43 protein-coding genes and 2 riboswitches (1 of these 45 running past the window's edge) are annotated in these 57,671 nt (G+C 70.3%); of the genes, 19 read left to right on the top strand and 24 right to left on the bottom strand.

The annotated features are described in order from the left end of the window. Positions 1 to 176: the 5' end (the start) of an anti-sigma factor family protein gene (locus ACTOWY_RS41465; RefSeq protein ID WP_441315073.1), read on the bottom strand. It extends 505 nt beyond the left edge of the window; 176 of the gene's 681 nt are visible here — the first part of the coding sequence; the start codon lies at positions 174 to 176; its stop codon lies off the left edge, out of view. Continuing rightward, positions 173 to 721, bottom strand: a complete 549-nt coding sequence (locus ACTOWY_RS41460; protein ID WP_441315072.1) for a sigma-70 family RNA polymerase sigma factor — start codon at positions 719 to 721, stop codon at positions 173 to 175. Before ACTOWY_RS41460 ends, ACTOWY_RS41465 begins: the two co-directional genes overlap by 4 nt. Positions 722 to 950: 229 nt before the next feature. Between ACTOWY_RS41460 and ACTOWY_RS41455 the strand changes: the two genes are divergently transcribed. Then, the gene (locus tag ACTOWY_RS41455) at positions 951 to 1,889 is read left to right on the top strand and encodes a hypothetical protein (protein ID WP_441315071.1); all 939 of its coding nucleotides are present in this window, start codon (positions 951 to 953) and stop codon (positions 1,887 to 1,889) included. Positions 1,890 to 2,007: 118 nt separating this feature from the next. Here ACTOWY_RS41455 and ACTOWY_RS41450 read toward each other — a convergent pair whose 3' ends face one another. Beyond that, on the bottom strand, positions 2,008 to 2,865 hold the full coding sequence (locus ACTOWY_RS41450; RefSeq protein ID WP_441315070.1) for an aldo/keto reductase: 858 nt from the start codon (positions 2,863 to 2,865) through the stop codon (positions 2,008 to 2,010). 105 nt (positions 2,866 to 2,970) lie between these two features. Here ACTOWY_RS41450 and ACTOWY_RS41445 point away from each other — a divergent pair, with 105 nt between their 5' ends. Further along, positions 2,971 to 3,867 (top strand): LysR family transcriptional regulator, encoded by an 897-nt coding sequence (locus ACTOWY_RS41445; protein WP_441315069.1) that lies wholly within the window; start codon positions 2,971 to 2,973, stop codon positions 3,865 to 3,867. Positions 3,868 to 3,939: 72 nt separating this feature from the next. Continuing rightward, entirely contained in the window at positions 3,940 to 4,854 is a 915-nt protein-coding gene (locus ACTOWY_RS41440; RefSeq protein WP_441315068.1) for a hypothetical protein, read from the top strand. Between the two features lie 211 nt (positions 4,855 to 5,065). On the opposite strand, the gene ACTOWY_RS41435 is transcribed toward ACTOWY_RS41440, so the two are convergent. Beyond that, entirely contained in the window at positions 5,066 to 6,157 is a 1,092-nt protein-coding gene (locus tag ACTOWY_RS41435) for a glycoside hydrolase family 5 protein (protein WP_441315067.1), read from the bottom strand. A gap of 201 nt (positions 6,158 to 6,358) precedes the next feature. After that, complete coding sequence (locus tag ACTOWY_RS41430) at positions 6,359 to 8,392, bottom strand: NPCBM/NEW2 domain-containing protein (protein WP_441315066.1); 2,034 nt, start codon at positions 8,390 to 8,392, stop codon at positions 6,359 to 6,361. A 361-nt stretch (positions 8,393 to 8,753) separates the two neighbouring features. Here ACTOWY_RS41430 and ACTOWY_RS41425 point away from each other — a divergent pair, with 361 nt between their 5' ends. After that, entirely contained in the window at positions 8,754 to 9,179 is a 426-nt protein-coding gene (locus ACTOWY_RS41425; protein WP_441315065.1) for a pyridoxamine 5'-phosphate oxidase family protein, read from the top strand. A gap of 28 nt (positions 9,180 to 9,207) precedes the next feature. Here ACTOWY_RS41425 and ACTOWY_RS41420 read toward each other — a convergent pair whose 3' ends face one another. Continuing rightward, positions 9,208 to 11,595, bottom strand: coding sequence for an HAD-IC family P-type ATPase (locus ACTOWY_RS41420; protein WP_441315064.1), 2,388 nt, complete (start codon positions 11,593 to 11,595; stop codon positions 9,208 to 9,210). An 83-nt stretch (positions 11,596 to 11,678) separates the two neighbouring features. After that, a complete protein-coding gene (locus tag ACTOWY_RS41415; protein ID WP_441315063.1) occupies positions 11,679 to 12,962 on the bottom strand; it encodes a hypothetical protein in 1,284 nt (427 codons plus the stop codon). 100 nt (positions 12,963 to 13,062) lie between these two features. Here ACTOWY_RS41415 and ACTOWY_RS41410 point away from each other — a divergent pair, with 100 nt between their 5' ends. The 3 genes from ACTOWY_RS41410 to ACTOWY_RS41400 all read left to right on the top strand — a co-directional run bounded on the left by ACTOWY_RS41410 (position 13,063) and on the right by ACTOWY_RS41400 (position 16,736). Further along, on the top strand, positions 13,063 to 14,337 hold the full coding sequence (locus ACTOWY_RS41410) for an MFS transporter (RefSeq protein ID WP_441315062.1): 1,275 nt from the start codon (positions 13,063 to 13,065) through the stop codon (positions 14,335 to 14,337). 13 nt (positions 14,338 to 14,350) lie between these two features. Beyond that, positions 14,351 to 15,643, top strand: a complete 1,293-nt coding sequence (locus ACTOWY_RS41405; protein WP_441315061.1) for a cytochrome P450 — start codon at positions 14,351 to 14,353, stop codon at positions 15,641 to 15,643. A 151-nt stretch (positions 15,644 to 15,794) separates the two neighbouring features. Next, a complete protein-coding gene (locus ACTOWY_RS41400; RefSeq protein WP_441315060.1) occupies positions 15,795 to 16,736 on the top strand; it encodes a ribose-phosphate diphosphokinase in 942 nt (313 codons plus the stop codon). 7 nt (positions 16,737 to 16,743) lie between these two features. Here the strand turns inward: ACTOWY_RS41400 and ACTOWY_RS41395 are convergent, their stop codons facing one another. After that, positions 16,744 to 17,574, bottom strand: a complete 831-nt coding sequence (locus ACTOWY_RS41395) for a serine hydrolase (protein WP_441315059.1) — start codon at positions 17,572 to 17,574, stop codon at positions 16,744 to 16,746. Positions 17,575 to 17,727: 153 nt separating this feature from the next. On the opposite strand from ACTOWY_RS41395, the gene ACTOWY_RS41390 reads away from it, so the two are divergent. Together ACTOWY_RS41390 and ACTOWY_RS41385 are read left to right on the top strand one after the other, a co-directional pair. Next, positions 17,728 to 18,411, top strand: coding sequence for a response regulator transcription factor (locus tag ACTOWY_RS41390; RefSeq protein WP_441315058.1), 684 nt, complete (start codon positions 17,728 to 17,730; stop codon positions 18,409 to 18,411). Next, positions 18,408 to 20,195 carry a sensor histidine kinase gene (locus tag ACTOWY_RS41385; protein WP_441315057.1) on the top strand — a complete coding sequence of 596 codons (1,788 nt, stop codon included), beginning with the start codon at positions 18,408 to 18,410 and terminating at the stop codon, positions 20,193 to 20,195. Before ACTOWY_RS41390 ends, ACTOWY_RS41385 begins: the two co-directional genes overlap by 4 nt. A gap of 5 nt (positions 20,196 to 20,200) precedes the next feature. Here ACTOWY_RS41385 and ACTOWY_RS41380 read toward each other — a convergent pair whose 3' ends face one another. After that, on the bottom strand, positions 20,201 to 23,773 hold the full coding sequence (locus ACTOWY_RS41380; protein WP_441315056.1) for an nSTAND1 domain-containing NTPase: 3,573 nt from the start codon (positions 23,771 to 23,773) through the stop codon (positions 20,201 to 20,203). A 325-nt stretch (positions 23,774 to 24,098) separates the two neighbouring features. Between ACTOWY_RS41380 and ACTOWY_RS41375 the strand changes: the two genes are divergently transcribed. Then, positions 24,099 to 28,010, top strand: a complete 3,912-nt coding sequence (locus ACTOWY_RS41375) for a hypothetical protein (protein WP_441315055.1) — start codon at positions 24,099 to 24,101, stop codon at positions 28,008 to 28,010. Between the two features lies 1 nt (position 28,011). Here the strand turns inward: ACTOWY_RS41375 and ACTOWY_RS41370 are convergent, their stop codons facing one another. The 5 genes from ACTOWY_RS41370 to ACTOWY_RS41350 all read right to left on the bottom strand — a co-directional run bounded on the left by ACTOWY_RS41370 (position 28,012) and on the right by ACTOWY_RS41350 (position 36,623). Beyond that, positions 28,012 to 29,064 (bottom strand): zinc-binding dehydrogenase, encoded by a 1,053-nt coding sequence (locus ACTOWY_RS41370; protein WP_441315054.1) that lies wholly within the window; start codon positions 29,062 to 29,064, stop codon positions 28,012 to 28,014. Positions 29,065 to 29,088: 24 nt separating this feature from the next. Further along, positions 29,089 to 30,021 carry a ricin-type beta-trefoil lectin domain protein gene (locus ACTOWY_RS41365; protein ID WP_441315053.1) on the bottom strand — a complete coding sequence of 311 codons (933 nt, stop codon included), beginning with the start codon at positions 30,019 to 30,021 and terminating at the stop codon, positions 29,089 to 29,091. A gap of 169 nt (positions 30,022 to 30,190) precedes the next feature. Then, entirely contained in the window at positions 30,191 to 33,481 is a 3,291-nt protein-coding gene (locus tag ACTOWY_RS41360) for a GH92 family glycosyl hydrolase (RefSeq protein ID WP_441315052.1), read from the bottom strand. A 161-nt stretch (positions 33,482 to 33,642) separates the two neighbouring features. After that, positions 33,643 to 34,527 (bottom strand): DUF3995 domain-containing protein, encoded by an 885-nt coding sequence (locus ACTOWY_RS41355; protein WP_441315051.1) that lies wholly within the window; start codon positions 34,525 to 34,527, stop codon positions 33,643 to 33,645. Between the two features lie 95 nt (positions 34,528 to 34,622). Further along, positions 34,623 to 36,623 carry a prolyl oligopeptidase family serine peptidase gene (locus ACTOWY_RS41350; protein WP_441315050.1) on the bottom strand — a complete coding sequence of 667 codons (2,001 nt, stop codon included), beginning with the start codon at positions 36,621 to 36,623 and terminating at the stop codon, positions 34,623 to 34,625. 84 nt (positions 36,624 to 36,707) lie between these two features. Here ACTOWY_RS41350 and ACTOWY_RS41345 point away from each other — a divergent pair, with 84 nt between their 5' ends. After that, entirely contained in the window at positions 36,708 to 37,682 is a 975-nt protein-coding gene (locus ACTOWY_RS41345; protein WP_441315049.1) for a TetR/AcrR family transcriptional regulator, read from the top strand. Here the strand turns inward: ACTOWY_RS41345 and ACTOWY_RS41340 are convergent. Both ACTOWY_RS41340 and ACTOWY_RS41335 read right to left on the bottom strand, forming a co-directional pair. Further along, entirely contained in the window at positions 37,672 to 38,331 is a 660-nt protein-coding gene (locus tag ACTOWY_RS41340; RefSeq protein ID WP_441315048.1) for a response regulator, read from the bottom strand. The genes ACTOWY_RS41345 and ACTOWY_RS41340 overlap by 11 nt on opposite strands. Further along, positions 38,328 to 39,524, bottom strand: coding sequence for a sensor histidine kinase (locus ACTOWY_RS41335; protein WP_441315047.1), 1,197 nt, complete (start codon positions 39,522 to 39,524; stop codon positions 38,328 to 38,330). The genes ACTOWY_RS41340 and ACTOWY_RS41335 overlap by 4 nt, the downstream gene beginning before the upstream one ends. Before the next feature lie 328 nt (positions 39,525 to 39,852). On the opposite strand from ACTOWY_RS41335, the gene ACTOWY_RS41330 reads away from it, so the two are divergent. The 3 genes from ACTOWY_RS41330 (at position 39,853) to ACTOWY_RS41320 (ending at position 43,131) form a co-directional block, all read left to right on the top strand. Then, positions 39,853 to 40,548 (top strand): ABC transporter ATP-binding protein, encoded by a 696-nt coding sequence (locus ACTOWY_RS41330; RefSeq protein WP_441315046.1) that lies wholly within the window; start codon positions 39,853 to 39,855, stop codon positions 40,546 to 40,548. Further along, the gene (locus tag ACTOWY_RS41325) at positions 40,545 to 42,788 is read left to right on the top strand and encodes an FtsX-like permease family protein (RefSeq protein ID WP_441315045.1); all 2,244 of its coding nucleotides are present in this window, start codon (positions 40,545 to 40,547) and stop codon (positions 42,786 to 42,788) included. The genes ACTOWY_RS41330 and ACTOWY_RS41325 overlap by 4 nt, the downstream gene beginning before the upstream one ends. Before the next feature lie 136 nt (positions 42,789 to 42,924). Next, positions 42,925 to 43,131 carry a hypothetical protein gene (locus ACTOWY_RS41320; protein WP_441315044.1) on the top strand — a complete coding sequence of 69 codons (207 nt, stop codon included), beginning with the start codon at positions 42,925 to 42,927 and terminating at the stop codon, positions 43,129 to 43,131. An 83-nt stretch (positions 43,132 to 43,214) separates the two neighbouring features. Here the strand turns inward: ACTOWY_RS41320 and glyA are convergent, their stop codons facing one another. From glyA to ACTOWY_RS41295, 5 genes are all read right to left on the bottom strand, one after another. Continuing rightward, on the bottom strand, positions 43,215 to 44,465 hold the full coding sequence (gene glyA, locus ACTOWY_RS41315; protein WP_441315043.1) for a serine hydroxymethyltransferase: 1,251 nt from the start codon (positions 44,463 to 44,465) through the stop codon (positions 43,215 to 43,217). 15 nt (positions 44,466 to 44,480) lie between these two features. Continuing rightward, positions 44,481 to 44,852, bottom strand: coding sequence for a glycine cleavage system protein GcvH (gcvH, locus tag ACTOWY_RS41310; RefSeq protein WP_441315042.1), 372 nt, complete (start codon positions 44,850 to 44,852; stop codon positions 44,481 to 44,483). 43 nt (positions 44,853 to 44,895) lie between these two features. Next, positions 44,896 to 45,987, bottom strand: coding sequence for a glycine cleavage system aminomethyltransferase GcvT (gene gcvT / locus ACTOWY_RS41305; protein ID WP_441315078.1), 1,092 nt, complete (start codon positions 45,985 to 45,987; stop codon positions 44,896 to 44,898). Between the two features lie 67 nt (positions 45,988 to 46,054). Continuing rightward, a riboswitch (glycine riboswitch) is annotated at positions 46,055 to 46,150 on the bottom strand. Next, positions 46,151 to 46,250, bottom strand: a riboswitch (glycine riboswitch). Between the two features lie 53 nt (positions 46,251 to 46,303). Beyond that, complete coding sequence (locus ACTOWY_RS41300; RefSeq protein WP_441315041.1) at positions 46,304 to 47,482, bottom strand: sensor histidine kinase; 1,179 nt, start codon at positions 47,480 to 47,482, stop codon at positions 46,304 to 46,306. Further along, positions 47,463 to 48,116: a response regulator transcription factor gene (locus ACTOWY_RS41295; protein ID WP_441315040.1), complete on the bottom strand. Its 654-nt coding sequence runs from the start codon at positions 48,114 to 48,116 to the stop codon at positions 47,463 to 47,465. The genes ACTOWY_RS41300 and ACTOWY_RS41295 overlap by 20 nt, the downstream gene beginning before the upstream one ends. 130 nt (positions 48,117 to 48,246) lie before the next feature. Between ACTOWY_RS41295 and ACTOWY_RS41290 the strand changes: the two genes are divergently transcribed. The 4 genes from ACTOWY_RS41290 to ACTOWY_RS41275 are packed head-to-tail and all read left to right on the top strand — an operon-like array spanning position 48,247 to position 51,792. Beyond that, on the top strand, positions 48,247 to 48,774 hold the full coding sequence (locus ACTOWY_RS41290; RefSeq protein ID WP_441315039.1) for a hypothetical protein: 528 nt from the start codon (positions 48,247 to 48,249) through the stop codon (positions 48,772 to 48,774). Then, entirely contained in the window at positions 48,771 to 49,889 is a 1,119-nt protein-coding gene (locus ACTOWY_RS41285) for a peptidoglycan-binding protein (RefSeq protein WP_441315038.1), read from the top strand. The genes ACTOWY_RS41290 and ACTOWY_RS41285 overlap by 4 nt, the downstream gene beginning before the upstream one ends. Next, entirely contained in the window at positions 49,886 to 50,569 is a 684-nt protein-coding gene (locus ACTOWY_RS41280) for an ABC transporter ATP-binding protein (protein WP_441315037.1), read from the top strand. Before ACTOWY_RS41285 ends, ACTOWY_RS41280 begins: the two co-directional genes overlap by 4 nt. Then, positions 50,566 to 51,792 (top strand): ABC transporter permease, encoded by a 1,227-nt coding sequence (locus tag ACTOWY_RS41275; RefSeq protein ID WP_441315036.1) that lies wholly within the window; start codon positions 50,566 to 50,568, stop codon positions 51,790 to 51,792. The genes ACTOWY_RS41280 and ACTOWY_RS41275 overlap by 4 nt, the downstream gene beginning before the upstream one ends. 91 nt (positions 51,793 to 51,883) lie before the next feature. Here ACTOWY_RS41275 and ACTOWY_RS41270 read toward each other — a convergent pair whose 3' ends face one another. Continuing rightward, positions 51,884 to 52,549 carry a C39 family peptidase gene (locus ACTOWY_RS41270; protein WP_441315035.1) on the bottom strand — a complete coding sequence of 222 codons (666 nt, stop codon included), beginning with the start codon at positions 52,547 to 52,549 and terminating at the stop codon, positions 51,884 to 51,886. Between the two features lie 135 nt (positions 52,550 to 52,684). On the opposite strand from ACTOWY_RS41270, the gene ACTOWY_RS41265 reads away from it, so the two are divergent. Continuing rightward, entirely contained in the window at positions 52,685 to 53,662 is a 978-nt protein-coding gene (locus ACTOWY_RS41265; RefSeq protein WP_441315034.1) for an ArsR family transcriptional regulator, read from the top strand. An 18-nt stretch (positions 53,663 to 53,680) separates the two neighbouring features. Here the strand turns inward: ACTOWY_RS41265 and ACTOWY_RS41260 are convergent, their stop codons facing one another. Next, positions 53,681 to 54,871 (bottom strand): glycoside hydrolase domain-containing protein, encoded by a 1,191-nt coding sequence (locus tag ACTOWY_RS41260; RefSeq protein WP_441315033.1) that lies wholly within the window; start codon positions 54,869 to 54,871, stop codon positions 53,681 to 53,683. A gap of 154 nt (positions 54,872 to 55,025) precedes the next feature. Continuing rightward, positions 55,026 to 56,705, bottom strand: coding sequence for an alpha-L-fucosidase (locus tag ACTOWY_RS41255; RefSeq protein ID WP_441315032.1), 1,680 nt, complete (start codon positions 56,703 to 56,705; stop codon positions 55,026 to 55,028). Between the last annotated feature and the right edge of the window lie 966 nt (positions 56,706 to 57,671).

Here is a 57,671-nt window from a genome sequence, read left to right as displayed (position 1 = left end):
GCGACCGGCTGCTCGCGGAGTTCGTCCAGCAGGTCAGGCAGCGAGGACAAGGACTTCAGCTCGGCCTGGCAGATTTCGCAGCTGAGCAGATGCGCCTCGAACGCCTCGGCCTCGTGCGCGTCCAGCACGCCGAGGACGTAGGCGCCCACGTCGGTGTGCTCGATCGGCGGCGTCATGACGTGACCCCCTGTTCTTCCAGATTCCGGCGCAGTGCGCGCAGCGCGTAGAACACCCGCGATTTCACGGTGCCCGGCGGGACACCCAGTACGGCGGCGGCCTCACTGACCGAGCGGTCGCGCAGATAAGTCTGCTCGACCGCCTCCCGGTGCTCGGCACTGAGACTGTCCAGGGCGCCCTTGATGACGATGCGGGAGAGGGCCTCGTCGGTCCGCGCGGGCTCCGGCATCACCTCCAGCGGGGCCGGATCCACCTCCTGCGGCCGGATTCCCTTGCTGCGCCTAGCATCGATGACGATCCGGCGCGCGACGGTGAACAGCCAGGCGCGCAGCAGGTCGGGGTCGCGGTCCAGCTTCTCCGCATGCCGCCAGGCCCGCAGCAGCGTCTCCTGCACCACGTCCTCGGACCAGTACTTGTCGTTGCCGGTGAGGCGCATGGCATGCCGCATCAGCACCTGCCCGTACTGGCGGTACAGCAGAGCGATGAGCTGGCGCTCCGCCTCGTCCGCGCGCTTCTCCGGCTTGCCGAAGCGCCGTACGTTCACCGCGCTGCCTTTCGTCGCCGCATCATCTGGCCTCGCTCCTTTGCGCTGCTCACAGGGCGTCCTTCCCGTGGGATACGAGGAGCCCGCTGGTCCGGTTCAGGATTCCAGGGTGATCCTGGGCATTTGTTTTTTTCTGCGCCGGGACTGAACCCGGGCCGGTGACCTCCGCGTATCCCACGGCATCCGGAGCTGAGCACAACGACCGAAACCTTGTGGAGAGGGAGAGACCGTGCAGACTCGACGCGCTCGCACCATGATCCTGGCCGTTTCCGCTGTGTCCACCGTGCTGTTCGCCGGAGCCTGCGGGTCCGGAGTGGACGGTGCCGCTCCGCAGGCCCAGCCACCGGCGCCACAGCGTTCCAGCACCAGTGAGATCCCGGCCCTCGCCGCGCTGAACGTCTCCAACACGGCGCAGTTCGGCAACATCGTCACCGACGCCAACGGCAAGACCCTGTATCGCTTCGACAAGGACACCGCCAAGCCCTCGAAATCCAACTGCGCGGCCAAGTGCCTGGAGGCCTGGCCGCCGGCGCTGGTCGAGGGGCAGCCTACGGTGCAGGGCGTTGACCAGGCGCTGGTGGGGTCGATCAAGCGGGATGACGGCACCGAGCAGCTCACCCTGGGCGGCTGGCCGCTCTACACCTTCGCCAAGGACACCGGGCCCGGTGAGATGAAGGGCCAGAACGTGCAGGGCACCTGGTTCATCGCGGCCCCCGACGGCAAGAAGGCCAAGGCGGCGGCCGGTGGCGGGCAGAACGCCGCGGCCACGCTGAACGTGGTGGCCTCCAGCGATCTGGGCAACATCGTCACGGATGTGAACGGCCTGACCCTGTACCGCTTCGACAAGGACACCGCCAAGCCGTCCAAGTCCAACTGCGCCGCCAAGTGCCTGGAGGCCTGGCCGCCCGCGCTGGTCACCGGCAGCCTGCGGGTGCAGGGCGTGGACGAGGCCCTGGTCGGCTCGGTCAAGCGCCCCGACGGCTCGGAGCAGCTGACGCTGGGCGGCTGGCCGCTGTACCGCTTCGCCCAGGACACCAGGGCCGGGGACACCAAGGGCCAGGCCGTGCAGGGCACCTGGTTCGTGGCCGCTCCCGACGGCAAGAAGGCCAAGACCACGGCCAGCGCCAGCGGCGGCACCCAGGGCGGCGCGGGCGCCGGCGGCTACTGACATCCCCGATGGCGCAACCGCCGAGTTGGCCCAAGTCGTACGCCGGGTTTGCCCAACTGGGCGTACGACTTGGGCCAACTCGACGGCGGGTGCGGACCGGAGGGTTCCGGTGGCCTGCTTAGCCGTTGAGGTGCGCGATCTCCGCCGCGGACAGGTCCAGGTGCACCGCGGCGACCGAGTCCAGCACCGAAGAGATCCGGCTGGCGCCAGGGATCGGCACCACCACCTCGGACTTGGCCAGCATCCAGGCCAGGCACACCTGCTGCGGGCTGACCCCCCGGCCGTCGGCGACCTCGGCGAAGGCGGCGAATCCGCTGCCCAGCTCGGCCGCCTTGGTGATCCCGCCCAGCGGGCTCCACGGCAGGAAAGCGATGCCCAGTTCGGCGCACAGCTCCAGCTCCGGCTCGCTGCCGCGGAAGGCCGGGGAGAACTGGTTCTGCACCGAGACCAGCCTGCCGCCGAGGATCTCGTTCGCCTCGACGATCTCGGCCGGGCTGAAGTTGGACACCCCGGCGTAGCGGATCTTCCCGGCGTCCAGCAGATCGCGCAGCGCGCTCACCGAGTCGCCGATCGGCACCGACGGGTCCGGCCGGTGGAACTGGTAGAGCCCGATCACGTCCACGCCGAGCCGCTTCAGCGAGGCCTCGCAGGCCTGCTTCAGGTAGCCGGGGTCGCCGTTGAGGCCCCAGGCGCCCTGCGCGTCGCGGGTGTGCCCGCCCTTGGTGGCGACCAGCACGCCGCTGGTGTCCCCTGGATAGGCGGCCAGCGCCTGGGCCACGAAACGCTCGTTGTCGCCGAAGTCGGCGCTGTTGGCGCAGTAGGCGTCCGCGGTGTCGATGAACGTGACCCCGGCCGCCAGCGCCGCGTGCAGGGTGGCCTGCGAGGCCTGCTTGTCCTTGCCGAACTCCGATGACATGGGCATGGCGCCCAGGCCGATCGCGCTCACCTCGACATCGCCGATGCGGCGGGTCCTCATACTCGCTCCTGTGGTCGGTGTAAGCGGTTTCTCCAGCTTGCGTTGTGGTCTCGGTTATGTCCAACAGAAGAACCTGCTGGCACTGATCGGCTAACGTGCACAGTCGTGGAGCTTCGGCACCTGGAGTACTTCGTCGCGGTAGCGGAAGAACGGCATTTCACGCGGGCCGCCGAGCGGGTGCGGGTCGCCCAGTCCGGTCTCTCCGCCTCGATCAAAGCACTGGAACGGGAGCTGGGCGCGCCACTGTTCGTCAGAAGCACCAGACGGGTGGAACTCACCGAGGCGGGCCGGGCCCTGCTGGTGGAGGCCAGGCGCACGCTGGTCAGCGTGGCCGCGGCCAAGGACGCGGTGGCCGCGGTGCAGGGCGTGCTGCGCGGCACGCTGTCGGTGGGCATGGTGCAGTGCCTCGGCGTGATCGACGCGCCCGCGCTGCTGGCCCGCTTCCACGCCGCGCACCCCGGGGTCGAGGTCCGGCTCACCCAGGCCGGTGGCGCCAAACTCATCGACGGGGTGAAGGCCGGTCGCCTGGACCTGGCCCTGGTCGACCAGCCGCGACCGGCCCCGGACGGGGTCAGCCTGGCGCACCTGGCCACCGAGCCGATGCTGCTGGTCTGCGGTCGCGAGCACCGCTTCGCCCGGCGGGACAAGGTGGAGTGGACCGAGCTGGCCGATGAGGTCTTCGTCGACTTCCAGAGCGACTGGGGCGCCCGCCAGCTCACCGACCGGGTGTTCACCGCGGCAGGCATGGCCCGGCGGGTGGCCCTGGAACTCAACGATGTGCACAGCCTGCTGGAGCTGGTCGGACACGGTCTCGGCATCGCGGTGGTGCCGCGGCCGATGGCCTACAAGAAGGGCTTCCAGGTCGCCATCGCCGAACTGCACGCGCCGGTCGCGCCGAACTGGGAGGCCAGCATCGCGCTGCGCTCCGGCGAGCACGTGAGCCCATCCGCGCAGGCCTTCCTGCGGCTGGTGCTGGGCAGTGACGCGCTGCCCGCCGGGTAGGGCAGTGATCATCGCCCCTTAGTCCGGCCGCCGGCCGGGGACTTCGCGCGGCCGCGGCTGGACAGTGGCGCCATGCGAGTGCGAAAGAACCTGGGCGCGGCCGTGCTGGCCGCCGCCCTGCTCGTCCTGACCGCCGTCTCCGGTCAGGCACAGGCCACCCCGACGGGTGCGGGGAACGGCGGTCCGGTACAGGTCACGCCGGGGATGGACCGGTTCCCTCCGGACACCGCGGCCAAGCCGGAACCCGCCATTACCGGGCCGGTGGCGGCGGCTGCCTTGCCCCGGCGGCACATCACCCGGTACGGCCCGGTCACCATCGGCCCGAACCGCTGGCAGGAGCCCGAGGCCTACTGCCCGGACGGCATGCTGGCCACCGGCGGCGGCGAGTACAACTCCAACGCGGGCTCGGTGACCCTGCACCAGAGCCTGGCCCTCGACGGCGGGCGCGGCTGGAAGGTCCAGGTCACCAACCTGGGCGCGACCGAGGTGACCCTGCACGTCTACGCGGTCTGCTACAGCGGCCTGAGCCACTACCAGCACAGCTACGCCAAGCGGCCGGTCGGCGTGAACACCTTCGGCGATGTGTGGGCCGGCTGCCCCAACGGCGTCGCGCTGGTCGGCGGCGGTGGTTCGGCCGACACCTACTTCAGCCGGGTCGAGTCCAACCCCGGCGACGACCTGCGAGCCTGGCGCTTCGGCATCCTGAACAAGGACAACGCGACGCGGACCGTGCAGAGCCAGGCGATCTGCGCCAACGGCATCCAGGGCCAGACGCTGGTGAAGTCCGGCCACTACATCCTGCCGCCGTGGGACTACTACGGCGACGCGGCGATCACCTGCCCCGGCGACAGCTGGGTGGTCAGCGGCGGCGGGTTCGCGCCCAGGGTCACCGATTCGCATCCGCAGGGCGAGGGCTGGCGGATCTACTACCACAACGGACCGCCGCCCCGATCCGGCGCGCAGGCCTTCGCGATCTGCGGCCGCTAGGCACCCACCCGCCACCGTGATGGCCGTCCTGGGCGGCGTGTTGGCCGTTGTCGTACGGTGTGTTGGCCGTTGTGGACGGTGTGTTGGCCGGAGGGCGTACCAGTTCGGCCAACACCATGTACGACAACGGCCAACACGCCGGCGGGGACACACGAGAACCCCTGCACTGTCCGAAGTGGACAGTGCAGGGGTTCTCCCTGTGGAGGAGCGGTCAGAACTCGTCCGGGGTGCGCATGCGCTCGCGGATCCAGGCGCCCGCGGGCTTGAGCACGCCGGTGCCGGCGAAGTTGTTGCCCGCACAGGTGCCGCTCTTGAACACGGCGCCGGAGCGGTTGTCGTCGGAGAAGTTCCAGTTGGTCCAGCTGATCTTCTTCTGCTTCATGAAGTCGATGTACTTCTGCGACCAGGTGAAGTCGTTCCCGCCGTCACCACTGGCGGTCTGGGTGCCGAACTCGGTCACGAACAGCGGCAGCTTGGCGGCCGCGCGGGTGAACGCGTCCAGGTAGTTCTGCTTGTGCGAGGCCGCGTAGAAGTGGAACGTGTACATGATGTTCGGGACGTTGATCGGGTTGTTGATGATGTCCTGCTCGTTGCGGCCATCGGAGATCCCGAGCGAGCCCCAGCCGTGCGTGCCGACCAGGATCAGGCTGTCCGGGTCCTCCGCGCGGATGGTGGGCATGACCGCCTCGGCGTAGGTCTTGATCCTCGACCAGGCCACGCCGTTCGGCTCGTTCGCGATGTCGTAGATGATGTTGGTCTTGTCCTTGTGCCGCTGGGCGATCTCCTTGAAGAAGGTCTTGGCCCGCGCGGTGTTGTGGTTCGGGTCGCCCGGCGTGAGCTGGTGCCAGTCGATCAACGCGTAGAGGCCGCGCTTGGTGGCTTCCTCGATGTAGCCGTGCACCATGTCGGTGAATTTCCGGGGGTTGGTCTCGTACCCACCCTCCTGGATGTACATCGCGATGCGCAGGACATCGCCGCCCCAGTCCTTGGCCAGCGCGTCCAGCGAGGCCGTCTTCACGCACTGGCTGTACCACTGGATGCCGTGCGTGCTCATGCCGCGCAACTGGATCGGCTTGCCGTTCTTGTTACAGAGCTGCAGACCGCAGACCTTGAGCTGGCCGTTGATCGCCGCGGGCGTGCCTGGTGGCAGGGCGGCCACGGCCTGGGTGGACACGGTGTCCGAAGACGCCGGAGTGTGGGGGGTTGGCGAACCTTGTGCGCTGGTGGCGAGCACACCGGTTGTGGCCAGAGCGGCCGCCGCGATCACGGCGAGTGCGCGGCTGACTACGTTGAGCCGTCCCATCGTTTGCGCTCCTCTCGGAACGGAGACCCAGGGCAGGGGTGGGGTCTCCGAGCTGTGCAAGGCGGCGGCGGTGCGTGGCGGCGGCGGTGCAGATGCTGGGAACACATTGTTAGGTTAGTTTCCTAACAGTGGGCAGGATGTTAGTGACCCCGCTCACCAACCGTCAAGGGGGGATGGTTGGTGAGCGGGGTCTGTTTCGTATCAGGAGCAGGTCAGCCGGACATCGGCCCAGTCGGCGTGGTCGTTGCTCTGCCCGTCACCGGCGTCGGTGACCACCAGGCGCAGCAGGGTCGCGCCGGACACGTTGGCCTGCAACGGTTTCGCTGGATCGGCGGCGGTCAGCACGCCGCTGTCGGCGACCTTGGCCGCGTCGGCGAAGACCTGGAAGACCACCGAGCCTGCGTTCTTCTCATCGTCCACCCCGACCTGTGCGGACACCGTTGAGCACCGGCCGCCGAGGTGGTACTCGACGGTGCTCGGCGCGTGCACGCCGAGGCCCTTGGCGAAGACCACGCCGTTGATGGTGATCGGCTTGCCGTCGCCTGCCTTGCTCTCGCCGTTGCTGGTGTCCAGCTCGACCGGCCCGAACCCGTTGGCCGAGCGCAGCCACTTGGTGTCGGAGAGCTGCACCGTCCCGCTGGGCGCGGGTTCGGGCACCAGCAGGTCGAAGCTCTGGGTGTGCGTGCTCGGCCGCGGCCCGTGGAAGGTGACGGTGCTGGTCACCGGGTACCTGCCGGGTGTGGTCCCGGCCGGCGGGGTGATCGCGAAGTGGGTCCGCCAGGTCTGTTCCGGCCGCAGCAGCGGGGTGCTCGCCGGGGACTCGGCCTTGATCGTCCAGCCCTCGGGCGCGCTGATCCTGGCCTTGGCGAACAGGGCAGGGAGCCTGCCCGCGTTGTGCACCGCGGTGCTCACCCTGGCGGCCTTGCCGGGAGTGACCACCGGCGCGGCGCCGGGGTAGCGCAGCTCCAGGTCGGTGTGGCTGTCCACCGCGGGCGGGTACAGCGGCCAGGCGCGGTCGGCGGAGATCCGGTAGATCGCGGTGCCGTGCGGCGGGACCGTCGCCGCGATCGTGCCCGCGGTGTGCGCGTCCTGCCCGGTCCACAGGTCGCGGATCTTGTAACCACTGGCCTTGGCCAGGCCGGCCTCGGCGGCGGTGGCGCTGATCCGGGCAGGCTGGTCGGTCTCGTTGAACAGCGCGACCGCCTTGTCCCCGTTGGCCAGTGGCTTGACGAAGACGTACTGCCCGTTCTGGATCCGGATCGGCTTGCCCTGCTTGCCGAGCTTGTCCTGATCGATCGCGATGATCTCCTTGTTGGTCAGGATCTCGAAGTGCTCTGCGGAGACCTTGCGCAGGTCGGCGCCGATCAGCAGCGGGGCGGCCATGATCGACCAGAGTGCGAACTGGGACCGGTACTCGGTGCTGGACTGCTTGCCGTTGCCGACCTCCAGCATGTCCGGGTCGTTCCAGTGCCCTGGACCGGCGTAGTCGGCCAGCACCATGTTGCGCTTGAGCAGGTCGACGGTCTTGGCCCAGGTGTCGTTGATGTCACCGGTGGTGCGCCACAGGTGGCCGACGTCCTTGGCCCACTCCCAGGGCTTATTCTGGCCCCACTCGCAGATGGAGAACACGATCGGCCTGCCGGTGGCCTTGAGCGCGTCCCGCATCTTGGTGTAGCGGAGTTTGGCGTCCACGCCCTGGTTGTTGCAGTTGTCATATTTGAGGTAGTCCACGCCCCAGGAGGCGAACAGCCTGGCGTCCAGCTCCTCGAAGCCCAGTCCACCGGGGAAGCCGCCGACCTTGTTGCAGGTCTTGATGCCCGCGCTGGTGTAGATGCCGAACTTGAGGCCCTTGGCGTGCACGTAGTCGGCCAGCCACTTGATGCCGCGCGGGAAGCGGACCGGGTCGGGCACCAGATTGCCGTCGGCGGTGCGCTGCGGCAGCGCCCAGCAATCGTCGATGTTGACGTAGGAGTAGCCGGCCGCCTTGAGGCCGCGGTCGACGAAGATGTCCGCCATATCGGTGATCATCTTCTCGTTGAACTCGGCCCGGCAGTGCGTGGTGTTCCAGTTGTTGAAGCCCATCGGCGGGGTCAGGGCCAGGCCGTCGTCGATGGCTACCGCGGGCGGCGGCGGCTCGGCGAGTGCGGGTGGCGTGGTGGCCAGCGCACCGCTGCCCACGGCCACGGCGAACGTGGCGGCCAGCGCGGCTAACCGCCGCTTGGACAGGGAACTCATCCGATCTCCTCGGGTTGGCGTCGCAGGCAACCGGTCAGAATCAAACGGAAACAGACACAAGCACGCACAGTTCAACCAGAAGCGAACGGGCTGTCAATACGCCCGAGGTGAGGTTGGTAAACATGGAGTAGCCTGCGGATGACAACGTATTCATCCGCGACGGGCTTGACGCGCCGCAGGTCCAAGGCTTACTGTCTGATCAGTCAGTCCAATGAGCTCCCTGGATGGCTACCGCCGATCCAGGGCAGGGGTGAACGCACCGAGTGGCGGCTCGGTGCGTTCACCCTGTTCCTTTTTGTTGTACTTTTGGCCAGGGTCCGGCAATTCGATTGCGGGCTGGGCCACCGGGGTATCCGGGCCCATGGCACTGTCGAAAGCCGAACGCGAACAGTTCCTGGCTCAGCCGCACATCGGCGCGCTGTCGGTCCTGGAACGTCCGGACCGGGCGCCGCTGACGGTGCCCATCTGGTACCAGTACGCCCCCGGCGGTGAGCTGTGGGTGCGCACGCCGCCCGATTCCCGCAAGGCCCGCGCGATCGCCGCCGCCGGCCGGTTCAGCCTGCTGGCCCAGCGCAGCACACCGACGGTCCGCTACGTCTCGGTGGAGGGTCCGGTGATCAGGACCGCCGCCGGTGACGACGAGCGGTCGCGGGAGCTGGCCGCGCGCTACCTGCCCAGCGAGAAGGTCGAGGAGTTCGTGGCCTACGAACGAACCCACCTCGGCGAGCACATCACCATCTACCTGCGGCCGGAACACTGGCTCTCCGCCGATCTGGGGCCTGCCTGATCAGCAGGCGGCCCCAGACCCGCGTTCGTCAGTCGGCGGGCAGGCCCACCCGCTCCTTCTCCTGGCGCAGCCAGCCGTCCAGCCACCAGCTCAGCTCGATCAGCAGCATGCCGACACCGGCCACCAGGAAGCTCAGCAACAGCGTGGGCGAGTGGTTCGGGTCGATGTCGAAGAAGCGCTGGCCGAACGGGATGAGCACGGCGAAGGCGAATCCGGCCGCCATGGACAGCAGCAGCGCGGCCTTCCACCACACGTACGGCCGGGCGATCACCGCGAGCACCCAGAAGGCCACCAGGAACAGCGTGACCACCGCGGCGGTGCTGCGCTGGGCCTGGGTGGCGCTCGGGTCGGCGATGGCGAGCAGGTAGCTGGTGAAGGTGGCCACCGCGGCGATCGCGCCGGCGGGCACGGCCAGCCGCATCACCCTGGCCACGAACCCGCTGCGGGCCCGTTCCTTGTTCGGCGCCAGCGCCAGGAAGAAGGCCGGGATGCCGATGGTGAAGGCGTTCAACAGGGTGGAATGCCTGGGGTAGAACGGGTACGGCACCTGGGCGATGATCACCAGCACCGCCAGCAGCACCGAGTACACCGTCTTGGTGAGGAACAGGTTGGCGACCCGCTCGATGTTGCCGATCACCCGGCGGCCCTCGGCCACCACATAGGGCAGGGTGGCGAACTTGTTGTCCAGCAACACGATCTGCGCCACCGCCCGGGTGGCCGGGCTGCCCGCGCCCATGGCCACGCCGATATCGGCGTCCTTGAGCGCGAGCACGTCGTTCACGCCGTCGCCGGTCATCGCCACGGTGTGCCCTCGGGACTGCAGCGCGCCGACCATGTCCCGCTTCTGCGCCGGGGTGACCCGGCCGAACACGGTGCCGTTGTCCACCGGATCGGCCAGCGCCGCTTTGCCCTCGGGCAGGGTGCGCGCGTCGATCGGTTTGTCCGCGCCCGCGAGTTCGAGCGAGGCGGCGACCGCGCCGACGGAGACCGCGTTGTCGCCGGAGATGACCTTCACCGCCACGTTCTGTGCGGCGAAGAAGTCCAGCGTGTCCTTGGCGTCCGGGCGGACCTTCTGCTCCAGCACCACCAGGGCCACCGGGGTGACCACGCCGGGTGCGGCGCCGTCGTCCACCGGGCAGCTCGCCCGGCCCAGCAGCAGCACCCGCAGGCCCTGCGAGCCGGTTTCCTCGGCCTCGGCGCGGACCGCGGAACCCGGTGCCAGCAACACATCCGGCGCGCCGAGCACCCAGTCCCCGTCGGCGTGGAAGCTCGCGCCGCTCCACTTGCGCGCGGAGGAGAACGGGGCGATCGCGCTGACCTGCCAGCCGGTGCCGTCCGGGTGCGCCTCGGCGATGGCCTGCAGGCTCGCGTTCGGGCGTGGATCCGCACTGGCCAGCCCGGCCAGCGTGGCGGCGATGTCGGCCGCCGAGTGCCCGTCCAGCGGCCGGACCTCGGCCAGTCGCATGCCGTTCTCGGTGAGCGTGCCGGTCTTGTCCGCGCACACCACGTTCACCCGCGCCAGGCCCTCGATCGCGGGCAGCTCCTGGACCAGGCACTGCCGCCGCCCGAGCCGGACCACGCCGACCGCGAAGGCGATGCTGGTCAGCAGCACCAGGCCCTCGGGCACCATCGGCACCAGCGCGGCCACCATCCGGCGGATCGCGTCCGGCACGTCCTTGTTGTCGGCGAGCTGGCTGTAGACGGTGAGCGCGCCGATCGGCACGATCATCCAGGTGATGATGCGCAGGATCTTGTCGATGCCCGAGCGCAGTTCGGAGGAGACCAGGGTGAACTTGCTGGCCTCCTCGGCCAGCCGGGCCGCGTAGGCCTGCCGCCCGACCTTGGTGGCCTGGTAGGCGCCGGTGCCCGCGACCACGAAGCTGCCGGACATCACCTCGTCGCCGGGCTGCTTGACCACCGGGTCGGACTCGCCGGTGAGCAGCGACTCGTCGACCTCCAGCGCCTCGGCGGTGAGCACCAGCCCGTCCACCACGATCTTGTCGCCGGGGCCGATCTCGATCACGTCGTCCAGCACGACCTCGTGCGGGGAGACCTCCACCGCGCGCCCGTCCCTGCGCACCGTGGGTTTGGCCTCGCCGACGATGGCCAGCCGCTCCAGGGTGCGCTTGGCCCGCACCTCCTGCACGATGCCGATCAGCGTGTTGATCACGATGATGACGCCGAAGAGGCCGTCCTGGATCGGCCCGATGACCAGGATGATCGCGAAGAGCACCCCGATGATCGCGTTGAACCGGGTGAACACGTTGGCCCGGATGATCTCGCCGACACTGCGGCTGGCACGGGCTGGGACGTCGTTGGACTGGCCGGCCGCGACGCGCTGCCGTACCTGCTGCTCGGTCAGTCCACTGGCGGGGTCAACCCCGGCGAGCGCGACCGGTTCTTCCGTCGTCGACACTGCGCGAGGGTACGCGCCAGCGCTGGCCGGCAGCGGGCGAACTCGCAGGTCCACTCCGCCGAGCGACGGGACCGGGGGAGTTGCTAGCTCCGCTGGGTGACCTCGGCCAGTTCGGTCCATCCTTCGGGGGACTGCGGGCCGTCGACCTCCAGCAGCCGCAGGTAGCACTCCCTGGCCAGCAGCACCTTCTGCAGCTCCTCCAGGATCTCCTCGAAGAACTGCTCCCGGTAGCCGGCGTCGTTGACCGCGTAGACGGCGAAGTAGAGCGCGGAGAAGGCGGCCATCACGATCGAGACCTGGATCAGCTCGTTGCTGACCCCGTCGATCGGGATCGGGATGGTGAAGAAGGTGCCCTCGGTCAGCGGGTGCCCCACCCAGGCCTCGGCCACCGAGTCCTTGATCGCGATCGCGCCGAAGGTGACGAAGAAGAGGAAGACCAGCAGACCGAGCAGGGCGATCTGCAGGCCCTGGCTGACGAAGGCGATGAGCAGCACGTTCAGCCGCTCGCCCAGCTTCATCGGGTGCCGGTCGAACTGCAGGTCCTCATCTGGCAGCTGCTCGGCCAGCCTGCCCAGTTCGGTGCCTGCACAGGCCGCGCGCACCGAGTCCGGGGTGATCTCCACCCGCAGCTTCTTCAGCTCCTCGGGCAGCCGCACGCACAGGAACAGCGCGATGATCACGATGAAGAACCAGGCGATGCCCCACAGCCGGGGGCGGTCCAGGTTGCCCGACATCTGCCAGTTCTCGGTGTTGATGAACAGGAAGGTGACCAGGAGCAGCAGCAACGGCACCGCCCTTGTCACCAGCCTGCCCAGGTTGCCCAGGTGCGGGACCAGGTGCCAGAGCGACCAGTGCACCAGCGAGCCGATGCCAGCCCTGGTGAAGGCGTAGATCACCAGCACCAGCGCGGCGCCGATGACCAGGTCCTCCCGCGCGTCCGCCCAGCTCCAGTTGAGCAGGCCCTCCAGCACCGGCGGCGCGCTGAGGGTGATCACCGCGCCGGTGATGCCCGCGGTCCGGCTGCGCAGGTAGCGGCGACCGGTGCGCAGCCACAGGAACAACAGCGCGGCGCCGATCGCTGTGACAGTGGCCACACCCAGACCGGTGAGTTGGTAGGCGTCGTCCTCGGCCATCCGGGCGCTCGCCTGCGCCGCGGACAGGCCGCCGTAGGGCGGGCTCCAGCGCCAGCCGACCGACACCACGATGTAGCCGAGAACCCCGCCCAGGAAGAACATCAGCGCTGGAAGTGAGCGCGCCAGCACCGGGTGCTTGCGCATGTTGCGCACCACGAACGGCATGCCCTCGCGCAGGAACCAGCGCTCGACCTCTTTGATCGGCAGGCTGTGCCGCTGCTTGTCCTTCGCCACCCGGCCGAGGCTATCGGCGTTGCCGCGATCGGGTGTGGCGGCACTCTCGGCGGTGGGAAGACAGCGGCCAAGAATGAGACATCGGTGTATCGTTTGACTCGTGGACGTCCAATTGGGCCAGGAGGCCGCGCGGCCTTCCCGGGTACCTGTCTGGGGCCTTCTGGGCTCGACGGCACTGTCCGTCACGGGCAACGCGATCGTGAGTGTCGCGATGCCGATCCTGGTGCTGCAGCGCACGGGCAGCGCCGTGCTCGCCGGTGTGGTGGCCGCCGCGGCCATGGCCCCGCTGGTGCTCTCGGCCCTGTTCGGCGGGGCCCTGGTGGACCGGTTCGGGCGGCGGCGCTCCAGCGTGGCCGCCGATCTGCTCAGCGCGGCCGCGGTGGCCGCGCTACCCCTGCTGGACATGACCCTCGGCCTGGGCATCCCGCTGATCCTGGGCCTGGTCGCGCTCGGCGCGGTCTTCGACGGTCCGGGCATGGCCGCGCGGGAGGCGCTGCGGCCGGATGTCGCGGCCAAGGCGAAGCTGCCCCTTGAGAAGATCAACTCCTGGGGTGAGGCGGTGGACGGGATCGGCGGCGTGGCCGGTCCGGGTCTGGCCGGCGTGCTGATCGCGCTCATCGGGCCGATGAACACGTTGTGGGCCACCGTGATCATGTTCTTCCTGGCCTCGATGCTGACCTTCACCGTGGTGCCCTCGGTGCAGCACACCGGCGATGCTCGTCCGGCGGTGGAGCCGTACTGGCAGTCGGTGTGGCAGGGCCTGAAGTTCGTCTGGACCGAGGGCGCGCTGCGGGCCACCGCGCTCACCGGCATGCTGATCGTGCTGTTCCTGACCCCGCTGTCCTCGGTGATCATGCCCGCGATGATGTTCCAGGCAGGCAAGCCGGAACAGACCGGCTTCGTGCTCGCGGTCTTCGCGGTCGGCGGCATCATCGGCGCCATCGGCTACGGCGTGATCGCCCGCTTCGCCGGCCGCCGGATCGTGCTGCTGGTCGCGCTGCTGCTGACCTCACTGGCCTTCCTCGGGTTCGCGCTGAGCACCGACTTCGGCTGGCTGCTCGCCCTGGCCCTGGTCACCGGTGTGGTCTCCGGTCCGATCAACCCGGTCACCGCGGTGGTCATGCAGGAGCGCACCCCGGAGGCCATGCGCGGCAGGGTGATCGGCACCATCACCTCGCTCTCGCTGGCGGCCAGCCCGCTCGGCGCGGTCGTGGCGGGCCCCATCGTGGAGTACTCCGGCCCGGCGACCGCCTTCCTGATCATCGGTATCGGCTGCCTGCTGGCCACTGTCTACGCCGCCCTCGCCCCTGGGCTGCGCAAGATCGAACCTTCCGACGCGCCGTTCGCTCCGGCGCCGCAGAAGGCGACCACGTGATGAGAGGAAACCGATGAACAACCTGGGCCCCGCCGCCTCCCTTCGGCTCGGCTCGCAGATCCAGGCTGCCAAGGCCACCAACTGGCTGCTCGGCGGGCTCGGTGATCTGCTGGTGCAGGTGGAAAACCCGAAATGGCGGGAAAATCCTTATCCACTCTATGAACAGATCCGGCAGAAGGGCCCGCTCTACCGCGGGCTCAGTGGCACCTGGGCCACCACCTCGCACGCGCTGTGCAACCAGGTGCTGCGGGATCGCCGCTTCGGGGTGAAGAACGCCGACGGCTCCGGCGTGGTCGGCGGCGCGCTGGGCGCGGTGGCCAACACCTACCCGGAGAGCTTCCTGGACCAGGACCCGCCGGACCACACCCGGCTGCGCAGGCTGGCCGCGCCCGCGTTCAACCCCAAACGTGTGGATGGCTACCGGCCGCGGGTGCAGCAGATCGTGGACTCGTTACTGGACAAGGTGGAGGGCCAGGAGACCTTCGACCTCATCAGGGATGTGGCCGCGCCGCTGCCGATCACGGTGATCAGCGACCTGCTCGGCATCCCGGAGGCCGACCGCACCGACTTCGCCGAGTACGGCGCGCGGATCGGCGAGGGCCTCAGCGGGGTGCACTCGATCCGCCAGGCCAGGGAACTCATCCACGTGGGCGCCGAGCTGGTCGCGCTGTTCGACCGGCTGCTGAAGGAACGCACCAAGGATCCCGGCGACGATGTGATCAGCAGTCTGGCGGTGGCGGTCGGCGAGGAGAAGATGACCGCCAGCGAACTGCACGGCACCGCGATGTTGTTGCTGCTGGCCGGGTTCGAGACCACGGTGAACCTGATCGGCAACGGCGTGCTCGCCCTGCTGGCCCACCCCGAGCAGTGGGCCCAGCTGCGGGACAAGCCGGAGCTGGCCGCCGCCATGACCGAGGAGGCCCTGCGGTACGACCCGCCGGTGCAGGCCACCATGCGGATCGCGCACACCGACGTCGAACTGGCAGGCGAGACCATCAAGGCAGGCCAGCTGGTCGGGGTCATCCTGGCCGCGGGCAACCGCGATCCGGAGGTCTACCCGGAGCCGGACAAGTTCGACATCACCCGGACCGGTGGTCCCGAGCACCTGGCCTTCTCCAGTGGCATCCACTACTGCATCGGCGCCCGGCTGGCCCGGATCGAGGGCGAGATCCTCTTCCGCAGCCTGGCCGAGCGGATGCCGCTGCTGCGGCAGGCCGGCCGGCTGGAACGGCGAGAGAGCAGCACCATCTGCGGACTGCGCGAATTCCCGGTGACCGCCAAGTTCCCGGCGCAACGCAGTCAGTGACCGGACCAGGCGGCCGCGGTGACCACCCCCAGGGTTGTCGCGGCCGCCGACCCGATCGAGCGTGTCCCAGACCACCTTCACCAGGGCTTTTGCCTCTTCGGGCATTAGCATGCGGGGCGTTGGCGGTTCTCGGCTGATGGGGAGCAGGTTCGTGCGGGATATCGCGGTCTTCAGCGGCAGTGCCCACCCCGAGCTGGCGGCGGAGATCTGCGCCCAGCTCGAAGTGCCGTTGCGGCCGGTGCGCACGCAGCGCTTCGCCAATGACTGCATCGAGGTGCAGTTGCAGGCCAACTGCCGGGAGCGGGACGTGTTCCTGATCCAGCCGCTGGTCACCCCGGTGCAGGAGAACCTGGTCGAGCTGCTGCTCATGCTGGACGCGGCGCGTGGGGCCTCGGCGGCGCGGACCACCGTGGTCATGCCGCATTACGCCTACGCGCGCTCGGACAAGAAGGACGCGCCGCGGATCTCCATCGGCGGCAGGCTGGTGGCCGACCTGCTGGTGGCCGCCGGGGCCAACCGGGTGCTCGCGATGACCCTGCACTCCCCGCAGGTGCACGGATTCTTCAGTGTGCCGGTGGACCACCTGCACGCGTTGCGCGAGTTGGCACTGCACTTCCGTCAGCACGACCTGTCCAACACCACCGTGGTCTCTCCCGACCTGGGCAACGCCAAGGAGGCATCGCACTTCGCGCGCCTGCTCGGGGTGCCGGTGGCGGCCGGGGCCAAGCAGCGCTTCGCCGATGACAAGGTGACCATCAGCTCGGTGATCGGCGAGGTGGCAGGGCGGGACATCATCGTGCTGGACGACGAGATCGCCAAGGGCAGCACCGTGCTGGAGCTGCTGGACAAGCTGCGCGATCTGGGTGCGCGCACGATCCGGGTGGCCTGCACGCACGGGTTGTTCGCCGGCGGCGCGCTCAAGCGGATCGGCGATCAGCCCGATGTGCTGGAGATCGTGTGCACCAACACGGTGCCGATCCCCGACGGTGAGCGGGTGCCCAAGCTGAAGGTGCTCTCCATCGCGCCCGCGATGGCCGAGGCCATGCGGCGGATCCACAACGGCGAGTCGGTCAGCGCGCTCTTCGACGCCTGAGTCGCCGCTAGGCAGGGAAGAGCTGCTCGGCGACCTGGCGGCACACGGACGCGCCGTGGGCCTGCCCGAGTCCGGCCGGATAGCTCACCAGCACCGCCAGCACCTTGTCCGACCACACCGCCAGGCAGTTCACCGCCCAGTTGCGGGTGCCGCTGTGCTCGGTCCAGCCGTTCTTGGTCGCGAGCGGCTTTCCGGTCAGGCCGGGGGCTTCGGCGATGCCGAAGGCGTTGGAGGGGGCCACGTTCCGCATCTCGCCGCGCAGCCAGTCAGTCCACTGTGGACTGAGATGGCGGCCGTCGAAGAGGCACTGGCCCATCCGGGTGGCATCGGCGGCGGTCATCCTGGTCTTGGACCACCAGCCCGTGGTGATCCTGGTGCCGGTCAGCCCGCAGGTGGTGATCAGCCGCTGGATCACCGCGTCCGAGCCGCGCCTGCGGTAAAGCTGTTGCGCGGCCTGGTCATCGGAGACATTGATCATGCGGTGCAGGGCGTTCAGGTCGGCCGGACCGGGTTTGGCCGAACCGAGGCCGTGCAGGAAGTCGAAGGCGATCCAGGCCTTGACCATCGACTCCACCGTGTTGGCGAAGGCGCTCTGATTGGCCGAGCCGCGGGTCTCGCCGGTCCTGGTGTCGCGCAGCGACCAGGAGTACTGGCCGGGGGTCCGCACCTGGACCTGCGGGGTGTTCGCCCTGGGCTGCACCTCCGGTTCGGGCTGCCTGCTCAGCGTGGGCAGCTCGAATCCGGGGGCGCTGGTGCTGACCGTGGGCAGCGCTCGCTGGCAGCCGCCGAGGGCCACCATGAGCAGGGCGAACACGGCGACCGTCCTCTTGCGACTCATGGCGGCGACGCTAGGAACGAGGTGATGAAGAACTGACGAAGAAGCTGTGCGGCAGCGGTGCGATCGGACGCGGCCGGGTGATTTCACGGCTTCCGGGGCGGGCCTTCACCATTTCTTCACGGTCGCGGCGGGGGTGGCTGCGACACTGGGCCGGTGAGCGCGCGCATCCTCCTCGCCGAGGACGACCAGAAGCAGGCGCACCTGATCCGCGTCTACCTGGAACGGGCCGGGCACAGCGTGCTGGCCTGCGCGGACGGCCGGACCGCGCTGGAACTGGCGCGCACCAGGCGGCCGGACCTGATCGTGCTGGACGTGATGATGCCCGAGGTGGACGGTCTGGACGTGTGCCGCATCCTGCGTGCGGAGTCCGCGGTGCCGATCCTGATGCTCACCGCGCGCTCCACCGAGGCGGATCTGTTGCTGGGACTGGATCTCGGCGCCGATGACTACATGGTCAAACCGTTCAGCCCGGCCGAGCTGACCGCCAGGGTGCGCGCGCTGCTGCGCCGCGGCGCAGCTCCTGCCGCGCCGGAGCTGATCACGGTGGGGGAGCTGGAGATCGACCCGACCCGGTTCACCGTGCGGTTGCGCGGCGAGCCGGTGGAGCTGACCGCCAAGGAGTTCGACATCCTGCACGCGCTGGCCCAGCAGCCGGGCGTGCCGCTGACCCGGACGCAGATCCTGGAGCGTGCCTTCGGATTCGACAACCACGTGCTGGAGCGCACGGTGGACGCGCACGTGAAGAACCTGCGGCGCAAGGTGGAGGACGATCCGGCCCGGCCGCGGTACCTGCTCACGGTGAGCGGGCGCGGGTACAAGCTCGCCGAGGCGCTGTGAGCCCGCGCTGGCACGGCAGTCTCCGGTTCCGGTTGCTGGTGCTGACCGCGGTGGTCGCGGTGGCCGCGGCCGGGCTGACCGCCTGGCTGACGGTGTACCAGGCCAGTCAGCAGGTCTCCTCCTCCGCGGCCGCCGAGGAGGCGGCGACGAAGTCCATTGTGGACGAACTCATCGGCTTCGGCGCGCTGCGCGGCAGCTGGGACGGCGTCTCCGGCACCGTGCGGGCGCTCAAAGACCGCACCGGGCAACGGATCCGGCTCACCAGCATGGCCGGTGAGGTGCTGGTGGACAGCGACACCCTCGACGGCGGCGGCGCGCGGCCGCTGAGTGAACGCGCGCCGCTGCTGGTCGACCCGGTGCCCACGCCGATCCCGCCGCCGGACGGCTTCGGCGGCGCGGTGCCGCTGACCACGATGCGCACCTCATCCCCTGGCACCTCATCCCCTGGCACCTCGGTCCCTGGCACCCCGACGCAGACGCCCGGTTCGGGCCAGCCCCTGCCCCCTGCGGCCGACATCCGCGCCGAGCCGGAGAGCTGGCTCACCCGGCTGGTCTACTACCGGGAGAAGGTGGAGCTGGCGAGCTGCCTGATCGGCAAGGGTTTCCTGGTGGAGCAGAAGCCGCGGCCGGACGGCGTGCCGGTGGTGGACCTGCTCGGCGACAATCCGGACCCGAGCCGGAAAACGGCCATCGGCGACTGCGGGTCGCGGCTGCGCCGTCAGGCGAGCGGCCGGACCGAGATCGACATCCTCAAGACCTGCACCGAGTCGCCCGCCTCGACCTGCGTGCTGAACAGTTTCCGGGCCCGGATCCAGGCGATCATGCCCGCGCCGCTGCTGCTGTCGGTGGGCGCGGGCGATCCGCCGCCGTCCCGGACCGTGCCGCTGCTGCCCGCGCTGCTGGCCGCGGCCGGGGTGGCGCTGGTGGCGACCCTGGGCATGTGGCTGGTCAGCCGCCGGGTGCTGCGGCCGGTGGGCGCGTTGCGGGCCGCCTCCACCCGGCTCGGCGCCGGTGATCTGGCCGAGCGGGTGCCGGTGCGCGGGGACGACGAGATCGCCGAGCTGGCCGGTGCGTTCAACCGGATGGCGGATTCCTTGCAGCGCAGCGAGGAACGGCAACGGCGGATGATCGCCGACATCGCGCACGAGCTGCGCACCCCACTGGCCAACATCCGCGGCTACCTGGAGGCGCTCAAGGACGGCGTGCTGCCACCGGATCGCGCGCTGTTCGCCTCGCTGCACGAGGAAGCCCTGTTGCAGCAACGGCTGATCGAGGACATCCAGCTGCTCGCGCTGGCCGACGCCGGGTCGCTGGCCTACGAACGCGGGCCGGTGGACCTTGGCGAGGTGGTCGCGGCCACCCGCACCGGCTTCCAGGCGGTGGCCGGCGCGGCCGAGGTCGAGCTTGTGTCCACTGTGGACGATCCGGCGCCGGTGGTGGACGGCGATCCGAACCGGCTGCGGCAGGTGCTGGGCAACCTGGTGAGCAACGCGATCCGGGCCACCCCGGCCGGTGGCCGGGTCACGCTGAGCGCGCGGCGCGAGGGCGCGGCGGCGGTGCTCACCGTGGCCGACACCGGCAGCGGGATCGCGGCGGCGGATCTGCCGTTCGTCTTCGACCGGTTCTGGCGGGCCGACGACGCCAGGGCCAGGGCCACCGGCGGCAGCGGGCTCGGGTTGTCCATCGCCCGCGAGATCGTCGCCGCGCACGGTGGCGTGATCACCGCGGAGAGCCCCGGCGGGGCGCGGTTCACCGTGCGTCTGCCCAGGTCAGCGAGTTCGTAGCGGGTTCAGCTATGGCATGGCGGCCGGTACGGGTAGTCCGGGAACCGCGCCGCCCACTCCGCCGCGGTGACCGGGCTGCCGCGCAGCGCGCACAGCCGGTTCACCGCGGCCGCCGGATCGGTGTCCCAGAACCGCAGCGTGTGCCCGGCCGCGGCCACCGCGATCCGCCTGCCGCCGGCGTGGAAGACGTTGGTGACCGGGGCATCCGGGCTGGCCAGCGGGGCGAACAGGGCCGGCTGCGCCGGATCGGTCAGGTCCCACAGCCGGGCGGTGCGATCGGCGCTGGTGGTGACCAGGGTGCGGCCGTCCGGGCTGAACTCGGCGGTGTGCACCGGGCCGAGGTGACCGGTGACGGTGGCCAGTCCGGCAGGCCGCGCCGGGTCGGTGACCGTCCACAGCCGGACGGTCTGGTCCAGGCCCGCCCCGGCCAGGGTGCGGCCGTCGGGGCTGAACGCGACCCCGAGCACCGCCTCCCGGAAACCGGTGATCTTGGCGGTCTGCCGGGGGTTTCCCTGGTCGGCGAGGTCCCAGAGCCGGATCGAGCGGTCGGCGTTGCCGGAGGCCAGAGAGCGGCCGTCCGGGCTGAACGCGACCGCGTTGACGGCGCGGAAGTTGTCCGCCAGGATCGCCAGCCGCCGCGGCCTGCGCGGGTCGGCGACATTCCACAGCACCAGGTCCCCGGCATCGTCGCCACTGGCCAGCAGCGTGCCGTCCGGGCTGAACGCGACCTGGCGGACGGTCTCCCGATAACCGTCCAAAGTAGACAGTTCGACCGGGTGCGCCGGATCGCCAAGGTCCCAGAGGCGGATGGTGCGGTCGCGGGAGCCGGTGGCCAGGCGGCGGCCGTCGGCGCTGAACGCGGTGTGCTGCACCGCGCCGGTGTGCCCGGTCAGCGTGCCCAGCGGCAGCAGCCCGGACCAGTCGGTGCGCCACAGCCGGACCCGAGGGTCCTGGACGCCGGTGGTGGCCAGCAGGTTGCTGCCAGGATGGCCAAACACACCGTGGATCTCGCTGTCCCGGCTGACCGGGCTGCCCAGCGGCTCGTGCCACAGGTAGGAACGGCCGCCGCTGCTGGAGGAGGCGAGCAGCCGCCCGGCGCGGTCGAAGGCGATGGCGCGCACCCGGTTCGGCTGCCGCAGCCGCTCGATCTCCCGGCCGGCCACCAGATCCAGCACCCGCAGCACCCCGTCGTTGGCGCCCAGCACCACCCGGTCCGGATCGGGGCCGAAGGCCAGGCCGCGGACCAGCACGTCCGGCGCGGGCACGGTGCGCGGCACGCCCGCGCTGACCTGCCACAGCGTGTGCGTCTCGTCGGCGACGACCAGCCGGCGGCCGTCCTGGCTGTAGGCGATCGCGCTGACCGGGCCGCGCGCGGTCAGGATCCGTTGCGGGGCACCGGGATTGGCCGGGTCGGTGAGCCGCCAGCCGAGTACCGCGCCGTCCGCGCCCGCGGTGGCCAGGGTGGGCCCGTCCGGGCTGAACGCCAGCCCGTACACCTCGCCCGCGTGCCCCGGCAGCACCGAAACCTGTTGTGGCGCACGGAGATCACGCAGTGACCAGACCCGGGTCAGCGCGTCCGCCGAGCCCGCGGTGGCCAGCAGTGTGCCGTCCGGGCTGAACGCCAGCTGGTTGACCCTGGTCCGCGGCAGCAGCGCGGCCAGCAGCTCGGGCTGCTGTGGCACAGCGACATTCCACAGCGCCACCCCGCCTGCCCCGGCGAGGGCGAGCGTGCGGCCGTCCGGGCTGAACTCCAGTCCGCTGACCCGGCCGGTGTTGGGCAGGGTGCGCAGTGGTTCGTCCCGGCGGCCGTCGATGGCGTCCCAGAGCTGCACCACCCCGTCCAGGCCGCCGGTGGCCAGCAGTCCGCCGTCCGGGCGCAACGCGACCACGTCGACCTGCTCGGCCCCGCCGTGCAACCGGGTCGGGTAGGCGGTGGCGAAGGCCGAGAGCACCGCGCCGCGGGCGGCCGGGGTCTCGGCGAGCTGGTAGGCGGCCAGCGCGAGCTGTCCGGCCAGCGCGGGATCGGCGCCGAGCAGGCTGCTCGCATGCTCGCCGACCTGGCGGGAGGTGGCCTCGTCCCGCGCGGTGAGCGCCTGCTGCCGCTGCACCAGCGCGATCCCGCCGGCCAGCACCGCGATCAGCACGAACGCGGTCAGCGCGGCCACCAGCGTGCGCAGTCGCCGCACCCCGCGCTGTTCCTCGCGCGAGCCTGCCCGCAGGAAGTCCCGCTCCACCGGGCTGAGGTCCTCGGGGTGACCACTGGCCCACTCCTGGGCGGTGGCCAGCGCGATGCCCCGGTAGGTCAGCGCGGCGGCCCGGTCGTGCCCGACCCAGGCCTCCACCGCCTCGCCCAGCCGCTGCCGGGCCCGCAGTCCGGCCCGGTCGGTGTCGATCCACTCGCGCAGCCGTGGCCAGGCCCGGACCAGCGCCTCATGGGTCAGCTCGACCGTGTCGTGGTCGAGCACCAGCAGCCGGGCGGCGGCGAAGGCCTCCATCGCCACCAGCGCCGGGTCCTGCCGGTCCCCGGCGGTGAGCTGCTCGCGCGGCACCCGCCGCCGGGTGTCCTCGCCGTCCGCGCCCACCCGCACCAGGCGCAGCAGCAACCGCCGGGCCGCCTGCCGGGCGTCCTCGTCGAGCTGGGTGAACACCTGCTCCGCCGCGGCGGCCACCGCACCGCGGATGCCGCCGGTGGCCCGGTATCCGGCCACGGTGAGCCGGTCCTCCACCCGGTGCTCCCAGGTGCCGCGCAACGCATACGACAGCAGTGGCAGCGCCCCTGGCTCGTAACCCCGTTCGCTGGCGCCGAGATCGCTGAGCAGCAGCTCCGTCAGCCCCGGTTCCACGGTGAGCCTGCTCGCCTCGGCCGGTCCGGAGATCGCCTCGGCGAGTTCCAGTCGGGACATCGCGCCCACCGCGAACTGGTTGTGCCGCACCACCTCCAGCAGCTCGGGCTGGGCAAGGCACTGCGGGAAGAAGTCCGCCCGCACCGCCAGCACCACCCCGTCGGCGCCCCGGCGGCACAGCTCGGCGAGGAACTCCGAACGTTCGGCGGCGGACTCGCAGAGGGTGAAGACCTCCTCGAACTGGTCCACCACCAGCACCGATCCCGCCCCTGGCAACCGCCGCAGCGGCTCAGGGCCGGGGGTGATGATCTCCACCGCGGCCAGTCGCGGCGCCAGTCCCGCCCGCAGCAGCGAGGACTTGCCTGCCCCGGAGGCCCCGAACACCACCAGCGGCGCTCCGCGTTCCCTGGCCGCGGCCAGCGCCGCCACCAGTTCCCCGGTGACCCGTTCCCGCCCGAAGAACCACCGCTCGTCCGCCGTCTGGAAGGCCGCCAGCCCGCGGTAGGGGCACACCGGCTCCGGCACCGCGGCGGCCAGCGCGACCAGCACCCCGTCCGCGTCGAGCACCTCGTCCAGCCGCTGGGCCAGGTCCAGGGTGGCCGGCCTGCGCCCGTGCTCCAGGTTGCCGAGGTAGCCCTTGCTGTAGTGCGTCCGCTCCGACAGCGCCGCCAGCGAGAGCCCCCGCTCCCGCCGCAGCCGCCGCAGCTCCGCGGCGAACCCGGCTACGCCGCTCATGCCGTTCTCCCTGGTCAGCGCCGGTATCCCGGTATCCCGGCATCCCCAGCAGAGGATACGGCCAGTCGCAGGAGCAGGGTGCCCGGCCGCGATGACCCGGCGACCACCCCAGCGGACTGGGCCGGTTCGGCATTTCCGCTGTTCAGCGCTGTATCCCAATGTCGAGGAGCGGAGGATACGGCGAGGGTCTCCTCAGACCGCCGGACCGCGCACAGACTCACCTCGGCTCGCGGATCCCCGTTTCACCGCCCCGGTCGGCATCGACGACCTGGCGGCCACCACTTCGGGCAGCGATCTCCGCGGCGGCCGACCTCGAAGGAGACCCATGCGAACGCCCCTGCACCGAAGACTCACCGTGGCAGCGCTCAGCGGCGCGCTGCTCGCGGGCACGCTGTCCGCCGCGCCGATCGCGCATGCCGCCGTGCCGGTGGACGAGGCTGGGCTGGCCAACGCGCTGTTCGGCGCCACCATGCGCATCGTCAACCGGGACGACGCGCTGGCCAGGAACCTGGTGGTCAGTGCCGAACTGCTGGACTGGCGGGCGAAGAACCCGCAGGCCGCGCCGGCCGCGGTGACCGCGCACCTGAGCGCGGTGCGCAAACACGTCGAGGCCGTCGTGCCCAACCAGGCGTGGAACCGGGAACCGGTGGAGGCGGTGAGCGCGGCACTGGTCGCGGCCCGTTCCGCGCCCGGCGCGACCATCGACGGCGCGCGGCTGGGCAGGCTGAACAACACCCTGCTGGGGCTGGACACGGTGCCGGTGTCCACCAAGCCCGAGGACCGGGTTTCCGGTGCGCAGCAGCAGTTCGCCTGGGAGGCGGGTTACGCCGACAACCAGCGTGAGGTGTGGACCGGGGTGGCGCTGACCGCACGCGCCGACGCCGGGTTCCGCGGCGCCTGGAACGCCGAGATCGGCGACCAGGCCAAGGTCAACTCCGCGGCGAGCGCCACCGAACTGGGCCAGGGCGAGCAGCTGCGCACGGTGCTGGATGTCAACGCGCTCCGGGCGGCGGCCCAGCTCGGCCCGGTCAAGCTCAAGGAAGCCACCGACACCTCGTTCAACGACCTCGTCGGCAAGCTCTACACCGAGCGCAAGGAAGCGCTGAACCACCTCTCCAGCGCCTCGGGGAAGAACCCGCCGGATGCCAAGCCGACCGAGCCCACCGAAGCGCAGAAGACCGCGGCCAAGTCGGCCGAGGACAAGCGCAAGGGCTACGTCGACACGATCAAGGGCGGCCTGGACGGCCTGGCCTTCGTGGTCGGCATGATCAACCCGGACTTCGCCAAGCGGATCACCAAATTCGCCGAGGGCGCGGTCAAGGTCGCCTACGCGGTGAACAAGGCGATCACCGCCTTCACGCTGATCAACTCGGCCTTCTCGCTGGCCACCGCGGCCTTCACCGGCAACGTGATCGGCGCGATCAGCTCGCTGGTCTCGGTGTTCGGCGCCGGTGGCCCGACCGTGGAGCAGCAGATCCTGGACCAGATCAAGGAGATGCGCAAACAGCTCGAAGCGGTGCAGCAGAACATGAACGACCGCTTCGACAAGGTCGACGCGAAGCTGGACAACATCTACAACCGGATGCTGGCCGAGTTCGCGAAGCTGGAGATGGGGGTCGCCTGGGTCCGGGAGAACACCGAGCAGATCCTGGCGAAGGTCAGCTCGCTCAGCACCGAACTCCAGGTCACCGGCACCACCCTGCTCAAGGCGATCGCCGGGCTGTACAAGCTGAACCGGTGGGGCGTCGTCGACTACCACCTGGACTACGAGCGCAAGCACCACGGGCAGCGGCTGCCCGAGGCCGACTTCAAGAAGGGCGAGAGCGACTTCTGGGTCACCGCGGTGCAGGCGCCGACCAACGACCTGTTCGTGGTGCCACCGGCCAACTACCGCACGGACTCGCCGACCGTGCTGAGCAACCTCAACCTGCACGGTGACGGCGGCGCGGCCGCGTTCCTCGGCTACTACGCCAACGCCAAGCTGGATCCGGGCTTCACCCACACCGGCCATGGCGGCAACGCCGCGGTGTGGAGCATCGGCGCGAACGCCTACGGACTGCTGGCCAAGCAGAATCCGGAGTGGGCCAGGAACATGGCCACCAACGTGCGCGGCAAGGCGGTGCTCGATGAGGGCCGCGCCATCCGGGACCAGCTGCTGGCCTTCAGCCAGTCCGGCCCCGACGGCGGCACCAACAAGATCTTCCAGACCCTGCTCGCCGACTACAACGCCAAGGCCGGTGAGCTGTCGGCCAAGGTGCTCGAACGGGAGGCCGAGGTCAACGAGGGCAAGACCCTTGCTCTGTGGCGCGGGCCGGAACAGGGCGCGCCCGCTGGCACGCCGAGCCTGTACGCGACGCCCCAGGTGGAACCCTGCACGGCGAACAGCGATCCGGTGTACAACTACAAGCTGTCCAGGGCGAACCGGCACAACGGGCAGCACCTGAGCCCGCCCGTGCAGTTCTATCGGTACTTCCGGGGGCACGAGTTCGGCTACCGGGCCTGCTGGAGCTACGAGGTGCGCGTCGTCTCAGGTACCCCGCGCGCCTTTGACCTGGTCATCGCGATGACCGACGAGTTCGCCATGCCCGGCGTCGGCACGAAGAGCACCAAGCGGAACCTCGCCGTCGTGCATCGCTGGAACGACGGCCTGCCCGCGCAGCACGAGATCCAGAACTTCATCAAGAACGAGTGGGACCGGGGTCTCAAGGCCAACTACGACAGCAGAGCCGTGCCCGACACCGGCACCGAGTTCACGACGCCGTACTTCGCCAAGCTGGGCGAGGACCTGCTCAAGTCGAAGCGGGTGGACTTCTACAACCGGGCCGCCACCTTCGTCAAGGACAGCCCGGCAGGCCGGGAGCTGAACCTGGCCGCGCGGCTGCTGCGCTCCTACACCGAGGCCGGTTTCCCGCGGGCGCTCAACACCGACGAGTTCCTGCGCTCGGTGCTGCACGGGCCCAAGGCGCTCTACGGCGCGGGTCAGAACGACAACGAGTACCTGGCCTGGGAGTACCTGCTGGCCGCGTCCAACGTGTCAGCGGACAAGCCGGCCTGGGACCCGGCCCGCTCGGATGTCAGCCAGGCGTGCGCCATGATCGCGGCGACCAACGCCACCGATCCGGTGCGCAACTGCCTGCGGGACAACATGAAGTCCCGGCAGGACCGGCTCACCGACCGGCTCGCCGAGCAGTTCAAGCAGCGCTGGGAGGGCGCTGACCAGACCCTGCCCGGACTGCAGACCCAGCTGCGCACGCTGTGGCTGACCCTGCGCTCGGTGTGGCCGGACTTCGACTTCGGCCCGGCGATCGAGGCCCCGGCGCCACTGGCGCCCGCGGCCGCGATCTGGAACCAGCCGGAGCCCGTGGACAACACGCTCAACTCCATGACCGGCCCGGCGATCACCTCGTTCAAGGGCAACCGGTTCACCGCCTGGCGGGGGAACGACGGCAAGCTGTACGGGTCGCTGGCGGGCAGCCGGGACTGGGCGCCGAAGGTGGTCATCGACGACGCGGGCGCGGGGGTCCTGTTCGGTCCCACCGCGATCGAGTTCAACGGCAAACTGGTGGTGTCCTGGAAGAAGCGCGGCCGCGGCGAGGTGCCGGTGCAGGCGCACGCGGTCAGCACGGACGGGATCACCTGGACCAGCTCCGTCGCGCACCAGCAGACACCGGGGGTCCGCACCTTCGACGCCCCGGCGCTGGCGGTGTTCAACGGCTCGCTCTACGCCCTGCACCGCGGTGAGGACCAGCAGCTGTACCGCACCACCAGCACCGACGGACTCACCTGGACCGCCCCGGTGCTCACCCTGGCCGGAAACATGACCAACCAGCGACCGGGCATGGCCGTGCACAACGGCAAGCTCTACGTCGCCTGGCGCGGTCACGACTCGAACCCGCGGGCCTATATGGCGTCCTCTGTGGACGGTGTCAACTGGGTGCCGGCCCCGGTCCGGGTCGGCGGGACGGCGGCCTCGGTCGACGGCGGTCCGGTGCTGGCCTCGCACGGCGGCAAGCTGTACGCGGTGTGGCGGATCGCCGGTGACCCGGCGATGTACGGGGCCTATTCCACCAACGGCGCCGAGTGGTCGCCGCAGTACACCGTGGCCCGTACCGCCAAGACCTGGCAGGCCCCCAGCATGACCGTGCTTGAGGGCAGGCTGCGAATGGTCTGGGGACCGCAGGGTCCCCTGGAGGGGAGCAACCTGAACACCGCGAGCAGCGCGGTGCTGCCCGGCTGATTCAACCGGGCAGGAGCACGATCTTGCCCACATGCCCGCGTTCGAGGAATCGGCGCTGCGCGGTGTGCACCGCCGTCAGGGGAAAGGTCGCCGCGACCGGTGGTCGCACGGCGCCCGCCCTGGCGGCGGTGACCAGTTTGGCGAAGTGCGGGCGGGTGTGCATGGACGAGCCGATCAGGCCGATGTTGTGCAGGTACAGCCGCCGCAGGTCGAAGTGGATGGTCGGACCCGCCACCGCGCCGGCGATCACCCAGCGGCCGTCGTCGCGGATCAGCGGCAGCAGGTCGTTGACCGCGGCGCCGCCTGCGATATCGGCCACCGCGTCCAGGCCGTGCGGGGCCTGGGCGCGGATCTGGCCTGCCAGATCGCCCGCATCCCTGGTGACCACGCCGGTGGCGCCCAGCGTGCGGACATCGTGTTCCTTGGCGGCGGTGGTCATCGCGATCGGGCAGGCGCCGCGCGCGGCCAGCAACTGGACCAGGGCCGCGCCCACGCCACCGGAGGCGCCGGTGACCAGGACGGTCTCGCCGGGGCCGATGCCGCCGCGTTCCAGCATGCCCATCGCGGTGCCGTAGGCCACCGGCAGGCAGGCCAGTTCGGCGTCGGAGAGCGGGGAATCGGCGACCTGGTGCACCCGGTCCGCCCGCGCCAGCACGTACTCGGCGAACCCGCCGTCGGCCTCGCTGCCGAGCAGCCCGACCGGCGGCGCGTGCTCGCCCTCGTCCCGGTAGAGCGCCGGATCCACCAGCACCCGCCCGCCGATGAGGTCCGCGGGCAGATCCGGGCCCACCGCCGCGATCACCCCGGCGATATCGCCGCCCTGCACCCTGGGGAAGGCGATCGGGCCGCGCCAGCCACTGCGCGCGTCCGGATCGCCGGGGCGGCCGTAGGCGCCTTCCCTGGTCCAGATGTCGGTGTTGTTCAGCGCCGCGGCGGTGACCCGCACCAGCACCTGGCCTGGACCGGGCGCGGGCACCGGATGGTCGCCGCGCAGCTCAAGGGTGTCCGGGCCGCCGTGCCGGGTGAGGACCGCGGCCGTCATGACCTTGTCCATGTCCCCACCCTGGCACGCCAGCGGTCACACCGCTGACTTGAACACCCACTTGCTCTCGTTGCCCGAGCACTTGCCCGCCGTCACGTTGCCGCCGGAAGCCCGGTAGCACTTGGTGTTGGACTGCATGTCCGAGATGGTGCCGTTCGGGTTGACCGACCACTGCTGCTTTGGTCCGCCGTCGCACTTGTTCAGCACCACAGTGCCGCCGGACTGGGCCGTGCACAGCTTGTTGTGCTCCATGAACGCGCCGTGGAAGGAGAAGCGCTGCGCGGTGGAGTTGTTGCAGCCGGCCACCTTCAGCGCGGTGCCCGGCTTGGTGCTGTCGCCGGGGTTCTCCAGGCACTGGCCGGTGGCGGTGTTCTTGTACTCGCCAACGGTCGTCTTCGGCTTCGCGCCGCCGTAGCACTCACCGGTGCTGGTGTTGAAGATCGGCGTCGGATCCACGGTCAGGTTCGACGGCGGGTTGATGATCGACTCTTCCATCACCGGCTTGCCGTCCGGGTGGTAGTTGGTGAGCGCGTCCTCGCAGTCGATGGCATTCATGGCGTTGCCGCCCTTGCCGCCGATCCACAGGTCGAAGTGCCACAGCTTCGGGCCGCCGTTGGGGCCCTGGCCGTCCCATTCCTGGTTACAGGCCGAACAATCGTCCTCCATGATGAAGTACTTCTTCACCCTGGGCACCCAGACCTTGGTGCCGGGCTTGAGTTCCTTCTTGGAGGTGGCCAGGGTGATCGGGTCGGCGTAGGTGCCTTTGCCGCCCGCGGTGTTGTGGATCTGCGGATAGGCGATGGCCCCGCCCGGCGGCGTGTTGTCCCACCAGCCGTAGAAGGTGAAGAAGACCTTCTGCGCGGCAGCCGGGGCGGCGGGGGTGGCGGGAGCGGCCTGGGCGGCGCCCAGACCGAGCAGGCTCAACATCATCAGGCCGAGCGTGGTCACCGACAACAGACGGCTGCGCATGGTTCCTCCGCGGGATCCGGTGGCGTCGGCGGCGGTGTAGCTGAGCGTCCCGCGCCGAGACCGGGCGGACAACCAGGGTTAGGTAGGTTTCTTAACAATTTGCGGATGAAAAAGGGGGCTTTCCGGACGAAACCGGAAAGCCCCCGCCGCGGCGTGTTGGACCTCGACGTCAGCCGGTGGCCAGGGCGAAGATGTGCAGTCCGCTGTTGCGCGGGAAGGTGATGCTGGCGATCTGCTTGCCCTCGGGTGCGGCGAAGGGCTTGGTGGCCAGGATGTGCGTGGGCACCTCCTGCTTGCCGCCGATCCCGTTGCGGTAGGGGGTCTTGGCCACGATCACGTTCTCATACATCAGGCTGCCGCCGCCGCCACCCAGGGTCCAGTCGCTGAAGCCCAGGTCGAAGGCGCCGGTGCTGCCGTCGGTGTAGGTGACCGTGCCCGGCGCGGTCCGGCTGCCGTTGATCGCACTGCCCACAAAGGACAGTCGGCTGACCGGCGCGGTCAGTTGCACGGTCTGGCCGTTGGCGGCGATGTTGTCCGGTCGGCCGAACGGCTCGCTGGGCCAGGTGAAGTTCAGCCCGGCCACCGTGCCCGGCTGACCGGCGACCAGGCCCGCGGCGGCCAGTGCCTGCTTGGAGTAGCTGTAGCCGCCGCCGTCGAAGTTGGCCTCCTCGTGCGTGCCGGGATCGTCGGAGACGCCGGTGTTGTCCAGTGCGGCGAACCAGGTTTGTGGCGCGGCGACCTTCACGGTGAGCTGCCGGGTGGTGGTCTTGCCGCCGCTGACCGTGACCGTGGCGTTGACCGGGTGGTAGCCCTGACCCGCGGTCTCAGCGGTCACGGTGAACTCGACCTTGCCCACCCCGTCCTTGATCGGCACCAGCCCACTGGACGGTTCGATCCTGAGCCCTGGCGTGGGCGCGATCGAGTAACGGACCTCGGGCTGCGCGCCGGAGAGGTGGTAGACGGTCACCTCGGCCTTGGCGGTGCCGCCGGGCGTGGTGACCAGGTGGTCCGGTCCGACCCCGATCTGGTAGGGCTGCTCCCCGTCCCGCCAGGACGGCGGCGCGTCCGAAGCCGTTGCGCCCCAAGTAGTATCCGGCCTGGTGTCCATTGTGTACTCAAGCAGTCCACCGCGTTGCACGAAGGACTCCGGCAGCCACGGCTTGGCCGACTCGCGCCCGTTGACCCGCAATTTGTGGATGTAGGGCGCGTTCGCCGCGGCCTTGGGCGCCAGCACGGTGATGTCCTTGCCGCGGTCCCGGTTGATCCGGGCGAACGGGAACAGCGGGCTGGACAGCACCAGCTCGGCCCGGGAGGGCACCTGCGGGTACATGCCCAGCGCGGAGAAGACGTACCAGGAGGACATCGCGCCGAGGTCGTCGTTGCCGGGGATGCCACCGGGGCCGGTGGTCCACAGCGTGTTCACCACCTCGCGGATGGTCTGCTGCGCCTTGTAGGGCTGCCCGGTGTAGTTGTAGAGGTAGGGCACGTTGACCGAGGGCTCATTGTCCATTTCGGACTTCTCGTCGCCGGACTTGCTCAGCGCCCAGCTGCCGTCGGCGTTGTGGAAGAACTCGTCCAGGCGCTTGTTCACCCGGTCCTTGCCGCCCATGGCCTGAGTCAGTCCGGCCACGTTGTGCTGCACCATCCAGGTGTACTGGGCGCTGCTGCCCTCGACGAACCCGTCGCCGGTGCCGGGGGTGAAGTTCGGCGTCCAGCTGCCGTCGGCGTGCCGGTTGCGGATGTAGCCGCCGGTGGCGTGCGCGGCCGGGTCGAAGTTGTTCTGCCACCACTGGGCCCGCTCGGTGAAGGTCTTGGCGGTTGCCTTGTCCCCCAAGCGGTCCGCCAGTTGAGCGAGGGCGAAGTCGGCGGTGGAGATCTCCAGCGTCTCGGCCGCCCCGCCCCAGGCGTTGGACACCGAGGGCATGTAGTTGTGCTTGAGGTACTTGTCCAGCGAGGGTCGCTGGCCGACCGACATCACGTTCCAGCCGTCCCGCTTGAGGTCCAGCGCGGTTGGCACGGTGGCCGCCTTGACCAGTGAGCGCAACGAGGTCCGCGCGTCGAAGTCGGTGCCGCCGAAGGCGTGGATGCCGGCGATGGAGGGCGCGGCCGGGTCACCGTTCATCACGTGCGTGCCGCCGTTGGCGTGCGTCCACCGGTCCCACACGCCGCCGTTCTGCTGTGCCTGGTTGAGCAGCGACTGCGCGATGTCAGAGCCGATCTTGGGCTCCAGCAGGGTCAGCAGCTGCACCTGCGAGCGGTAGACGTCCCAGCCGGAGAAGGTGCCGTACTGCACCTGCTGCCCCGGCACCGGCCGGTGCACCTTGCCGTCCATCCCCGCGTACTCCCCGTTGACGTCGCTGAAGACGTTGGGGTGCAACAGGGAGTGGTAGAGCGCGGTGTAGAACTTGGTCCGATCGGCCTCGGAGCCGCCGCCGATCTGGATCCGCCGCAGCTGCCGCGTCCACGCTTCCCGCGCGTTCGCCGCGACCTCCTCCACCGCCGCCCGCCGCGGGTTCTCCGCCCGCAGGTTGGCCTTGGCGTTGTCCAGGCTCACATAGGAGATCCCGACCCGGACGTTCACCGCCGGGTTCGTCGCCGTGTCAAAGCCCAGGTAGGCCCCGGATCCCTTGCCCACCACCGGCCACCCGTTGGTGCCGTAGGTGGTGCCGCCGGTCGCCGTGGTCGCGCCGGGCGTGAGCTTGTCGTCCTGCCAGGTGCCCACCGAGCTGAACGCCTGGTCGAACTCGGCCACGAAATGCAGCTTGTAGTAGGACCGGCGGCCTTCCTTGTCGAGGTAGCCGCAGAAGTTCCCACTGGTCACCGAGCCGGAAACGGTCCGGGTGGCCGGGTCCACCGCCACCGAGGCGTCGGTGGAGCCCACCTCGGAGTTGGCCGTGCGCAGCAGCAGCGATCCGGCTTTGCCCGCCGGGAAGGTGAATCGCCCGGCGCCACTGCGCAGCGTCGCGGACAGGTCGGCCTTGGCCCCCGAGTCCAGGGTGACCGAGTACCGGCCTGCCTTGGCCGATTCGTTGGCATGGCTGAAGGTGCTCGCGTACACCTCGTCCTTGCCATCCACCGCGGGCGAGGAAGTCACCTCACCCACGTGCGGAAAGAACGGGATATCCCCGGATCCACCCGCACAGCCGGTGCCGGACATGTGCGTCAGGCTGAAGCCGCGGATCTTGGTCGCGTCGTAGTGGTAGCCGCCGGGCGCCGCGGTCCGGGTGGCATTGCCCTTGGTGTTCTCCGGACTCCAGGACAGCATGCCGAATGGCACCACCGCACCGGGAAAGACATTGCCCAGGTTCTTGGTCCCGATCAACGGATCGACGTAGGCCGCCGGATCCCGCACCAGTGGGAAACCGCTCCCGTCAAGAGGCTCGGCCGACGCCGTCCCCCCGACCGTACCCAGCACCAGCGCGGCGGTCACCGCACCGGCCAGAGCCCGTGTCCTTCTCACCTGTCCGACCCCATTCGCAAGACGTGTGCAGACAACGTTGACAAACGGTCATGCCTGGCGGCGGGTCAGAACGTACGTGCAGGTGAGAGGCGAGTGAAGGGGTGCGAATGGAACCTGTCCGATTCTGGCCGACAACCTTGACCGGGATTCGGTCAATCGGACTACGCGGCCACCACCCGGCGTACTCCTCCCCGGAGGACAAGCCGGAGCAGCGCTACTCCCAGCACCAGCCACAGCGGCGCCCACAAGCCCAGATCCCAGCCCGCGTACCACCGGGCCTCAGCCGGGGCGGCCCCGAACAAGGTGACCAACGCGCCGGAAACCCCGGTGACTCCCCGAACCAGGAGGAACACGATTCCCACCCAGGCCGGTCCCAGCAGCAACCACGCGGGCAGCCGATCTCGCCAGGAGGTGGCCAGCCCCAGGATCACCAACGCTCCCGCCGCCGCGATCACCGCGGTCAGCACGTGCACCCAGAACGCCACCGGCCCGTCCCCGAGCAACAGTTCCCGATCCGTCCCCGTCAACGGCGTCTCCGCCATCAGCACCTCGGACCCGAAGGCCCAGGCCACCTTCATCCCGCCATAGGCGAGCGCGCACACCAGCGCCACCCAGGCCGCCCCCGGCAACACCGGCCGCCAGTACCGCCTCACAAACCGCCACACCAGCCAGGGCCACACCAGCACCACCAACGGCAATTGCACCCAGCCGGTCCACACTCCCCGAACGGAAAGCACGACCACCCCGGCCGCCATAACCCCCAACGTCAGCACCAGGGCGCCCAGCAACACCCACCGCGCGACCGGCCCCCACCGCCACAACGTGGCCAGCACAATTCCCGCCGCGACCACCCCGAGCCCGGCGTTGCCCAGTTGCAGCAACCAGGTCTGCGAATACTGGGCCTGCACCGAATCCGCCGCGACCATCCCGGGCAACCCCACCTGCCCGACCGCGGCCATGTAGACCTTTTCCCCGGCGTAGCACAGCATCTGGGCCGCCACGACAAAGACCGCCCAGCGCTCCCACCGTCCACCCAGCTCACTCATACCCGGCACCCTGCGCCATCCCGGCTTCGGCTGCCTCCCGAGGGGGAGGGAGCGGGCTCCCTCTTGCGAGGGAACTCCGCCACCCAAATCCAGCCCTACCGCGGCACGAACGTCATCCCCAGCTCCCGCAGCACGAACCCCAGCCACTCCGCCTGCATTTCCGCCCCCACTCCCGCGTCCATGCTCCCGTGCCCGACCGCGGTCCACACCCGCAAGAACACGTCCCGCCCACTCCGCGAGGCATCCCGCACCCCGGCCACGAACCGCCGGGCCTGCGACGGCGGACAACTGATGTCACTGTTGCCCACCACCACGAACACCGCCGGATACGACACCCCGGCCCGGATGTTCTGACAGGGCGAGTACCCGGCCAGCACCGCCGCGTCCGCCGGATCAGCCGGATTCCCGTAGTCCTTCTCATACACCGCCCGGATCATCGCCGTCCCCGGCCCCTCCACCAAGGGCGCCAGCACATCCAGCACCGGCATCGTCGGCACCACCACCCGCCACAGCTCCGCCTGCTGCGTCACGGCCACCCCGGCCAGCAGCCCGCCATTCGAGGACCCTTGGAACGCCAGGGTTTCCGGCGTCGCGACGCCCCGCCGGACCAGGTCCTCGGCCACCGCCCGCAGGTCGTCGAAGGTGCGCTGCTTGTGCTCCCGCCGGGCGGACTCGTACCACTCCCGCCCGTACTCGCTGCCACCGCGCAGGTTCGCGTGCACGTACACCCCGCCCGAGCGCACGAACGGTGTCATCGCGCCCAGGAAGGTGGGCAGCTTCGGAATGTTGAAGCCCCCGTAGGCATTCACCAGCGTCGGCTGAGGCCTGCTCCGATCCAGATCTTCCCGCGCCAGCACGAAGTACGGCACCCGGGTGCCATCGGCCGAGGTCGCGAAGTGCTGCTCCACCGTGATCCCGTCCAGCCGCACCCCCTGCGCCAGCACGTCCAGGGCCCCGGTGGCCGGATCCAGCTCGTACAGGGTGTCGCTGCTGGTGAAACTGCTCGCGGTGAACGTGAGCGCGGCCGACCCGGTGGGCAGCCGGGACAACACCGTCAGCGCGAAACTCGCACTGGCCGCGGGCAGCGCCGCCCGCGCCACCGGCACTCCGGCCAGCGAATACGACCGCACATCCAGCGAGACATCGTTCAACGCGGTCACCACCAGATGCTCGCCCAGCCGGTACAGGCTCCGCAACACCAGGTCGCCTGCCGGGATCAGCTCCTCCCAGGTGTCCGGATCCGTAGACGTGGCAACGGGAATCCGCACCACCCGCCCGCGTGGTGTGTCCGTGCTGATCGCGACATAGGTGTCCTCGTCAACCCAGTCCCCGTACAGCTCCCCGCGGAACCCGTCCGGCGCGAACGCCCGGAACGTCCCCGACCCGGTGTCCCCGACCAGTGCCGCCAGGTGCTCGTGCGGCGCCGTCACCACCAGCACCCGGCTGCCCCCTGGCGAGACCTGCGGCACCACCGACAGCGAGGTCGGCGGCACCCCCGGCAGTCCCAGGGCCGTTGACTCCCCGCCCCGCACCGGGAAGAACCGCAACTCGTGCGCCCCGTCGGCCGACCGCCCGGCCAGGTAGAACCCGGAGCTGTCCGGCAGCCACCCGGGCCGCACCAGGTTGCCCTGCATGGCGGGCGCCGCCACCGGCAACCGCTCGCCCGTCTCGACCGCCACCACCAGGAACCGCCCGAACGGATCCCCGCCGGCCGCCGCGTTGAACGCCAGCAACTTCCCGTCCGGCGACGGCTCCGGGTAGATCAGTGAGGTGGCCCGGCCGTCACCCCGCTCCGCCGTCAGCGCGGCCGCGGCCACCAGCACCCGGCCCGGCGAGTCCCGGTGCTCGGCCACCCGGATCGCCTGCCCGGTCCCCGCGTCGTCCTGGCCCAGCCAGAACCACCGTCCGGCCACCAGCCGCCGGTCCGCCAGCACCCCGGCCAGCTGACCGGCCAGCAACGGCCGCAGCTCCTCGACCAGCTCGGCGAACCCTGGAAAGTCCCGCGCGGCCGCGGTCGCCGCGCTGACCTGCTGCTCCTGCCAGGCCAGGACCTCCGCCGTGTCCTCGTTCAGCCACGCGTAGGCGTCCGTGGTCATGCCCCCACCCTCTTTCGGAATATTTCAGATGGTCGTATCATCTGGATGGTGAGAGTATTTCGGTGAGTGGCTAGGGTTTGTCAAGTGGCGAGACTGACAAGGGCGGAGCTGCAGGAACAGAACCGCGGCAAGATCCTGGACGCGGCCAGGGCCGAGTTCGCCGAGCGCGGCTACCGGGAAGCCAAGATCGACGACATCGCGGACCGGGCCGGGCTAACCAGGGGCGCGGTCTACTCCAACTTCCCCGGCAAGCGGGCGCTGTACTTCGCCGTGCTGGCGGGCGCTGCGCTGACCGAGGGGCCCGCGGCGGAGCCGGTGGACGGGACGACCGGCGGCGCGCTGGCCGCTTTCGCCCGGTCCTGGCTGGCCCGGACCGCCAACCCGGAACTGGTCGGCGAGGTGCTCGCCGAGGAGGACACCCGAGGGGTCTACGCGCAGCTGCTGGAGATCCAGGCGGTGATGCTGGGCGCCCAGCTCGGCGACGGCGGGGCACAGCGGGCGCGGCTCGCGCTGACCGCGTTGCACGGGGCGAACCAGCTCGCCACCCTCGCCCCGGACTTCGTCGCCGCCGACGCCGTGGTCGCCGCCTGCGCCCAGCTGGCCGGGCTGCCGGTGGCCGACCCCTGGTCACCGCCGGTGGCACTGCCCCAGGTGCGCAGGCCCGGCAGCGCCTGGCCGGAGTCGGTCGCGGTCTGCACCGTGCACGCCACCATGATCGAGCTGAACGCCGACGGGCTGATCCTCTTCCTCGGCCCGGACCGGCTCGGCGCGGTCGAGGACCTCGCGCACGGCACGGACGAACCGGTCACGCTGGTGCTCGGTGCGCGATGGTCGGCCGAACTACGCCTGCTCGCCGGACTCACCCTGGCCGGGTTCGGGCACAACCTGCGTGCCGCGGGCGGTAAACCCGGACAGCTGCGGGTGGTGTGCGACGCCAGCGTCCCGGCCATCGCCGAACGCCTCGGCATGACCGGTCCGGAAACCGCGATCCTCATCGAGCGCGGCCGGATCGCCGCCCGCGCGGACGGTGCGGGCGCGGGCTACGCGATCACCCGTTGAGCAGCCCGGATCGCCAGGCCCAGGCGGCGATCTCCACCCGGTTCCGCGCGCCCAGCTTGGCCTGCACCGAGGCCAGGTGCGTCTTCACCGTGGACAGCGACAGGAACAGCTCCGCGCCGATCTCGGTGTTGGTCAGCCCGCGGGCCGCCGCACGCACCACGTCCATCTCCCGCTCGGTCAGCGGCTCGGCCGGATCCTCCGACTTCGGCCTGCCCCCGCCGGACTTGTTGAAGTGCTCCAGCATCCGCACGGTGATCTGCGGCGAGATCAGCGCGTCCCCGCGCACCGCCGCCCGCACCGCCTCCACCAGCAGCGCAGGCCCGGCGTCCTTGAGCAGGAACCCGCTCGCGCCGTAGCCCAGCGCGGTGTGCACGTACTCGTCCAGGTCGAAGGTGGTCACCACCACGACCTTGATCGGGTCGGTCACGCCGGGGCCGCAGAGCTGTTTGGTGACCTCAAGGCCGTCGATGCCGGGCATCCGGATGTCCATCAGGCACACGTCCGGGCGCAGTTCCCTGGCCCGGCGCACCGCGCTGATGCCGTCGGGCACGTCGGCGACCACCTCGATGTCGGGCTGGACCTCCAGGATCATCCGGAACCCGACGCGCACCATCTCCTGGTCGTCGGCGATCAAGACCCGAATCGTCACCGCGTTGCCTCCCGCACCGGCAGCCAGGCGTGCACCTCCCAGCCACCGGACAGCCTCGGCCCGGCGCTGAACCGGCCGCCCAGCAGCTCAACCCGTTCCCGCATTCCGACCAGACCGTAGCCCCCCGAACCACCGGCTGGCGCGGCGGAGGACCCCTTGCCGTCGTCGGTGACCCGGACGTGCACCATCTCGTCCGCGGTGCTCACCGCGACCCGCACCGCGGTCAGCCCGACCGCGTGCTTCTGGGTGTTGGTCAGCGATTCCTGCACCACCCGCAGCACCGAGCGGGCCAGCTCCACCGACAGCGTCCGAGGCAGGTCCAGGGTCAGGTACACCGGCAGCCCGGCGGCCGCGGCGTCGTCGACCACCTTGCGGATATCGGCCACCGGATCGGTGGTGGCCGCGTCACTGGCGCCGACCTCGCCGACCGCGTGGGTGTCCCGCAGGCTGCTCACCAGCGAGCGCATCGCGGTCAGCGCGTCCACCCCGGCCCGTTCGATATAGGGCAGGACCCGTTGCGCGGCAAGCGGATCCTGCTCGGCCACCACCTGCGCGGCCTGGGCTTGCACCACGATCCCGGTGACGTGGTGCGCGACCACGTCGTGCAGTTCCCGGGCCAGCGCCAGCCGCTCGTCCTGCTGGGCGGAGCTGACCGCGGCGGTGACCACCCGGCGCCGGTCGCCGTCCCGGGCCCGGAAGTACACCCCGGTGCCGATGGACAACAGCAGCAGCATGCCGGGGATGGCGACCGAGGCGAGGTTGTCGAACAGGTTGCCGCCAGGGCGGATCACCCCGGCCAGGATGCCGGCGAAGACGATCCCGGCCACCGCGGTGGTGGCCTTGTTCGGCGAGGCCTGGCGGACCACGGTGGCGATCAGCGCCATCCCGGCCGCGGTCTCCACCGGCCCCATGCCGGCGACCGCGTCCCAGTGGTTCACGTGGGTGTAGCGCAGCCCAGCGGTCAGCCCGATCATGGTCATCGAGGCCAGCAGCGCCGACTCCACCGGACGGCGCGGGGCCACCACGGCGATCAGCGCGATGATCGCGTCCGCGAGCCAGGCCAGCCCCAGCACGTCCGAGCGCGTGCCCCCGGCCGCGGTGCTGAATTCGACCAGCAACATGAACCCGAGCGCACCGGCGATCGGCCACTGCCGCCGCAACAACGGCCGCCAGCCGGTCAACGTGGTGTCCACAGTGGAACACGGTACGTGTTCGCCCCGCGCGCGCACCTCGGCCGGGTGGCCACCCCGCCCCTCGGCCGATCGGCCGAGGAAGCCCAGGCACGCCTGGCCCGCTGGCCGAAGTCACCAGACCCCACCGTCGACCAGTCTTTGATCCCGTCAGACACAAGCGCCCCGCCTCCCCGATCACCAACGCAACCACCACAACTTGTTGCGAAACAGGCGTGGCGCGCAGCGACACGGCGGGCTCTTCACCAGCGGCGGGGTACCGATTTTTCGCGCGACTCAAGAGCGAAAAATCCAGCGTGCGGAGCACGCCAATCAGACACAGGAGGACTAAGTGACGGTTCCGGGTTTCGGTGCGCAACCGGTGCTCACCGGCCATCACCTCATCAAGCGCTATGGCCAGGTGCACGCGCTCGCCGGGGTGGACATCTCGATCGCGCCCGGCGAGGTGGTCGCGATCATCGGACCGTCCGGATCGGGCAAATCAACCCTGCTGCACGTGCTGGCCGGCATCCTGCCCACCGATGACGGCGTGGTGATGCTGGACGGCAAGCGGATCGACCAGTTCGGCGAGACCGAGCGCAGCAAACTGCGCCGTTCCGCCTTCGGGTTCGTCTTCCAGGCCGGGATGCTGGTGGGGGAGCTGACCGCGGAGGAGAACGCGGCGCTGCCGATGCTGCTCGCGGGCATGGCCAAGGACCAGGCGCTGACCGCCGCGCGGCAGTGGCTGACCCGGCTCGGCCTGGCCGGGATGGAGGGCCGCCGACCGGGGGAGCTGTCCGGCGGGCAGGCGCAGCGGGTGGCGATCGCGCGGGCGCTGGCGCACCGGCCGCGGGTGATCTTCGCCGATGAGCCGACCGGGGCGCTGGACTCGCGCACCTCGGATGAGACCATCGGCGCGCTGCTGGACGCGGCCAAGGACTCCGGGGCCGCGGTGGTCATCGTGACGCACGATCCGCAGGTGGCCGCCCGTGCCGAGCGCGTGGTGGAGATCCGGGACGGACTGATCGCCCGGCGGGTCGCCGCGTGAATCCTTTCCAGCTCGCCCTGCGGGTGCTCCGCGGGGATCGCCGCAGCCTGGTCGCGGCCGTGTGCACCCTCTTCGGCGTGGCCATCGCCGTCACCCTGGTGTCCTGGCTGGCCGCGGTGCCCGGCGCCTTGGACGCCCGCGCCGAACACGAGGCCTGGCGTCAGCCCCGGCCCGCCGCGGACGAGTCCTCGGCCGCGGTCCTGGTCAAGAACAGCCAGGACCGGGTGCGGGACAAGAACATCACCCGGATCGACGTGGCCGCGCTCACCCCGAACGCCCCGGCCGCGCCCGGCCTGCTGCGCGTCCCGCAGCCGGGGGAGGTGCTGCTGTCCCCGGCGCTGGCCGCGCTGGCCCGCGACCTGCCAGCCGACCAGCTGGCCAAACGCTTCCAGGGCAAGGTGATCGGCGAACTCGGCGATCAGGCCCTGATCTACCCCGGCGAACTCGTCGCGGTGGTCGGGCACGGCCCGCAGACCCTGGCCGAGGGCGATGCCTACCCGGCCGCCGGGCTCGTCCCGACCGGCGAACCCCGGCCCGACTTCATGCTGTTGCTGCTCTCCCAGGTCGGCCTGGTCGTGCTGGTGGTGCCGAGCCTGGTGCTCATCGCCTCCTCCGCCCGGCTCACCGCGGCCCGCAGGGAACGACGCCTGGCCGCGTTGCGACTGGCGGGCGCGACCCCTGGGCAGGTGGTCGCGATCACGGTGGTGGAGATCGCGCTCGCCACGGTGCTGGGCACCCTGCTCGGCCTCGCCCTCGGACCGGTGGCCAGGGAACTGACCACGCAACTCCCGTGGAACGGCGGCACCTGGTTCGCCGCCGACCTGGAACCGAGCTGGCTGCTTTCCCTTGGCATCGGCATCGGCACCCCGCTACTGGTGATCGGCGCGGCCGTGTTCGGCCTGCGCCGGGTGCTCACCCAGCCGCTGGGCGCGGCGCAGCAGCACAGCCGCAAGCCGCCCAGCGCGTGGCGGCTGCTCATCCTGATCGCCGCGGCAGGCGCTTTCATCGGCGGCATCAGCGTGGCCAGCGCCACCGGCGGCACCTCGGTGCTCATCGGCGGCCTGGCCGGGATCGCACTGGCCGCCTCGGTGGTCGGACCGTGGCTGACCTCGGTGGTCGGCCGGATCTTCACCAGGGTCTGGCGCCGCCCGTCCACCCTGCTCGCCGGGCGGCGGCTGCGTGATGACCCCAAGGCCGCCTACCGGGCCGCCTCCGGCGTGGTGCTCGCGGTGTTCGCGGGCAGCCTGGCGCTGACCGTGCTGCCCTCGCTGGAACGCAAGGTGGACGACCGGACCTGGCAGCCGTGGAAGGAGGGCGTGCTCTACACCACGGTCAGCTCGACCGAGGTGCGGACCGCGGCCGAGCGGCTGCGGGTGGAGCTGGCCAAGCGCGGGGTGAACACCCCGGTCGGGGTGGCCGCGCACGGCAACCTCAAGAACCAGAGCGGCAACTACGTCGGCCGGGCGATCGTGCTCGGCTGCGAGGACGCCACCGCGCTGATGTGGCTGCAACTCGGCCAGTGCGGCGGCGCGCCCGGCGTCCGGGTCGGCAAGGGGCAGCAGTACCCGTCCGGGCCGCTGCAGCTGTCCACCTACGCGGGCCGGGACGAGGGCAGCACCCCGCTGCCGGCGAAGCCGGTCGTGCACCAGATGGCCGGGGACAACGGCAAGGCGGGCGGCACGATCATCATCGACCCCGCGCTGATCCCCAAGGGCGCCCAGCTCACCGGCTACACGCTGACCGTGATGACCAGCCCGGCCAACGCCGAGCTGGTGCGCACGCTGCTGATCGAGCAGGTGCCCGGCGGCCGGATCGGCTCGCTGGAGGCCCAGCAGGGCCGGGACACCATGCAGGTCGGTGACATGCGCCGGATCGCGCTGATCGGCCTGATCATCGCCGGGCTGCTCGGTGGCATCAGCGCCGCGATCACCGCGGCAGGCTCGGTGGTCGACCGCAGGCGCACGCTGGCCGCGCTGATCGCGGCGGGCACCCCGGTGCGGGTGCTGGCCAGGGCGTTGCGCACCGAGGCGGCGCTGCCCGCACTGGTGGCCACGCTGGGCGCGGGCCTGGCCGGACTGGCGGTCGGCGGGGCGCTGATGACGCTGGTCCAGGCGCCACTGGCGGTCAACTACTGGCTGGTCACGCCACTGGTGGTCGGCTTCGGCGTGGCCATGGTCGCGGCCTCCGCATGTGGGCCGCTGTTGCGCAGGATCTCCCCGCAGGCTTACGCGGAGGAGTGAGTGCCTCGGCCGTTCGGCCAGTCCGCCGACTGGCCGAACGGTCGGGGTCAGGATGGCTTAACGGCCGATCCGCAAGCGGGGTCTACCAGCGCAAACTGGTTTCAGACACAGAGAGCGCGAAGCGAAGGAGACCACGATGCTGGAGATGGTGCTGACCTGGACCGGCGCGGTGCTGAGCCTGCTGGTGCTGGCGCTGATGATCCTCCCGGCCGTGGTCGACGGCCAGGGCGAGCCGAAGGCGGTCAAGGTGGCCCGCACCGAGCGGATCAAGGCCACCCGCGCCGCCCGCGCCGCCCAGAAAACCCACCGCCCGGCCCGCCACGCGGGCCCCATCGCCGCCTGACCTACAACCACAAACCTGTCGAGTTGGGCCAAGTCGTACGCCTGGTTGGGCAAACCGGGCGTACGACTTGGCCCAAATTGGTGTCAGAGGTTGGGGTAGAGGGGGTGCTTGGCGGCCAGGTCGGTGACCCGGGCGCGCAGGGCGGCCGCGTCGAAGTCCGGGGTGAGCGCCTTGGCGATCACGTCGGAGACCTCGGCGAAGTCCGCGTCGGTGAAGCCGCGGGTGGCCAGCGCGGGGGTGCCGATGCGCAGGCCGGAGGTGACCATCGGCGGGCGCGGGTCGAACGGGACCGCGTTGCGGTTGACCGTGATGCCCACCTCGTGCAGCCGGGCCTCGGCCTGCTTGCCGTCCAGTTCGTGGTTGCGCAGGTCGGCCAGCACCAGGTGCACGTCGGTGCCGCCGGTGAGCACGTCCACCCCGCCGCCTGCCTTGACCAGCGTCTCGGCCAGGATCTTGGCCCCGGACAGGGTGCGCCGCTGCCGCTCGGCGAACTCCTCGCTCGCGGCGATCTTGAACGCCACCGCCTTGGCCGCGATCACGTGCTCCAGCGGTCCGCCCTGCTGACCGGGGAACACCGCGGAGTCGATCTTCTTGGCGAACTCCTGGGTGCTCAGGATGGTGCCGCCGCGCGGTCCGCCCAGGGTCTTGTGCGTGGTGGTGGTGACCACGTGCGCGTGCGGCACCGGGCTGGGGTGCAGCCCGGCCGCGACCAGCCCGGCGAAGTGCGCCATGTCCACCATCAGGTAGGCGCCCACCGCATCGGCGATCCGGCGGAACTCGGCGAAGTCCAGCTGGCGCGGGTAGGCCGACCAGCCGGCCACGATCATCTTGGGCTGGTGCTCCTTGGCCAGCCGCTCCACCTCGGCCATGTCGATCAGGCCGGTGTCCTCGCGGACCTGGTAGGCGGCCACGTCGTAGAGCTTGCCGGAGAAGTTGATCCGCATGCCGTGGGTGAGGTGCCCGCCGTGCGCCAGCTCCAGGCCGAGGATCTTGTCCCCTGGCGTGAGCAGCGCGTGCATGACCGCGGCGTTGGCCTGCGCGCCGGAGTGCGGCTGCACGTTGGCGTGCTCGGCGCCGAAGAGGTCCTTGACCCGCTGGATGGCCAGGCGCTCGGAGACGTCGACGTGCTCGCAGCCGCCGTAGTAGCGCCTGCCGGGGTAGCCCTCGGCGTACTTGTTGGTCAGCACCGAGCCCTGCGCCTCGAGCACGCCCACCGGGGCGAAGTTCTCCGAGGCGATCATCTCCAGGGTGGACTGCTGGCGGCGGAGTTCGGCGCCGAGCACCTCGGCGATCTCCGGGTCGATCTGCGCGAGCGGCGTGTCCAAAGTGGACATGATCGGGTCTTCCTTTCAGCCTGCGGTCAGCTCGTCGTACTCATCCGGCGTGAGCAGCTCCCCGTCCGGGGCCGCGCGGTTGATCCTGATCAGCCACCCGGCTCCGAACGGGTCGGAGTTCAGCAACGCCGGATCCTCGGCCACCGCCTGGTTGACCTCGGTCACCGTGCCGGAGACCGGGGCCAGCAGGTCGCTGACCGATTTCGTCGACTCGATCTCACCGCACGCCTCACCGGCGCTCACCACCGCCCCCACCTCGGGAAGCTGGACGAAGACCACGTCACCCAGCGCCTCGGCGGCGTAGGCGGTGATCCCGACCGTGGCGATCGGACCGTCGGTGATCCACTCGTGGTCCTTGGTGTAGTGCAGTTCGCGCGGAACCGGCATCGCAAAAACAGCCTTTCGGGAAAGTATGTGCAGGTGGGATGGGTCAGCGCGAGCGCTTGTAGAACGGCAGCGCGACTACTTCCGCCGGTTCGGCGTTGCCGCGCACGTCCACCAGCACCTCGGTGCCCGCCGCGGTGTGCGCGTGATCGAGGTAGGCCATCGCGATCGGGTGACCCAGGGTGGGGGAGGGCGCGCCGCTGGTGATCTCGCCCACCACGGTGCCGTCGGCCAGCTTGACCGGCTGACCGGCCCGCGGGCTGCGCCGGCTCTTGCCCGCCAGTCCGACCAGGGCGCGGGTGGTGTGCTGACGGGCTTCCAGCGCGGCCCGGCCGACGAAGTCGCCGAGCTTGTCGAAGCGGACCACCCGGCCGAGTCCGGCGTCGAAGGGGGTCAGCCCGACGTGCAGCTCGTTGCCGTACAGCGCCATGCCCGCCTCCAGCCGGAGGGTGTCCCGGCAGGCCAGCCCGGCAGGCCTGAGCCCCAGCGGCTCCCCGGCCTCGGCGATCCGCCGCCACACCGCCTCGGCCAGTTCGGCGGCCACGTAGACCTCGAACCCGTCCTCGCCGGTGTAGCCGGTGCGGGCCAGGTAGATCGGGTGTCCGGCGATCACCGCGGGGCGGCCTGCGTAGTACTTCAGGCCGGTGAGGTCCTCGCCGGTGACCGCGGTGATGATCTCGGCGGCGACCGGCCCCTGCACCGCGATCAGCGCGGTCTCGGCGGACCGGTCGAGCACCTCGGCGCTCAGCCCGTGTGCCCGCTCACCCAGCAGCGCCCGCACCACCGCGGCGTTGGAGGCGTTGGCCACCACCAGGAACTTGCGCTCGGCCTGCCGGTAGACCACCAGGTCGTCCAGCACGCCGCCGTTGGTGTGGCAGAGCATGGTGTACCGGGCCCGGCCCACGGCCAGTGCGCCGATCGCGCCGACCAGCGCGTAGTCCAGCACCCGGCCCGCCTCCGGACCGGAGATCTCGATCTCGCCCATGTGGCTGAGGTCGAAGAGCCCGGCTGCCTCGCGCACCACCTTGTGCTCGGCCAGCTCACTGCCGTAGCGCAGCGGCATCGACCACCCGGCGAAGTCGGTGAACTGGGCGCCCAGCGCGACGTGCTGGGCGTGCAGGGGACTGCGGCGGGACACGCCGACTGCGGTCACGGGAGGCTCCTGGGGTCGAGGTGTCCACCGGCATGCGGACACCGCTGCTGAGCCTCCCCGCTCTGTCATGGGACCTGAGAGCTTCGCCGCGCGGACGCGGGTTGCACCGTGGGTGAGGTGGGCGAACCCACCTGCTTTCCAGAGTCGCCTCGCTCGAACGGTGACGTTGCCTGAGAGTTTCCGGGGAGTGGTTGCTCCTTCGGCGTCCCGCGCGTGCTTCGTGCCGGGATCTCTCCCGCCCGAGCTCAAACGGCCGATATGCGGTTGTGCCGCGAACCTTCCGGGACGGCCGAGGGGTCTGTCAACCCCTGGGCAGTTCGACCTTGACCCGCAACCCGCCGTCCGGCCGGGGCTCGGCCTTGACCGTGCCGCCGTGCGCGCGGGTGATCGAGTCCACGATGGACAGGCCCAGTCCGGCGCCTTCGCCCTTGTCGGTGCGGCCCTCGCCCCGCCGGAACGGCTCGAACAGTTGCGGGATCTGCCCGGCTGGCACCTTCGGCCCGGTGTTGGACACGGTGAGGCCGCCGAAGACGTCGGTGCGCACCCACACCGTGCCGCCGCTGGGCAGGTTGTGCCGGATCGCGTTGGAGACCAGGTTGGTGACCAGCTGGGTGAGCAGCACCCGGTCGCCGGAGACGGTCGCCTCGGTGAGCCGCACCTGGAGTTCGATCTCCCGCCGCCCGGCCTCGGCCCGGTACTGCCCGACCGCCTCGGCGACCACCGTGTGCATGTCGACCTTGGCGCGTTTCGCCAGGCCACGGTCGCTGCGGGCGAGCACCAGCAGCCCGTCGATGAGCCGTTCGATCCGCCGGTTCGCGGTGAGCAGCTGCTCGCGGATCTCGGCCGCCTTCTCCGGGGTGGGATTTCCGGCCAGCCCGATCTGCACCGCGGCCCGCTGCACCGCCAGGGGGGTGCGCAGCTCGTGCGAGGCGTTGGCCACGAACCGGCGCTGGCTGTCGAAGGAGGATTCGAGCCGGTCCAGCATCCGGTCGAAGGTCTCGGCCAGTTCGGTCAGCTCATCCGGCGGCCCCTTGATCGCCAGCCGCTCGTGCAGGTTGGAGGAGGAGAGCCGTTGCGCGGTGGCGGTGATGGTGTGCAGCGGTCGCAGCACCCGGCCGGAGAGCCACCAGCCCGCGGCCACCGACACCGCGGCCACCCCGATCAGGGACAGGATGGAGACCAGCAGCAGGGTTTCCATGGTGGTGACCTCCACCGCCCTGGTCACCTCGGCGGCGGGGAGGAAGGCCAGCGTGCCGTCCGGCCGGAGCTGGCGCATCGCGACCGAGGACGGCACCCCCTCCAGCGGGATGGTGCGGGCGACCGCGGTGCCCAGCCGGACGGCCAGCTGGTCGCGCACCAGCAGGTAGATCACGGTGAGCAGCACCGCGCCGCTGCCCAGGAACAGCGAACCGTAGAGCGCGGTCAGCTTGACCCGGACGGTCAGCCGGGTCGGCCTGCGGTCAGATCCGGTAGCCGGCACCGGGCACCGTCTCGATCACCGGCGGTTCGCCGAGTTTGGCGCGCAGCTTGGACATGGCCACCCGCACCGCGTTGGTGAACGGGTCGGCGTGCTCGTCCCAGGCCAGTTCCAGCAGCCGTTCCGAGCTGACCACCGCGCCCTGGGCCCGCAGCAGCACGGCGAGCACGGCGAATTCCTTGGGGGACAACTCGATCCGCCGCCCGTCCCGGCTCACCAGGCGGTTGGCCACATCCAGCCGGACGCCGTTGCGGACCAGCACCGGCGGCAGCGCGGGCTGACTGCGCCTGCCCAGCGCCTGCACCCTGGCCAGCAACTCGGGGTACTCGAAGGGCTTGGTCAGGTAGTCGTCCGCGCCCAGTTGCAGACCGTCCACTTTGTCCTCAAGCGACCCGGCGGCGGTGAGCATCAGCACCTTGGTGCGACTGCCCTGGGTGGCCAGTTCGGCGCACACGTCGTCGCCGTGCCTGCCGGGCAGGTCGCGGTCGAGCACCAGCACGTCGTAGTCGTGCACGGCCAGCCGCTCCTGCGCGTCCAGCCCGTCGTGCACCACGTCCACCGCCATCGCCTCCGCGCGCAGCCCGGAGGCCACCAGCTCGGCGAGCACGACCTCGTCCTCGGCCACCAGTACCCGCATGCCACCGAGTATGCGCTGGCCCGGGGTTTCCGGAATGTTTCCGCGCGCGGAGAGCCTCCGGAAACACCCGTCCGCGTAGACCTGGCACCGAACGCCGGGCCACTGGGTCCGACGAGGTGAGGAGGACTGCATGAGGACGCTGACCCGGCTTGGGGTAGGGGTCGCCGCACTGGTGACCGCGTTCAGCCTGGCTGCCTGCGGCGGCGAGGACAAGGGTGACGGACCGGCCAGCCTCAACGGCGGCAACGGCAAGGGCAACGAGCAGAAGGCAGGCGACGAGGCGCCCAAGGACCCGAAGGAGGCCATGCTCAAGTTCGCCAAGTGCATGCGGGACAACGGGATCGACATGCCCGACCCGGACCCGAACTCCGGCGGGATCGCGGCCCAGCGCATGGACGAGACCAACATGGAGAAGTTCGAGAAGGCCAACAAGGCCTGCGAGAAGTTCGCGCCGAAGAGCAACTACAACCCGAACGACCCGGCGGAGAAGGACAAGCGCGCCAAGCAGAACAAGTGCCTGCGCGAGAACGGCCTCGACATCAAGGAGAGCGGCGAAGGCCAGGGCGGCATGATCACCCTGGACGGCGACAAGGAGAAGATCGAGAAAGCGATGAAGGCCTGCGGCATGGGCATGGCGGGATCGGCGCCGGCGAAATGAGCGAACAGGAACTTCCCCGCCAGCGCCGGCGCAGATGGCCGTTCGTGGTGCTGACCGCGGCCACCGTCACCGCGGTCGGCGTGACCGGGGTGCTGGTGCTGGGGCACGGCGGTGACGCCCAGGCGGACAAGGGAAATCAGCAGACCGCGAGCAAGACCGCGAAGGTGCTGCGGAACACCCTGGTGGAGCAGGAAACCCTCGGCGGCAAGCTCGGCTACGGCGGCAAGTTCGAGATCACCGCCAACGGTGGTGGCGGCGGGATCATCACCTGGCTGCCCAAGATCGGTGATCAGCTGGGCCGCGGCGAGGCCGTGTACAAGGTCAACGACAAGCCGGTGCCGTTGCTGTTCGGGGACAAGCCGTTCTGGCGCAAGCTGGAGTCCGGGATGGACAAGGGTTCCGACGTCCGGCTGCTGGAGCAGAACCTGCGGGCGCTGGGCTACACCGGGTTCACCGTGGACGACAAGTTCGACGCCAAGACCGCCGCCGCGGTGAAGAAGTGGCAGAAGAAGCTCGGCCTGGAACAGACCGGCGCGGTCGACCCCGGCGCCGTGGTGGTCCAGCCCGGTGAGTTCCGGGTGTCCACAGTGGAGGCGATCGTGGGCGCGCCCGCGCAGGGCAAGCTGTTCTCCGGCACCGGCACCACCCGCACGGTCACCGTCGAGGTGCCGGTGAACAAGCAGACCCTGGCCCAGGAGGGCGCCGAGGTCGAGGTCAGCCTGCCCGGTGGCAAGTCCACCACGGGCAAGATCACCTCGGTCGGCACGGTGGCGGACAAGCCTGCCGACGAGCAGGGCGGCGGTGGTGGCGGTGGCGGCAGCGGCAAGGCGGTCATCAAGGTCGAGATCTCGCTGAACGATCCGGCCGCCGCAGGCAATCTGGACGCGGCCCCGGTCGATGTCGGCTTCACCAGCCGCCGCAAGGAGAACGTGCTCACCGTGCCGGTCGGCGCGCTGATCGCGCTGGTCGAGGGCGGTTACGCGGTCGAGGTCAGCCAGGGCGACGGCAGCGGCAAGCTGGTCCAGGTCGAGCTGGGCATGTTCGCCAAGGGCCAGGTCGAGGTGACCGGGTCCGGCCTGACCGACGGCGCCACGGTGAAAGTGGCAGGCATATGACACCCGTGATCGAACTGACCGATGTGTCCAAGGTGTACCCGGGCGACGTGCACGCCCTACGTGGCGCGAGCTTGCGGATCGAATCGGGCGAGTTGCTGGCCGTTGTCGGTCCGTCCGGTTCCGGCAAGTCGACCATGTTGCAGCTGATGGGCACCCTTGACCACCCCAGTTCGGGCACGGTGCGGCTGCTGGGCCACGAGGTCGAGGCGATGACCGACCGGCAGCTCTCCGCGGTGCGGGCGCACTGGATCGGGTTCGTCTTCCAGCAGTTCTTCCTCACCCCGTACCTGTCCGCGGCGGAGAACGTGGCCACCGGACTGCTCTACAACGGGGTGCCCAAGGCGGAACGGCTGCGCCGGGCCAGGCACACGCTGGGCCGGGTCGGACTCGGGCACCGGGTGGGTCACCGCCCGGCCGAACTCTCCGGCGGCGAGCGGCAACGGGTGGCCATCGCCAGGGCGCTGGTCGGCGCGCCGGCCATCGTGCTGGCCGATGAGCCGACCGGTGCGCTGGACTCGGCCTCCGGGCGCGGGGTGCTGGAGCTGTTGCACGAGCTGCACGAGGACGGCACCACCATCGCGGTGATCACGCACGACATGGACATCGCGCGTTCGCTGCCGCGGCGGGTGGAGCTGCTCGACGGCATGGTGCGGCACGACAGCGGGCTGGTGCCGGCATGAGGCGCCTGCGGTCCACTGTGGAGGGTCTGCCGCCGCTGCCGCGCTCTGCCCGGATCAGCGTGTTCGACCTGGTGCGGGCCGGGCTCACCGGGGTGTTCGGCCGCCCGGCGCGGGCGATCCTGTCCGCGCTGGGCATCGCGATCGGGGTGGCGGCCATGGTGTCGGTGCTCGGCATCTCCGCCTCCAGCCAGGCCGAGTTGCAGGCCAAGCTGGAATCCCTTGGCACCAACCTGTTGCGGGTCGGGGCGGGGCAGACCATGTTCGGGGACCCGGCGAAGCTGCCGGAGGACGCCTCGGCCATGGTGCGCCGGATCAAGTCGGTGCTCAAGGCCGCCTCGATGGCCAACCTCAGCAACAAGTCGGCGCTGCGCAGCGATAAGGCCGATCCGCGAGAGACCGGTGGCGTCACCGTGGACGCGGTCGAGCTGCAGTTGCTGGACGCGCTCGGCGGCAAGGTCAAGTCCGGGGCCTGGCTCAACGCGGCCACCGCCAAGTACCCGAGTGTGGTGCTGGGCAGCCTGGCCGCGGAGCGCCTGGCCGTCTCCCGTCCCGGTGAGCAGGTGTTCATCGGCGGTAAGTGGTTCACCGTGGTCGGCATCCTGGAATCCATGCCGCTGGCCCCGGAACTGGACCGCTCGGCCATGGTCGGCTGGGACGCCGCCAAGACCCACCTCGGCTTCGACGGGCACCCGACCACGGTGTACGAGCGCTCCCAGGAGTCCACTGTGGACAAGGTGCGCGAGGTGCTGCCCGCCACGGTGAACCCGAAGAACCCGGAAGAGGTCGCGGTGACCCGGCCCTCGGACGCGCTGGCCGCGCAGATCCAGGCCAAGGCCACCTTCACCACGCTCTTCCTCGGGCTGGGCGCGGTGGCGCTGCTCGTGGGCGGCGTCGGGGTGGCGAACACGATGGTGATCTCCGTGCTGGAACGGCGATCCGAGATCGGTCTGCGGCGCTCGCTCGGGGCGGGTCGCGGACAGGTGCGGGCGCAGTTCCTCACCGAGGCGGTGCTGTTGTCCGGGCTCGGCGGGGTGTTCGGGGTCCTGCTGGGATTGGGCGTCAGCATCGTGTATGCGATGAGCAACGACTGGCCGGTGGCGCTTCCGGTGGAGGCGATTGCCGGCGGCGTCGGGGCCTCGATGCTCATCGGCACCCTGGCGGGGTGGTTCCCCGCCGGACGTGCGGCCAAGCTGTCGCCGACGGTAGCCCTCGCGGCGGCCTGAGCCGCACACCACGAGGATCGGGCGCCTCTCCCACGGGGACTTGTGGGGAGAGGCGCCCGATTCCGCTTGCTATTCCGTAGTCGTATTACGATTATGCGGCGTAACCCTTTCCGCCGATCCAGGTGCCCAGGTTGTGCGTGCTGATCCAGTAGGTACGCGGCACGTTGGACCAGCCACCGCCGCCCGCGCCTTCACCGGCCGGGTCGCCGATGAGCACCGTGTTGCCGTAGTCGCCGTAACCGAGGATCGCGACGTAGTGGTAGATGGTGCCGCCCGGGTAGCCCGGCGGGCGCCAGCCGCTGACCACGTTGGCCACCATCGGGTAGCCGCTGTCCAGGTTGAGCAGCACGTCCCGCTTGAGCAGGTCCCGCTGGGCCTGGGTGGGCGGGTCGTACATGTTCTTGGCCACGAACCAGTTGGTGTTCGCGAACCGGTTGAGCGCGTTGCGGACCAGACCGATGTGGTCGGTGCCGCCGGTGTGCGTGCCCATGTAGTTGGCCAGCGTCTGCTGGCTGGGCGGACTGACCCGGGTGCTCAGCGCGATCCAGGTGGAACCGGGACCACACCAGTATCCGGTCTGCTGTCGTTGCCAGGTGTGGTTGAGAACCCGGCTTTGCGCCTGCACACCCAGGTCGTGTGCGGCGATGGCGGCGGCCTTCTCCGGCGCCGGGGCCTCGGTGGCGCTTGCCAGACCGGCGCTGCCCATCAGCAGGGCGACGGCGCTGACCAGCACCATCGTGATGAGTCGTCGAGTCATGCTCGCTCCCGTCCTTGCCAGTTGCGGTAGTGGAAGTTTCACTGGAGCACGGGTGTTTTGGCTTTCTTATTCACCTATATCTGAAAAGCGCAGGTCCAGTTAGCTTTCGCGGTGTTCGGGGAAGTGAGACCGCCCATGCTGCGAATACATTTCACACCGGAGGACCTGGGACGGACCAGGGTGGCCAATGCGCCCGATCCGCTCTGGGAGTCGATGCTCAGCCTGCACCGGTTGCGCGCCAGGGACGGCGCCCTGGTGTTCGGCCAGTGGCGCGCGCGGGTCCGCGGCGGGCTGGCCACCGCGCAGTGCCGCCCGGAACTGCGCATGCTGCTGCCGCTGGTGCCCCAGCGCGGTTATTTCCCGGACTTCCTCACCCCGGCCGATGCCAGGTCGGGCTGGCAGGCCGGGATCGACGCGCTGCTGCACACCCCGGCCAGCCGGTTGCGCTCGGAACTGGAGTTGCTGGCCGGCCGGCAGCACCTGCCGTCCTGGGCCGCCGGACTGGCCGATGGCGACCCTGATCTGCTGCGCAGGCTGGCCACCGCGCTGACCGCGTACTACGAGCTGGCGGTGGCCCCGTTCAGCGTCGCGCTGCAGGCCCAGCTGGACGCCGACCGTGCGGTGCGGGCCCGCTCGCTGCTCGACGGCGGCGCGGAGGGCCTGCTGGCCGGGCTGCGGCCGATGATGCGCTGGCAGAACCCGGTGCTGGAGGTGGACTACCCGACCGAGCAGGAACTGCACCTGGACGGTCGAGGGCTGCTGCTGGTGCCCTCGTTCTTCTGCTGGCGGCACCCGATCAGCCTGCTGGACCCGACCCAGCCGCCGGTGCTGGTCTACCCGGTGGAGAAGGACCCGGCCTGGTTCGGCGGCCCGGCCGAGTCGACCGAGCAGGCGGTGGCCGCGTTGCTGGGCAGCACCAGGGCGGCGGTGCTGGCCACCGTCGGCATCGGCTGCACCACGGGGGAGCTGGCCCGCAGGCTCCGGATCTCCCCGGCTTCGGCGAGCCAGCACACCACCGTGTTGCGCAACGCGGGCCTGATCACCAGCCGCCGCACCGGCCCGGTGGTGCTGCACAGCCAGACCCCGCTGGGCGCCCGGCTGCTCCGGCCCTGAATCAGCCAGGGAACGCGGCTACCAGGTCCGGTCCACGAAGTTGCTGTCCACGTAGATCTCCCAGCCGTAGTGCGATTCCAGGTGGCCGCCGGTGTACTGCTTGATCCGCCGCCGCTGCCACATGTCCCCGCGCACATACCGGCTCTCCACGTTGGCCGCGCCGTCCCAGTGCGCCATCCAGATGTGGTCCGGCAACGGGAATCCCGGCGCGTTGGCCACGGCCTGGATACCGGTGGCGGCACTGCTGTAGACACCGGTGCGGTACCCGCGCTGGTGCACCCGGATGATCCAGGAGCGCAGGTAGTTCAGCACCGCGTCCCGGCATTCCCCGTTGCCGGGGTCGAAACTCTCCATGTCGTTGTAGATCGTGCTGCCACCGCCGATGCCCAGCCGCCCGGCCTGGTGCGCCGCGTCATCGCCGTCGGCCCAGCCCTGGTGACCCGCGTTCGCCGGGTCGATCTTGTTGCGGAACCCGGTGCACGGCGCCTGCAACCCCACATAGACCGGCAACAGCCGCCAGCCACGATTGCTCTGCCGGTGCACCCAGTCCCAGCTCAGGAATCGCTGACCGCACGCCTTGCTGATGCCGCCGATGTAGATGCCGACCGCGCGGTAGGGCGAGTACTTCAGCCAGGTGTCCATGCCCTCGTTGGCCGGCGCGGTGCAGGTGTCGAACCCGTGCCCGGTGAAATCGCCCGGCGTGTTCACCCAGGTCGCACTGCGCGGCCTGGCCTCGGTCACCGGCCGGGCCACCATCGGCACCGCCCGCCCGGTGAGCCGGGCCGAGTCCAGCACCGCCCGGAGCCCGGCCACCGAATCGCCATAGGAGGCCGTGACCAGCACTCCCGCCGCGGGCACCTGCACACTGATCTCGTGTCCGGCGGACTCCGGCAGCACCGCCACCCGGGCCGTGCCCGGTCCCGCGGTCACCGTGTCCGGCCGGATCGGCGCCTCCGTCAGGGGTTCGATCAGCAGTGCCTCGGTCCGTCCCACCACAGTGGACGGACAGATCGGCTGATCCCCCTGCTTCCCCAGGTAAACCACGTTCTGGTCGAACCGGACGCACCGCCGCGGCGCGGTGTCCAGGTCGACCACCTCCCAGGATCCGGGGACCGCCACCTGGTAGCCCCGGTAGTCCACCAGCCGTAACGGCTCCGCCAGTGCGTCCGGAGTGGACAGTCCAGCGGTGAGTCCTAAAAGGACGACCAATCCGCGAATAGGGTGTGCTGACAGGGACCTGAGCGGCATGATGCCTCCCGGATGCGCGCTGCGCTCGACCAGCAGCGTGACACCGCACCCCGGAGTGCGCCGGACCGCGCCGCGTTATCCACCCCGAAGGGTGAGTCCCGCGGCGCGGCCGGGATCAGCGATACTCGATCTTGAACACCCAGGCGTGCGCCCCCGAGGCCCGAGCCGCCGCGGGCACGTCAATCACCAGCTTCCCGTCCCGGATCACCCAGTTCAGTTCCGGTCCCTGGTAACCCAGCAGTCGCACCCGGTCCCCGGCCTTGACCGGCACCGGCGCGTCTACCACGACCTGCGCGCCCGGCCGCTCCAGCGAGCTGATGTAGAACGATTCCCCCGGCTTCTCGGTGAACCGGAGCTTGCCCTGCTGGGCCATCCGCGCCCAGTAGGTCGTGCCGTAGACCGACTCCCCGTTCACCTTCAGCCAGTTCCCGGTCTCCCGCAACCGGGTCTGCATGATCTCCGGGATGGACCCGTCCGCGCGCGGCCCGATGTCCAGCAGGAAGTTCCCGTTCTTGCTGGTGGTGTCGACCAGGGTGTGCACCACCTCGTCCGCGGTCATGTACATGCTGTCCGGGGTGGCCTTGTTGTAGCCGTAGGAGCGCGGATCGAGCCCGCGGCTGGCCTCCCACTTCTTCACCACGGTGTTCGGGTAGGTCGCGTACTCCGGCGTGGTGAAGTCGTGTGTGGGCACGCCACACCGGTCGTCCACGGTGACGTCCTTGGGGCGCGGCCGGTTCTTGGCCCGGTTGAAGTAGTCCGCGAGCACGTTCCGGCTGTCATTGGCCCCACCGATATCGCACCAGATCACATCCGGGTCATACTGCCGCACGATCTCACTCAGCTGCGGCCCCTGGTAGTCCTTGACGAAGTCCCGTCCACCCGCGTACCCCGTGTACGGCTCAGCTGCGCCGGTATAAGGATTCCGCGGCCCATGCCCCATCCAGGGCCCGTCCGGGTTGTGCCACTCCGGCATGGAGAAGTAGAGGCCGTTGCGCATCTCCGGCGTGTGCCGCCGCGAGGCGTCGAACAACTCCCGCACTAGATCCCGTTTGGGCCCAAGGTCAACCGAGTCCCGCCCCGACACCTTGGAGTCGTACAACGCGAAACCCTCGTGGTGCTTGGCGGTCAGCACGTAGTACTTGGCCCCCGCCTGCTGGAACAGTTCGGCCCACGCCTTCGGGTCGTACTTGGCCGCGGTGAACTGCGGGATGAAGTCGTCGTACTTGAAATCCTTGCCATAGGTGCGTTCGTGGTACCCGTGCACCGCGTTGTTCTTGTCCTCCATCCACCGCCAGTACCACTCCGCGTACTGCTCACCCGGCGGTGACCAGGCGGGCACCGAGTACAACCCCCAGTGCACAAAAATCCCGAACTTGGCGTCATCAAACCAATACGGCGACTCATGCCGCCCCAGCGAGGCATCCTCAGCCCGATAATCCGCCGTCCCCAACGTGAACCGAACCCCCTGCGCGGCCCGAACCCCGTTCCCCTCCACCACAACGTCCCCATCCACCACGGTGTTCACCGGCGCCCCGGGAACCCGCGCGATCCCAATCCGAACCCGGGCCTCCTCACCCGGCCCAAGCCGCCGAATCACCGCGGGCGCCACCGTCCGGGCCCCGAACACGTTGGCCCGCACCACAACCCGATCCCGCTCAGTGATCCAGTCCGACCCCAGGTTGGTCACCGTGGCCTCCACCGCCTGGACATCCTGCCCATCCCGCAACAACTTCGTCGTGGACCGGGCCCCCCGAACCGCCAATGCCCGCCCTGTTCCCGCAGGCTGCACCGTCATCGCGAACACATGCAAACTAGCCTTGTTCATCTGAGCCGGATTGGTGGTAGGCAAGGTAATCCCCACCACCTCCCGCCCAGCGTCAAACCACACCTGCGCCGTACTCAACGAAACCGGGTGCTGATCAACCACCCCACCCGGCCCATACCGAAACGGCGCGACCAGCGGCCCCGAACTCCCATACCAGTCCGCCCCACCCACATGAGCCGAACTACTGGACCCATCCGCGTAGTGCACAGTCGCGGTCCCCGAAGCCATCCCATAGCTCCCGGCCAGCAAAAAATGCCCAGCGTGATACCGCCCCCGAGGCACGCTCACCCGCTGCCCCATGGCCACCACATTGTTCCGAACCCCAGCCGCCGCAGAAGGAATCTCAAACGGCACCCCATCCACCAGAACCCGCCCGGTGGGCAACGCATCCCCGGGAAAGCTGTACCCCGACCCGTCAAAATCCCCATCCCGGGCAGCCGCGGTGGCCATCCCATCATTATCGAAATACCCACCCAGCCCCACACTCACCGCCGCAGGCGGCTCCCCCACCGCCGCCGCACTCCCCGGCGCCCCCAACCCCGCCGCCCCCAGGACGACCACCAGCCCCAACCCAATCCGAACCCGCCAAGGCCGTGCCCACATAAAGCCCTCCAGCCAGCACAACCCACCGCACATCCGATGTCTGGACCCCGTGGCGGACGGCAAAAACACCCCCACCGCGACATTGCGGCGAGTCATGCATGAGTCATCGGATGACTCGATGCTGCTGGCAAGCCCACATCGCCGTCAAGAGCCGATAGGGGGCTGATGAACGGCCAACACGCCGAGCACGGGTCCCACCCCCTCCACGAGTGTTGGCCGTTGTCGTACACCGAGTTGGCCGTTATGGACGCCGAGTTGGCCGTTGTCGTACGGCACGTTGGCCGTTGTTGTACGCCGTAGGCACTGCGGTCGGGCGAAGCCCGGGACAGGCGG

It is taken from the genome of Crossiella sp. CA198 (assembly GCF_052078295.1).
Lineage (GTDB): Bacteria > Actinomycetota > Actinomycetes > Mycobacteriales > Pseudonocardiaceae > Crossiella.
This window is presented reverse-complemented; position numbering and strand designations above follow the sequence as displayed.

Excerpts from the sequence above, each read along its gene's own strand:
- ACTOWY_RS41450 (WP_441315070.1), bottom strand. The coding sequence starts at position 2,865 with ATGAGGACCCGCCGCATCGGCGATGTCGAGGTGAGCGCGATCGGCCTG.
- ACTOWY_RS41440 (WP_441315068.1), top strand. The coding sequence starts at position 3,940 with ATGCGAGTGCGAAAGAACCTGGGCGCGGCCGTGCTGGCCGCCGCCCTG.
- ACTOWY_RS41435 (WP_441315067.1), bottom strand. The coding sequence starts at position 6,157 with ATGGGACGGCTCAACGTAGTCAGCCGCGCACTCGCCGTGATCGCGGCG.
- ACTOWY_RS41430 (WP_441315066.1), bottom strand. The coding sequence starts at position 8,392 with ATGAGTTCCCTGTCCAAGCGGCGGTTAGCCGCGCTGGCCGCCACGTTC.
- ACTOWY_RS41425 (WP_441315065.1), top strand. The coding sequence starts at position 8,754 with ATGGCACTGTCGAAAGCCGAACGCGAACAGTTCCTGGCTCAGCCGCAC.
- ACTOWY_RS41405 (WP_441315061.1), top strand. The coding sequence starts at position 14,351 with ATGAACAACCTGGGCCCCGCCGCCTCCCTTCGGCTCGGCTCGCAGATC.
- ACTOWY_RS41395 (WP_441315059.1), bottom strand. The coding sequence starts at position 17,574 with ATGAGTCGCAAGAGGACGGTCGCCGTGTTCGCCCTGCTCATGGTGGCC.
- ACTOWY_RS41380 (WP_441315056.1), bottom strand. The coding sequence starts at position 23,773 with ATGAGCGGCGTAGCCGGGTTCGCCGCGGAGCTGCGGCGGCTGCGGCGG.
- ACTOWY_RS41375 (WP_441315055.1), top strand. The coding sequence starts at position 24,099 with ATGCGAACGCCCCTGCACCGAAGACTCACCGTGGCAGCGCTCAGCGGC.
- ACTOWY_RS41370 (WP_441315054.1), bottom strand. The coding sequence starts at position 29,064 with ATGGACAAGGTCATGACGGCCGCGGTCCTCACCCGGCACGGCGGCCCG.
- ACTOWY_RS41365 (WP_441315053.1), bottom strand. The coding sequence starts at position 30,021 with ATGCGCAGCCGTCTGTTGTCGGTGACCACGCTCGGCCTGATGATGTTG.
- ACTOWY_RS41355 (WP_441315051.1), bottom strand. The coding sequence starts at position 34,527 with ATGAGTGAGCTGGGTGGACGGTGGGAGCGCTGGGCGGTCTTTGTCGTG.
- ACTOWY_RS41350 (WP_441315050.1), bottom strand. The coding sequence starts at position 36,623 with ATGACCACGGACGCCTACGCGTGGCTGAACGAGGACACGGCGGAGGTC.
- ACTOWY_RS41320 (WP_441315044.1), top strand. The coding sequence starts at position 42,925 with ATGCTGGAGATGGTGCTGACCTGGACCGGCGCGGTGCTGAGCCTGCTG.
- glyA (WP_441315043.1), bottom strand. The coding sequence starts at position 44,465 with ATGTCCACTTTGGACACGCCGCTCGCGCAGATCGACCCGGAGATCGCC.
- gcvH (WP_441315042.1), bottom strand. The coding sequence starts at position 44,852 with ATGCCGGTTCCGCGCGAACTGCACTACACCAAGGACCACGAGTGGATC.
- ACTOWY_RS41295 (WP_441315040.1), bottom strand. The coding sequence starts at position 48,116 with ATGCGGGTACTGGTGGCCGAGGACGAGGTCGTGCTCGCCGAGCTGGTG.
- ACTOWY_RS41290 (WP_441315039.1), top strand. The coding sequence starts at position 48,247 with ATGAGGACGCTGACCCGGCTTGGGGTAGGGGTCGCCGCACTGGTGACC.
- ACTOWY_RS41285 (WP_441315038.1), top strand. The coding sequence starts at position 48,771 with ATGAGCGAACAGGAACTTCCCCGCCAGCGCCGGCGCAGATGGCCGTTC.
- ACTOWY_RS41280 (WP_441315037.1), top strand. The coding sequence starts at position 49,886 with ATGACACCCGTGATCGAACTGACCGATGTGTCCAAGGTGTACCCGGGC.
- ACTOWY_RS41275 (WP_441315036.1), top strand. The coding sequence starts at position 50,566 with ATGAGGCGCCTGCGGTCCACTGTGGAGGGTCTGCCGCCGCTGCCGCGC.
- ACTOWY_RS41270 (WP_441315035.1), bottom strand. The coding sequence starts at position 52,549 with ATGACTCGACGACTCATCACGATGGTGCTGGTCAGCGCCGTCGCCCTG.
- ACTOWY_RS41265 (WP_441315034.1), top strand. The coding sequence starts at position 52,685 with ATGCTGCGAATACATTTCACACCGGAGGACCTGGGACGGACCAGGGTG.
- ACTOWY_RS41255 (WP_441315032.1), bottom strand. The coding sequence starts at position 56,705 with ATGACGGTGCAGCCTGCGGGAACAGGGCGGGCATTGGCGGTTCGGGGG.